Origin of the sequence: Parabacteroides caeci (genome assembly GCF_023656795.1) — a bacterium.
Lineage (GTDB): Bacteria > Bacteroidota > Bacteroidia > Bacteroidales > Tannerellaceae > Parabacteroides > Parabacteroides segnis.
The window spans coordinates 1-57671 of record NZ_JAMOKT010000048.1 but is presented as its reverse complement, the minus strand read 5'-3'; the positions used below and the strand labels follow the sequence as shown (position 1 = coordinate 57671).

The 57671-nt window shown below is 43.8% G+C and carries 52 protein-coding genes (1 of these 52 running past the window's edge); 37 read left to right on the top strand and 15 right to left on the bottom strand.

What is annotated here, in order from left to right; all coding sequences use genetic code 11:
* The 3 genes in view from NBH15_RS20820 to NBH15_RS20810 are tightly spaced (at most 6 nt apart) and all read left to right on the top strand, a layout consistent with a single transcriptional unit that may run on beyond the window.
* Positions 1 to 1466, top strand: the 3' portion of a protein-coding gene (locus tag NBH15_RS20820; RefSeq protein ID WP_250823440.1) for a hypothetical protein. 337 nt of this gene lie to the left of the window's left edge; 1466 of the gene's 1803 nt are visible here — the last part of the coding sequence; its start codon lies off the left edge, out of view; its stop codon occupies positions 1464 to 1466.
* Entirely contained in the window at positions 1463 to 2164 is a 702-nt protein-coding gene (locus NBH15_RS20815; RefSeq protein WP_244051105.1) for a hypothetical protein, read from the top strand. The genes NBH15_RS20820 and NBH15_RS20815 overlap by 4 nt, the downstream gene beginning before the upstream one ends.
* A 6-nt stretch (positions 2165 to 2170) precedes the next feature.
* Complete coding sequence (locus NBH15_RS20810) at positions 2171 to 3748, top strand: NAD(P)/FAD-dependent oxidoreductase (RefSeq protein ID WP_128134979.1); 1578 nt, start codon at positions 2171 to 2173, stop codon at positions 3746 to 3748.
* A gap of 29 nt (positions 3749 to 3777) precedes the next feature.
* On the opposite strand, the gene NBH15_RS20805 is transcribed toward NBH15_RS20810, so the two are convergent.
* Positions 3778 to 4149, bottom strand: coding sequence for a hypothetical protein (locus tag NBH15_RS20805; protein WP_233567409.1), 372 nt, complete (start codon positions 4147 to 4149; stop codon positions 3778 to 3780).
* Between the two features lie 33 nt (positions 4150 to 4182).
* Positions 4183 to 4992: a peptidylprolyl isomerase gene (locus NBH15_RS20800; protein ID WP_128134977.1), complete on the bottom strand. Its 810-nt coding sequence runs from the start codon at positions 4990 to 4992 to the stop codon at positions 4183 to 4185.
* A gap of 112 nt (positions 4993 to 5104) precedes the next feature.
* Here NBH15_RS20800 and NBH15_RS20795 point away from each other — a divergent pair, with 112 nt between their 5' ends.
* On the top strand, positions 5105 to 6781 hold the full coding sequence (locus NBH15_RS20795) for a putative transporter (RefSeq protein WP_128134976.1): 1677 nt from the start codon (positions 5105 to 5107) through the stop codon (positions 6779 to 6781).
* Between the two features lie 58 nt (positions 6782 to 6839).
* Here NBH15_RS20795 and NBH15_RS20790 read toward each other — a convergent pair whose 3' ends face one another.
* On the bottom strand, positions 6840 to 8384 hold the full coding sequence (locus tag NBH15_RS20790; protein WP_128134975.1) for a ClC family H(+)/Cl(-) exchange transporter: 1545 nt from the start codon (positions 8382 to 8384) through the stop codon (positions 6840 to 6842).
* 105 nt (positions 8385 to 8489) lie between these two features.
* On the opposite strand from NBH15_RS20790, the gene NBH15_RS20785 reads away from it, so the two are divergent.
* From NBH15_RS20785 to NBH15_RS20760, 6 genes are all read left to right on the top strand, one after another.
* Positions 8490 to 9446: a tyrosine-type recombinase/integrase gene (locus NBH15_RS20785; protein WP_128134974.1), complete on the top strand. Its 957-nt coding sequence runs from the start codon at positions 8490 to 8492 to the stop codon at positions 9444 to 9446.
* Between the two features lie 872 nt (positions 9447 to 10318).
* The gene (locus NBH15_RS20780) at positions 10319 to 11218 is read left to right on the top strand and encodes an MraY family glycosyltransferase (protein WP_233567408.1); all 900 of its coding nucleotides are present in this window, start codon (positions 10319 to 10321) and stop codon (positions 11216 to 11218) included.
* The gene (locus NBH15_RS20775; protein ID WP_250823439.1) at positions 11203 to 12270 is read left to right on the top strand and encodes a glycosyltransferase; all 1068 of its coding nucleotides are present in this window, start codon (positions 11203 to 11205) and stop codon (positions 12268 to 12270) included. The genes NBH15_RS20780 and NBH15_RS20775 overlap by 16 nt, the downstream gene beginning before the upstream one ends.
* A gap of 3 nt (positions 12271 to 12273) precedes the next feature.
* Complete coding sequence (locus NBH15_RS20770) at positions 12274 to 13314, top strand: glycosyltransferase family 4 protein (protein ID WP_244051104.1); 1041 nt, start codon at positions 12274 to 12276, stop codon at positions 13312 to 13314.
* Positions 13224 to 14492, top strand: coding sequence for an O-antigen ligase family protein (locus NBH15_RS20765; RefSeq protein WP_233567405.1), 1269 nt, complete (start codon positions 13224 to 13226; stop codon positions 14490 to 14492). Before NBH15_RS20770 ends, NBH15_RS20765 begins: the two co-directional genes overlap by 91 nt.
* A gap of 9 nt (positions 14493 to 14501) precedes the next feature.
* A complete protein-coding gene (locus NBH15_RS20760) occupies positions 14502 to 16223 on the top strand; it encodes an ATP-binding cassette domain-containing protein (RefSeq protein ID WP_128134970.1) in 1722 nt (573 codons plus the stop codon).
* A gap of 89 nt (positions 16224 to 16312) precedes the next feature.
* Here the strand turns inward: NBH15_RS20760 and NBH15_RS20755 are convergent, their stop codons facing one another.
* The 3 genes from NBH15_RS20755 to NBH15_RS20745 are packed head-to-tail and all read right to left on the bottom strand — an operon-like array spanning position 16313 to position 17534.
* Positions 16313 to 16579 carry a hypothetical protein gene (locus tag NBH15_RS20755; protein WP_244051103.1) on the bottom strand — a complete coding sequence of 89 codons (267 nt, stop codon included), beginning with the start codon at positions 16577 to 16579 and terminating at the stop codon, positions 16313 to 16315.
* A gap of 50 nt (positions 16580 to 16629) precedes the next feature.
* Positions 16630 to 17076: a glucosaminidase domain-containing protein gene (locus tag NBH15_RS20750; RefSeq protein WP_128134969.1), complete on the bottom strand. Its 447-nt coding sequence runs from the start codon at positions 17074 to 17076 to the stop codon at positions 16630 to 16632.
* Positions 17077 to 17078: 2 nt separating this feature from the next.
* On the bottom strand, positions 17079 to 17534 hold the full coding sequence (locus NBH15_RS20745) for an HU family DNA-binding protein (protein ID WP_128134968.1): 456 nt from the start codon (positions 17532 to 17534) through the stop codon (positions 17079 to 17081).
* A 279-nt stretch (positions 17535 to 17813) separates the two neighbouring features.
* Here NBH15_RS20745 and NBH15_RS20740 point away from each other — a divergent pair, with 279 nt between their 5' ends.
* From NBH15_RS20740 to NBH15_RS20630, 23 genes are all read left to right on the top strand, one after another.
* Entirely contained in the window at positions 17814 to 18056 is a 243-nt protein-coding gene (locus NBH15_RS20740) for a DUF4248 domain-containing protein (RefSeq protein ID WP_010803438.1), read from the top strand.
* A 125-nt stretch (positions 18057 to 18181) separates the two neighbouring features.
* Positions 18182 to 19924: a PD-(D/E)XK nuclease domain-containing ATP-binding protein gene (locus NBH15_RS20735; protein ID WP_128134967.1), complete on the top strand. Its 1743-nt coding sequence runs from the start codon at positions 18182 to 18184 to the stop codon at positions 19922 to 19924.
* A 575-nt stretch (positions 19925 to 20499) separates the two neighbouring features.
* Positions 20500 to 21660, top strand: a complete 1161-nt coding sequence (locus NBH15_RS20730) for an OmpA family protein (protein ID WP_128134966.1) — start codon at positions 20500 to 20502, stop codon at positions 21658 to 21660.
* A 28-nt stretch (positions 21661 to 21688) separates the two neighbouring features.
* Positions 21689 to 22657, top strand: coding sequence for a glycosyltransferase family 10 domain-containing protein (locus NBH15_RS20725; protein ID WP_128134965.1), 969 nt, complete (start codon positions 21689 to 21691; stop codon positions 22655 to 22657).
* A 181-nt stretch (positions 22658 to 22838) separates the two neighbouring features.
* Entirely contained in the window at positions 22839 to 23249 is a 411-nt protein-coding gene (locus NBH15_RS20720) for a hypothetical protein (RefSeq protein WP_233567403.1), read from the top strand.
* A 316-nt stretch (positions 23250 to 23565) separates the two neighbouring features.
* Complete coding sequence (locus tag NBH15_RS20715) at positions 23566 to 24060, top strand: hypothetical protein (RefSeq protein WP_128134964.1); 495 nt, start codon at positions 23566 to 23568, stop codon at positions 24058 to 24060.
* Positions 24060 to 25445: a replicative DNA helicase gene (locus NBH15_RS20710; RefSeq protein ID WP_250823438.1), complete on the top strand. Its 1386-nt coding sequence runs from the start codon at positions 24060 to 24062 to the stop codon at positions 25443 to 25445. The genes NBH15_RS20715 and NBH15_RS20710 overlap by 1 nt, the downstream gene beginning before the upstream one ends.
* A 38-nt stretch (positions 25446 to 25483) precedes the next feature.
* Positions 25484 to 26251 (top strand): sulfotransferase family 2 domain-containing protein, encoded by a 768-nt coding sequence (locus NBH15_RS20705; protein WP_128134962.1) that lies wholly within the window; start codon positions 25484 to 25486, stop codon positions 26249 to 26251.
* 419 nt (positions 26252 to 26670) lie between these two features.
* Positions 26671 to 27885 (top strand): DNA primase, encoded by a 1215-nt coding sequence (locus tag NBH15_RS20700; RefSeq protein WP_250823437.1) that lies wholly within the window; start codon positions 26671 to 26673, stop codon positions 27883 to 27885.
* Between the two features lie 41 nt (positions 27886 to 27926).
* Positions 27927 to 28667, top strand: coding sequence for a sulfotransferase family 2 domain-containing protein (locus NBH15_RS20695; RefSeq protein WP_128133476.1), 741 nt, complete (start codon positions 27927 to 27929; stop codon positions 28665 to 28667).
* Between the two features lie 42 nt (positions 28668 to 28709).
* Positions 28710 to 29813: a glycosyltransferase gene (locus tag NBH15_RS20690; protein ID WP_233566926.1), complete on the top strand. Its 1104-nt coding sequence runs from the start codon at positions 28710 to 28712 to the stop codon at positions 29811 to 29813.
* Positions 29814 to 29919: 106 nt separating this feature from the next.
* A complete protein-coding gene (locus tag NBH15_RS20685) occupies positions 29920 to 30939 on the top strand; it encodes a glycosyltransferase (RefSeq protein ID WP_128133478.1) in 1020 nt (339 codons plus the stop codon).
* Between the two features lie 23 nt (positions 30940 to 30962).
* Complete coding sequence (locus NBH15_RS20680) at positions 30963 to 31265, top strand: HU family DNA-binding protein (RefSeq protein WP_128133479.1); 303 nt, start codon at positions 30963 to 30965, stop codon at positions 31263 to 31265.
* The gene (locus NBH15_RS20675; RefSeq protein ID WP_128133480.1) at positions 31240 to 31983 is read left to right on the top strand and encodes a glycosyltransferase family 25 protein; all 744 of its coding nucleotides are present in this window, start codon (positions 31240 to 31242) and stop codon (positions 31981 to 31983) included. Before NBH15_RS20680 ends, NBH15_RS20675 begins: the two co-directional genes overlap by 26 nt.
* A 21-nt stretch (positions 31984 to 32004) precedes the next feature.
* Positions 32005 to 32787 (top strand): polysaccharide biosynthesis/export family protein, encoded by a 783-nt coding sequence (locus tag NBH15_RS20670; RefSeq protein ID WP_250823436.1) that lies wholly within the window; start codon positions 32005 to 32007, stop codon positions 32785 to 32787.
* Between the two features lie 7 nt (positions 32788 to 32794).
* On the top strand, positions 32795 to 35113 hold the full coding sequence (locus tag NBH15_RS20665) for a GumC family protein (protein WP_186960937.1): 2319 nt from the start codon (positions 32795 to 32797) through the stop codon (positions 35111 to 35113).
* Positions 35114 to 35115: 2 nt separating this feature from the next.
* Positions 35116 to 35874, top strand: coding sequence for a glycosyltransferase family 25 protein (locus NBH15_RS20660; protein WP_128133483.1), 759 nt, complete (start codon positions 35116 to 35118; stop codon positions 35872 to 35874).
* Positions 35875 to 36072: 198 nt separating this feature from the next.
* Positions 36073 to 36474 (top strand): acyltransferase, encoded by a 402-nt coding sequence (locus NBH15_RS20655; protein WP_284705595.1) that lies wholly within the window; start codon positions 36073 to 36075, stop codon positions 36472 to 36474.
* A 4-nt stretch (positions 36475 to 36478) separates the two neighbouring features.
* Positions 36479 to 37570, top strand: coding sequence for a glycosyltransferase family 4 protein (locus NBH15_RS20650; RefSeq protein WP_128133485.1), 1092 nt, complete (start codon positions 36479 to 36481; stop codon positions 37568 to 37570).
* A 36-nt stretch (positions 37571 to 37606) separates the two neighbouring features.
* Positions 37607 to 38578, top strand: a complete 972-nt coding sequence (locus NBH15_RS20645; protein WP_128133486.1) for an NAD-dependent epimerase/dehydratase family protein — start codon at positions 37607 to 37609, stop codon at positions 38576 to 38578.
* Positions 38575 to 39798 carry a glycosyltransferase family 4 protein gene (locus NBH15_RS20640; protein ID WP_128133487.1) on the top strand — a complete coding sequence of 408 codons (1224 nt, stop codon included), beginning with the start codon at positions 38575 to 38577 and terminating at the stop codon, positions 39796 to 39798. Before NBH15_RS20645 ends, NBH15_RS20640 begins: the two co-directional genes overlap by 4 nt.
* Positions 39799 to 40040: 242 nt before the next feature.
* Positions 40041 to 40265: a hypothetical protein gene (locus NBH15_RS20635; protein WP_007659224.1), complete on the top strand. Its 225-nt coding sequence runs from the start codon at positions 40041 to 40043 to the stop codon at positions 40263 to 40265.
* A gap of 38 nt (positions 40266 to 40303) precedes the next feature.
* Entirely contained in the window at positions 40304 to 42700 is a 2397-nt protein-coding gene (locus NBH15_RS20630; protein ID WP_244051102.1) for a glycoside hydrolase family 95 protein, read from the top strand.
* 20 nt (positions 42701 to 42720) lie between these two features.
* Here the strand turns inward: NBH15_RS20630 and NBH15_RS20625 are convergent, their stop codons facing one another.
* From NBH15_RS20625 to NBH15_RS20615, 3 genes are read right to left on the bottom strand one after another with little or no spacing between them, the layout of a single operon-like run.
* Complete coding sequence (locus NBH15_RS20625) at positions 42721 to 43686, bottom strand: GNAT family N-acetyltransferase (protein ID WP_128133490.1); 966 nt, start codon at positions 43684 to 43686, stop codon at positions 42721 to 42723.
* Positions 43640 to 44602, bottom strand: coding sequence for a DUF2156 domain-containing protein (locus tag NBH15_RS20620; RefSeq protein WP_244051101.1), 963 nt, complete (start codon positions 44600 to 44602; stop codon positions 43640 to 43642). The genes NBH15_RS20625 and NBH15_RS20620 overlap by 47 nt, the downstream gene beginning before the upstream one ends.
* Before the next feature lie 50 nt (positions 44603 to 44652).
* The gene (locus NBH15_RS20615; RefSeq protein WP_244051100.1) at positions 44653 to 46512 is read right to left on the bottom strand and encodes an SLC13 family permease; all 1860 of its coding nucleotides are present in this window, start codon (positions 46510 to 46512) and stop codon (positions 44653 to 44655) included.
* A gap of 198 nt (positions 46513 to 46710) precedes the next feature.
* On the opposite strand from NBH15_RS20615, the gene NBH15_RS20610 reads away from it, so the two are divergent.
* A complete protein-coding gene (locus tag NBH15_RS20610; protein WP_250823435.1) occupies positions 46711 to 49128 on the top strand; it encodes a TonB-dependent receptor in 2418 nt (805 codons plus the stop codon).
* A gap of 128 nt (positions 49129 to 49256) precedes the next feature.
* Here NBH15_RS20610 and NBH15_RS20605 read toward each other — a convergent pair whose 3' ends face one another.
* The 6 genes from NBH15_RS20605 to NBH15_RS20580 all read right to left on the bottom strand — a co-directional run bounded on the left by NBH15_RS20605 (position 49257) and on the right by NBH15_RS20580 (position 54963).
* The gene (locus NBH15_RS20605; RefSeq protein WP_250823434.1) at positions 49257 to 49802 is read right to left on the bottom strand and encodes a 7-carboxy-7-deazaguanine synthase QueE; all 546 of its coding nucleotides are present in this window, start codon (positions 49800 to 49802) and stop codon (positions 49257 to 49259) included.
* A complete protein-coding gene (queD, locus tag NBH15_RS20600) occupies positions 49789 to 50121 on the bottom strand; it encodes a 6-carboxytetrahydropterin synthase QueD (protein WP_250823433.1) in 333 nt (110 codons plus the stop codon). Before queD ends, NBH15_RS20605 begins: the two co-directional genes overlap by 14 nt.
* A gap of 495 nt (positions 50122 to 50616) precedes the next feature.
* A complete protein-coding gene (locus tag NBH15_RS20595) occupies positions 50617 to 52194 on the bottom strand; it encodes an STN and carboxypeptidase regulatory-like domain-containing protein (RefSeq protein ID WP_443146956.1) in 1578 nt (525 codons plus the stop codon).
* A 20-nt stretch (positions 52195 to 52214) separates the two neighbouring features.
* Positions 52215 to 53084 (bottom strand): FecR family protein, encoded by an 870-nt coding sequence (locus NBH15_RS20590; protein WP_250823432.1) that lies wholly within the window; start codon positions 53082 to 53084, stop codon positions 52215 to 52217.
* Complete coding sequence (locus tag NBH15_RS20585) at positions 53081 to 53632, bottom strand: RNA polymerase sigma-70 factor (RefSeq protein ID WP_010803411.1); 552 nt, start codon at positions 53630 to 53632, stop codon at positions 53081 to 53083. Before NBH15_RS20585 ends, NBH15_RS20590 begins: the two co-directional genes overlap by 4 nt.
* 53 nt (positions 53633 to 53685) lie before the next feature.
* Positions 53686 to 54963, bottom strand: coding sequence for a carboxypeptidase-like regulatory domain-containing protein (locus NBH15_RS20580; protein WP_010803410.1), 1278 nt, complete (start codon positions 54961 to 54963; stop codon positions 53686 to 53688).
* A 151-nt stretch (positions 54964 to 55114) separates the two neighbouring features.
* Between NBH15_RS20580 and NBH15_RS20575 the strand changes: the two genes are divergently transcribed.
* From NBH15_RS20575 to NBH15_RS20565, 3 genes are read left to right on the top strand one after another with little or no spacing between them, the layout of a single operon-like run.
* Positions 55115 to 56299, top strand: a complete 1185-nt coding sequence (locus NBH15_RS20575) for an aldo/keto reductase (RefSeq protein WP_250823431.1) — start codon at positions 55115 to 55117, stop codon at positions 56297 to 56299.
* A gap of 12 nt (positions 56300 to 56311) precedes the next feature.
* Positions 56312 to 57172 carry a DUF6599 family protein gene (locus NBH15_RS20570; RefSeq protein ID WP_250823430.1) on the top strand — a complete coding sequence of 287 codons (861 nt, stop codon included), beginning with the start codon at positions 56312 to 56314 and terminating at the stop codon, positions 57170 to 57172.
* Positions 57173 to 57178: 6 nt separating this feature from the next.
* Positions 57179 to 57523, top strand: coding sequence for an MGMT family protein (locus NBH15_RS20565; RefSeq protein ID WP_250823429.1), 345 nt, complete (start codon positions 57179 to 57181; stop codon positions 57521 to 57523).
* The last annotated feature ends 148 nt before the right edge of the window (positions 57524 to 57671 follow it).

Sequence of the window (57671 nt, the reverse complement as noted above, 5' to 3'; positions counted from 1 at the left end):
GTGCCGGCAGTGGGAGCATTGCCGACCAGATAGGTGCGGAAGGGGCTGTCGGAAAGAAGAGTTGGCCGGTTGTTGTCGATTACGGACTGGAAGTTCCCGGAATGTTTATGTCGCGTACCAATGAAGAAGGCTTTTTTGAACTAACCTGGCCGCAGCTTGCTCCCACACATTTGAAATTGAAATCGTATGCTGTTTATCGTAATTATCAGGGAAATTATGACAGAATTATCGTAGCAGCCGATAAAAACTATTTTGTGGATAAGGAGATGCTGGGAGGAACAGCGAACTATTATGTGGAAGCCTTGTTGGATTACGAGGGAAAAGAAGAGTTGGTCTGGCCGCTCGGCAATCTGGATGTTTCCAATGATTTTGAGTTTCGTATTGTCGAGTCAGATATAAAAACGGTAACGGTTTATTGGAAGGCTCCTTATAAATCTTACCTGTCTTTCCGGATAGATGAAGATATTCCTTTTACACCCGATGGCTTGGAGGGAACATTCGAGATACCGGTCACTCGCTTCGGTTCCTCTGCCTGGTGGGATTTGAGTAAACTAGTTGTTTCTTTTTCACCGGTTGACAATCCTTCGCAGGTTATGTTGCGCAGGGAATTTGAGGTCGGGTCACCGGGCATTGAATTGCCTGATGAGCGGGGAGGAGCATGGGCCTACAGTCCGGTAACCGGTTTGTTGTATGCGACAAATAATATGACCCTGAATAGTTATTTACCACAAGACGTCCGCCTGCAAAAAACTTATCGTCAGGATACAAGCTGGGATAACGTTATCGCCTCTCCTGTTTCAAATAAAGTCGTTGTTTTTGGAGAACAGGCATTGGTATTGGATGGCAATACGCTTTCTCCTATAAATAGTATTCGCTATGAAAGATATTCCCGGATACTGGGGATAACCAATGATGATAAGTTGCTTTGCTATTCTTATGCTCCTGACGGAATCACCTGCACTGTTTCGGTTTACGATCTGGACGGGACCAAAATAGGAGAGATTTCCTTTAAGGGAACTAATCTGCAAATGTCGCCGGATGGTAAATATCTCCTGTATCAGGATTCGTTCGATGTATGCCTGCTGAGTCTGAAAGACTATCAGGAGACCGGTCGCAAAATCCTTCCGTTATCTTATGCGGATTATAGTTCTTACCGTTTTAATCCGGCTTTTCCCGATCAGATACTGGTGCAGTTCGGTGACAGGTTAAATATCTACCATAGCCCTGATTTTACGTTGTTGAAAGAGATAAAGCGGGAGGATGAAATGACGCTTGAAGATATTGATCCGTCTACTGGCAACCTGTTGTTTTATAATAGCAAGAGGCTGAAGATTGTAGACAGTCAATCCGGACAGGAATTACTGGCAATGGACGCAGCTACTTTCCCTTGGGTTCATCTGTTGGGGAATACACTGGTCTCTTTTGATGGGTTTGTGTTTAACATTGAAAAGTATTTACCGCAATGAAACGATATTTGATTTTATTTCTCTTTTGCCAGCTTACGGCTCTTTCGGCATTGGCGCAGGAATTGACCGTAGAATATAATGTAGGGTTCGGAACCTATAAAATGGGTAATCTGAAAGAGTTTATGGAGAATACTACTCCACAGTTGCAGGTGAATAATGTGAAGGTAACAGACAATTTTCCTGGTTTTATCACCCATCAGGCGAAATTGGGGGTGGAGTGGAAAAAGTTGCACCAGGCCGGTCTTTTGCTGGATTATATGAATACGGTAAGTAACAAAGGAGTTTCCGATTATTCCGCTTCCTATAATATAACCTTTCGTGTAAAAGGACTCCGCTTGGGTGGTTTTTATCGTTTCGCCCTTCCTGATTTTTCGGAGAGTTTGGTGAGGCCTTATTTGCAATTATCTACAGGTGTAGTGTTTAACGACGGAAAATTCAGTGAGGGAGTCGAGTTCTCCAACGGTCTGGACGACAAAGCATCTCAATCATTGGATGGTGCGAATTTTTTTATCGAACCGGCTGTCGGTGCAAAGATACGGATACATAAAAGATTTGCATTGAATGTAAATGTAGGTTATGAATTTGACATAAGTAAGAACTTTAAATATGAGGGCCAGTCGCTTACGATAGCTCCTGATTGGAGTGGTTTGCGCCTTCAGGGAGGTATTATCTATTATATCCCATTAACGAACAAATAAACAGATATGATACAAGAATTACAACTCCGCATCCTGCCGGAGGAGGCTGTGAATGAGCAATCGTTGAAACAGGTGATAGCACGTGAAACCGGTGCTGCTCCAAAAGATATTCAGGCCGTGCGTGTATTGAAACGCTCTATCGATGCCCGTCAGCGTACGATCTATGTGAATGTCAAGCTACGTGCATTTATTAATGAACAACCGGAAGAGCCGGAATATCAGTCGGTAGAATATAAAGATGTATCCGGAGGGAAACAGGTCGTTATTGTCGGTGCCGGGCCGGGTGGTTTGTTTGCTGCCCTTCGCCTGATTGAATTGGGACTGCGTCCGGTGATTATCGAGCGGGGAAAAAACGTTCGTGAACGGAAGAAAGACATTGCCCTGATCAGTCGCGAACATACGGTAAACAGTGAATCGAATTACAGTTTCGGGGAAGGCGGAGCCGGTGCCTATTCGGATGGCAAATTATATACCCGCAGCAAAAAACGCGGTTCGGTAGACAAGATATTGAATGTCTTTTGCCAGCATGGGGCGAGTACCTCTATTCTGGCCGATGCCCATCCGCATATCGGTACGGACAAGCTCCCCCGGGTGATAGAAAATATCCGTGAGCAGATTATCCGTTGTGGCGGTGAAGTGCATTTTGAAACCCGTATGGATGCCTTGATCCTGAAAGAGAACGAAGTGATCGGTGTAGAGACGAATACCGGAAAGACTTTTTACGGTCCGGTAATCCTGGCAACCGGACATTCGGCACGTGACGTTTACAGATATCTTTATCAGCAGCAGATTCCGATAGAGGCGAAAGGTATTGCGGTAGGCGTCCGCCTGGAGCATCCGCAGGAACTGATCGACCAGATACAATATCATCGCAGGGAGGGAAGAGGCAAATATCTTCCGGCTGCCGAGTACAGTTTCGTTACCCAGTCGAACGGGAGGGGAGTTTATTCTTTCTGTATGTGTCCCGGCGGGTTTGTTGTTCCGGCGGCGAGCGGTCCGAAGCAGGTCGTCGTGAATGGGATGTCTCCCTCTAATCGTGGTTCCCGTTGGGCCAACTCCGGAATGGTGGTCGAAATCCGTCCGGAAGATTATACCGAACTGATGAAACATGAAGAAGTGACGGTCCCGGCCGATTCGCCACTGGCTTTGATGGCCTTTCAGGAACGGCTGGAAGAAGTCTGTTGGTTGAACGGAGGCATGAAACAGACGGCGCCGGCACAGCGTATGAACGATTTTGTAAACAAGAAAAACTCCTTCGATCTGCCTGTATCCTCTTATACTCCCGGTTTGCTGGCTTCTCCGCTTCATTTCTGGATGCCGGAATTTGTAACCGGCCGTTTGCGTGAAGGCTTTCGTTATTTCGGAAAGACTTCGAAAGGTTTCCTCACCAATGAAGCATTGATGATCGGTGTGGAGACACGAACTTCTTCTCCTGTCCGTATTCTTCGGGACCGTGACACCTATCAGCATGTTACGATAAAAGGACTTTTCCCTTGCGGAGAAGGAGCCGGTTATGCAGGTGGTATTGTGTCGGCTGCGATCGATGGGGAACGTTGCGCGGAAGGAGTGGCGGCATTGGAATAGAAGAAAATAAAAAATTCCAGTAAATAGAATTATTCTTTCAGCCGTTCCTCGATCTCGTTCAGCAAATTAACCCTTTCCAGCGAGAACGTACTATCATGTGCTTGCAGGTATTCCAGCAATTCTTTAGCCCGCAGGAGTATTTCCGGTTGGTTTTTGGGTTGAAGATAACTGCTTTCGATTAGGGTCTTGATTGCTATTTCAAGACGTAATATACCGCTTTTCTCTTCACTGTCGAGGAAGCGGAGGATATCGTCGGGTGCTGTTGTCATCAGGAAATCCTGATCCAGTTTCAGGTTCTCGAAAACGGTCTGTATCAGTTCCGGATTCTTACCGGCCGCATTGTTATTACGGTTGAAGATCACTTGGGCAACCATTTTGCCCAGTTCTTCTATCTGTACCATGATTAAATCTCTTTTTAACATATTGGATGAATTTTATTCTACAGTTACATTTATGATTCTTATATCTTTTTTAGGACGGTCATATTGATCTTTCGGCTGGTTGGCAATGACATCCAGCACATCGAACCCTTCGGTCAGCTCGCCGAAGATGGTATAAATACCGTCCAGGTGGTGGCATCCGCCGTCTGTGGTGTATGCCTTCCGTTGTTCGTCTGTAAAGATCAGGTGTCCCGGCGTAGCCAGGATCATGGAATCTATCTGGGCGTTGACGGCTGTTACCCGTTTGTTGTATTCCCGCTTGTTGCTTTGTTTCAGCATTTTTAAGTCGACGGCAATAGGACGGTAAAACTTATCCAGCGCTTTTTTTCGTATGTCCTGGTTGGCAATCAATTCCAACGTATCCAGTTCCCCGTTGCGATAAACTTTCCCCTGTACGATAAAGAACTGCGACATATCCGATTTCTTTTCCGGATTGACATCATCGTTCTGACGCGGGGCGGCCAGCGCACCTCTTTTGTGAAAATATTTATCGTTCAACTCCGGCATGATCTCCGCCGACGAATCACCAAAACCGCAACGGGCTCCGGCTGGTGCATTCTTTGAATCGGGCGCTCCTCCCTGGATCATAAATTCCTGGATGACACGGGTAAAAAGTGTCCCGTTGAACTCACCTTGTCTGGCCCGGGCGATAAATGTACGGACATGATTCGGGACATCGTCATACAGCCGGGCTTTCATGGTCCCTACATTCGTCGTGATAGTCACTGTCTTTTCAGGGCTTTGAGCATTAAGCCCTGTCGCGGCAAATAACAAAGCGAGTGCTATACTATATATTTTCTTCATGATCTTTTTATTTTTCCCGGGGTAAAGATACTGTTTATGTTGTTAAACACAAACTAAATGTATACCTTTGCGAACTTTATTTAATGGCAAAAAGATTTTTTAATATAATAGTATGAATTGGATCAATGATTTATTATGGGGCGAAGGTATTGGCCACTCCATCCTGTTGCTCTCTTTTGTTATTGCGGCAGGTATTCAATTGGGAAAAATTAAAGTATTTGGTGTCTCGTTAGGGATCACACTGGTACTGTTTGTGGGGATCATTTTAGGGCATTTCGGCTTTACGATCAATCACAATGTTATTCACTTTTTTAAAGAATTTGGTCTTATATTGTTTGTCTACTCGGTAGGTATGCAGGTGGGACCTGGATTTTTCTCCTCTTTTAAGAAGGGGGGTATCACGTTGAATATGCTGGCTTGCGGGATTGTCTTCCTGGGGGTGGTAACAGCTATTATCCTGCATTATGCAACCGGCATTCCGATGCCGACGATGGTCGGTATCCTGTCAGGAGCTGTAACGAATACCCCGGGTCTGGGTGCTGCACAACAGGCATTCTCCGATATGTACGGATCAACGGACAATACGATAGCGTTAGGATATGCAGTTGCTTATCCGTTGGGTGTTATCGGTATTATCCTGTCGATTATATTTATCCGTTACGTGTTCCGGGTTAACTTTGACAAGGAAAACGAACAGTTGAACAAGGAAGATGCTTCCCATATGAATGAGGCAAAACCGGTTTCATTAATCGTGAAGAACCCAGCTGTTTTCGGTAAGAGTGTCGGTGAGTTATCAAACCTTCTGGAACATCGTGATTTCGTTATTTCACGTATCTGGCACGATAGCGACAAGCAGATTGAAATCGTATCTGCCAATACCGTATTGATGGAGAATGACAAGGTTTTTGTCATTACTACGGAGCAGGATGCCCAAACGATTAAAACTTTCATCGGTGAAGAGATCGATATGGAGCGTAAACAATGGATTCGTATGGAGAGTCAGTTTATCAACCGTCGTATCTTGATTACAAAACCGGAACTGAATGGTAAGCGTCTGGGCCAGTTGAAACTGCGTAAACTGTATGGTATTAATATAACCCGTATCAACCGTGCCGGTGTCGACCTGGTTGCCACGCCGCATCTGACCCTTCAGGTGGGTGACCGTGTAAATGTGGTAGGTACTGAAACTGCCGTAACGAATGTAGAGAAGGTATTGGGTAACTCGATGAAACGTTTGAACGAGCCGAACCTTATCACTATCTTTATCGGTATTGCTTTAGGTATTATATTGGGAAGTATTCCTATTACTTTCCCAGGTATTCCCCAGCCGGTAAAATTGGGATTGGCCGGTGGTCCGCTTATCGTAGCTATCCTGATCAGTCGTTTCGGTTATAAATATAAGTTGGTGACTTATACGACTCAGAGTGCCAACCTGATGTTGCGTGAGATCGGTATAACGTTGTTCCTGGCTTGTGTCGGTATCAGTGCGGGTGACGGTTTTGTCGACACGATCGTGAACAATGGAGGTTTTGCCTGGATCGGTTACGGCTTTATCATCACTACCGTACCTTTGCTGATTATCGGTTGTATCGGCCGCTATTTCTGCAAAGTGAATTATTTCACGCTGATGGGTCTGATTGCCGGTAGTACGACCGACCCGCCTGCACTGGCCTATTCAAACGCAACGGCAGGTAACGATGCACCGTCTGTCGGATACGCAACAGTTTATCCGTTGACGATGTTCCTGCGAGTGCTGACAGCACAATTGTTGATATTGTTCTTTGCGTAAACAATTCATAGATAGAGAAAGGTGTTTGAGCTTTTATCAGACACCTTTTTTATTGGGGCTAATAGATATTTGCCATACTAACCAGCGGCTCATACAGCTTCTCGATGTCCTGGGCATCAATTTCAAGGGTCAGTTGGTCGCCGGGCAGGATCGTTTGTCCGGCAGGAGGGAAGTCTTTGCGGTCGCGGTGGATATTGATGATGATGCAGTTGTTGGGCAGGTGAAGCGTATCGACCAGCTTCCCGTCGAAATAAGAACCTGCCATGACTTCAACATCGAGTATCAGCCGTTTTTCTTCCTGAAAGATCGGTTTCTTGATCATCTCTTCATAAAACATGACGTTGAAAGGCTTTATTTCCAGTAACTCGGTAAAATAATACGTCAGTCCTCCGACAACGATCGAAGGATAGAACACTTCGAAATGGCCGGTGATCTCTGTTATCAGGAGAATGGCGGTGATGGGAGTACGTACCACGGCAACCAGGAATGCAGCCATCCCGATCAACATGACGTAACTTATATTTTCCGGTGCGATGATACCCTGCTGCACCAGCAATAAGGCACAGATTTTTCCTAATAATCCCCCTGTTACCAGTGTCGGAATAAAACTGCCACCCGGCAGTCCGGATGAAAAGGAATAGACGGTGAACACCATATGCAGCAACATCATCCCGGTTATCCACAGGATGCTCTCTTTTCCGCCTAAAGCCTGTTCCATCAGGAACTGTTCGCCGCCTCCGGTCAGGTCCGTTAACGTCAGTGAGATGGTATAGGCCATGATCAGTAATCCCAGCAACTTGATGTATTCCGGTTGTTTTATGGCGGGGTACAATCTTTTCACGTAAAGCATCAGCAGCGAATAGAACTTTCCGAAAACGGAGACGATGACGGCGAACAAGAGGAATAGTTTGATCTGTAACGAGAATGACAAATCCGGTGCTACGGCATTTATCTCATGATAAGGATTTATGGGAAAGATCATATTGGCGATGGTTCCGGCAACCACCCCGGCCAGTATGGTTGTGATAGCCGTCTTGGGCGCATCAAACCGCTCGATCGATTCGATAACCAGCGTAGCAGCCGCCAATGGAGCGGCAAAGGCAGCCGCCAGTCCGGCTCCGGCACCGGCTGCCAGCAACTGTTTCCGTTCACCGCTCAGGATATGTCCCCATTTACCGACCAGGTCACCGATATACGATCCCATCTGGACGGACGGCCCTTCGCGCCCCATGGAAAGGCCGCTGCTTAATGTCAGTACTCCACCGGCAAATTTAGCCAGCAGTTGCCGTAAAGAATGCTTATATACAATCCTTCCGTTGATCGCCCCGCGTGTTTGTGAAATACCGCCGCCCGATATATAAGGCCATCGCCTCACCATCCAGGCGACAAACAGGAGGACCCCCCAGAAGGTAAGGAAAGCAATAATATGAAGATACCAGGGTGGCGACGATTCAAAGAAATCCTTCCGGTAATTGTAGAATAACTGTAATAAATAGTGATAGGGAACTGCCACCAACCCGGTCAGCAACCCTACAATGAGGCTCACGAAATAGAGCCTGGCATCCACTAGTTTCAGTTTTAATATCCTCCAGTTTACCTTCATAAGCTCGATAAAAACAAGACTGAATCAGATTTGGTTTTAGCAGAAGTTCATTATCAAATTATCTTTTACATTTGTTCTATATAATCTAATTAAAAAAACAACTTTATGGAAACATCGTATGTAAAAGAAGTAAAAAGAAGTTTTCGGGGAAACTTATTGAATTATATGAGTTTTCTTGAAAAAGAGAAAAGTGGATCAGCTCAAAGTACAGCTTCCCTCTATAAGGTAACCCAGGGGCATCTGGAGCGGTTCGTAGGTACGGATATTTTAAAAATGAAGCAAGTGACCCCCCTGTTGGTGAAAGATTTTGTATCTTATCTGCAATCCCTCAATTTAAGTCCTAATTCGGTAACCAACTACACCAGTATATTCCGAACCGTATTCAACAGTGCTGTATCTGAAAGCCTGGTTACACCTGAAACAAACCCTTTTCAAAAAATACATCTTCGCCCCGTATCCACTTATAAGCGTTCAGTGGGGATACAGGTCATTAAGGATATGACGGAATTGGATTTAAAAGGGAAGAAGCGTCTTGATTTTGCCCGCGATCTGTTCTTGTTCAGTTTTATGGCATGCGGAATGGCGTTTGTTGACTTGGCTCATCTGACACGAAATAATGTACGTGGCAATGTACTTGTCTATTACCGTGTGAAGACAAAAACAGAAATCCGTGTGACGATTACTTCGGGTATGCGTCGTTTATTGGAAAAATATGCCAGGGATAATTCCAACCTGCTATTTCCTGTATTACAATCGGAAGAGGTTTCTTATGAGAGATATAAAGTCGCTTTAAGAACATACAACCGACGGTTAGCTACGATAGGGGATATGATAGATTGTCCGGTAAAACTGACCTCCTATGTGGCCCGTCATTCCTGGGCTATGCAGGCAAAAGAAAATTCTGTTTCGGTTGCTGTGATCAGTCAGGCCTTGGGGCATACTTCCGAAAGAACAACACTCTTTTATTTAAAAGAATTGGATCAAAATATCATTGACAGGGTTAATTTGAAAATCATTGACTTTGTGGAAAAATGGGTAAGTAAAAGAAGTTATAAGAATTGACGCTTATTTATAGAATAAGGGTCATTGTCTATAAACTGGTAGGATTATAATTACGAAATCTATACCCTATACTACCAGATAGCTTGAAAATCTTTGACAGTGCAAAAGTAAAAAATTACTATTGATAAAATTGTAGTAAGAAGAAAATTTGTGTCTTAAAAAAGATCAATATTAAGATAATCTTACTGAAATTCATGAAAAAACGATACGGAAAGACCTAAAAATGAAACCATTATGAAATTCAAGATTAACCGCTATAAAACCATTAACTGATCTTAGCAGAACACTCCAACTATCAGAAACAAATAGATTGACATTTATTTAAGGAATCCTGAGTTTTGTAATATTATTTTACTAAATAAACACTATCATTTTTCCATTTCCAGTTTCTTGTCCTTTCCTTTTTCAGACAACTGATTATTTCCGGGTTATATATAGAATGTAAATAGACATCGTTAGTGATTTTTTACTTACTCTCTATATAAATCGTGCTGTTACTGTGTTGATATATAGTGATTTAAACTCAATGGCCCTTATTCTATAAATAAGGGTCAAAATAAAAAGCACTAGTATGTCACCCTCAGGAATGGGACTGACGACCTTTGTTATATCAACCCTCAAATAATAAATGCATGTTAACTAATTCATTTTTAGTTGTTTTGGATGTTGTTACCGGAGAGCCATTGAAAAGTAAGATATCTTTATTTCTTTGTTTGATTTTGTCATTTTTCTTTTCTCTGATGTTTCTTCCTCAAATTTTGAATATATCGCGACGCAAACAATTATATGATACGCCGAATAGGCGGAAGTGTCATCATAAAAAAATACCCCGTTTAGGTGGTCTGGCATTTTTTCCTTCCATTGTTTTGTCTATGTCATTAGTAGTCGGTTATCGTTATTTGATTGGTTTTCCGATGAATCATCAATTAAATGGCAATATCTTACTGGAATTTTTATTTTTGTCGGCAGGATGTTTGTTCCTGTATATGACCGGAGTAGAAGATGATTTGATAGGGGTTCGTTATCGTAAGAAATTTTTTATACAATTTGCTGTGGCTTCTTTACTTCCGGTATCCGGCTTTTATCTGGATAATTTATACGGATTGTTTGGGGTGTACATATTGCCGGAATATATCGCGATTCCGTTTACAGTCTTGTTGATCGTTTTTATAACAAATGCGGTCAATCTGATCGATGGCATCGACGGATTGGCAGCGGGAGGGAGTGCTTTCTCTTTCCTGGTGATTGGACTGATGTTTTTTTATAAAGGGCTATGGCTATATTCGATGTTGGCTTTTTCGGCGTTGGGTTGCCTGATACCCTTTCTATATTTTAATGTATGGGGCCGTACTGCCAAAGGAACCAAGATGTTTATGGGAGATGCCGGAGCGTTGTCGTTGGGATATCTGTTGTCTTTTCTGGTCATTAAATATGCTGTGTATGTATCGGAAACGGAACCGGATGTAAAGAATCTGGTAATTCCGTTTACCTTATTATTCATTCCGATGTTCGACGTCCTTCGTGTTATGCTGGTACGCGCTATGCACCACCGTCCCTTATTTATTGCCGATAAGAATCATTTGCATCATAAATGTTTGGCTGCGGGCATGACCCATTTACAGGCAACGGAACTTATTCTGGCATTTACAATCGTATTATTGGCATTGAATAATTGGCTGACAGACATCTGTAATATAACTATCATATTGATAGTCGACCTGCTGCTCGGTATCTTGTTGAGTAAATCATTGAAAATATGGAAAAGAAAGTGATATCGATCATTGTACCGATTTATAATGTGGAGAAATATCTTCCGGCTTGCCTGGACAGTATTTGCCATCAAACATTGAAAGATCTGGAAATAATACTGGTAGATGACGGCTCGATCGATAACAGCGGACGTATTGCAGAACAGTATGCCTTGCAGGATAAACGTATCAGAGTGGTGCATCAAAGAAACGGAAATCCGGGTGCGACACGCAATGTAGGGTTAGAGCTGGCCACCGGTGAATATGTCGGATTTGTCGATTCGGACGATTGGATTGAACCGGAGATGTTTGCTTCTCTTTATGCGAAGGCGGAAGCGGATAACCTGGATATTGTCGTTACAGGAGTAACAACAGAATGGCTGCGTGATAACCGGAAAAAAGAAAACCGGATTGTAGAATCGATTACAGAATGGCCGGCGGTAACACCGCTGGATGCTTTTCTATTCTTGAAAGAAAAAAGAATGTTTGCGGTAGCCTATAATAAATTATACCGTTCCGGATTACTGAAAAAACAAAAAGTCCGGTTTATGGAAATGTTACCCCATGAAGATTTGGTATTCAACCTGCGTGCATTTTCGTTTGCCGAAAGAATCGGTTTTATTCCGGATAGCAGTCCTTATCATTATTTATGCCGGGATGGGATGAGTGCAGCCGGTTCTTTTTCACCAGACCATTTGCTGGCTTGTCAACTGACGGAAGATGCGTTCCGTCAATTTTTCAAAATACATGACTGGAATAGCTGTGATATGGAATTCTATCTGAGGTCCAAAAGAATTACCGATTATTCTGCGTATGCGGCAGGCCTTTATAAAAAGAATTGTCCTCTTACGCGCAGGGAACGTATCGAATGTCTGGAAAAGGAATTTAAGCAAAACAGCTTATTAAAACGGGACCTCATATTGTCACGTCCTGCCGGTTTCCAGCAAAGAATGTTTTATTTCTTTCTGTTTAAAACAACTCGCGGAATAACAGACAGCTATTATCGGATTTTATTCTATATGCGGTATCATTTTGATGGTGTTTACCGTATGTTCAGACGACTTATATCTAAATAACATATGATTACCATTGTAATTTTGTATACAGAGTTAATGCCTTATAATGTAATAGTTATAAAGGCTTTGGTCGAGAGGGGATGCCATGTACATGTTGTATTGTCGGATTCAAACAAGAAAACGCCTTATTTGCCTCCCCAGTTGGAAGGAGTCACATATTACAACCGTTCTTCGTTTTGGGACCCCGACCATTTGTTCCGCTTGGTAAAAAGGTTGGAACCGGACCTGCTCTGGACTGCCGGTTGGATAGATCCCTTATATAACGAAGTGGCAGGCAAAGTTCGTAAGAAACTACATATACCCGTAGTAGCCAGCAGCGATACTCAATGGAGAGGGGGAATGCAATGGTTCAATGTCCTGATATCCCGTTTTCGTCACCGTAGGTGGTTCAGCCATCTGTTTGTATCTGGCGAACCGCAGGTTACTTACGCACGTAAACTGGGATTTCATCAGGAACAGATTCTGATGCATAATTTGTCGGCCGATGTGGATTTGTTCTCTGGCATCAATTTGAAAAAAGCGGAAAATGAATATCCGCGTCGTTTAGTATTCATAGGCAGATTCTCGAAAGAAAAAGGTTTGTTATACCTTTTGGAGGCCTGGAAAACGATACCGGATCGTCAAAACTGGAAATTGGTGCTGATAGGGAATGGGCCTGATTATGCTAAGCTGAAAGGATACCCGGATGTCGAAATAAAAGATTTTATGCCGCAGGAAGAACTGGCGGAAGAGTTGGAAAAGGCCGGAGCGTTTATTTTACCCTCTGTTACCGAACCCTGGGCGTTGGTGATACATGAAGCCGCTTGTGCTGGTTTGCCGATACTGGCATCCGATTGTTGCGGTGCCGTGAGTTGTTTTGTGAAAGACGGGGAAAATGGCTTTTTGTTTAAACCAGCAAACAAACGTTCTATCAGAAAAGCGGTTGAACGTTTTATCCGTTTGCCGGAGTTGCAGTGGATACAAATGGGACGGAGAAGCAGGGAACTGTCAGAGAGGATTACACCGTCGAAAGTAGCCGATTGTATTTTAACCGTATTGAAATGATGGTTGCTGTGACGGATATTCTTTCTCGTATTGCACTACCGGGTGTCCTTTTATTGACACTGACAAAGGTCATACCCTATTTTTCGTCTGTTCCGGATAATGTATATTATGCTGTGTTTTTAGCCCTTTTTATCTGGCTTGTTTTACGGGGAGGCTTAAAAATATCATATACTTACATACCTTTTTTGGTTGCCCTGTTTATCTCTATTTGGGTGAATGAGATTCCCGCTTATTTTAAAGTATGGTTCCGGGGTCTGGCCTTTTTGTCTGTAGTCTTTGCGGTCGGTCCTTTCTTTGTAAATCCGTATATGGTTACATGGAGGCGTTTGCTTTTTGTATATGCGTTAGCGGCTATCCGGTGGATTGTGGTCATTTCATTTTTTGGGTGGGTATTCAGGTTGCCTTTTGTACATGGATACAGTGGGTTTCGTGGATTGACAAATCAATCTATGCTGCTCGGTCCGTTAGCGGGGATTTCGATGGTATATAGTTTGTACCGTTTTTATTTGTCTTCAACATTTGGAGAGCGATATAAGGAGATTGGAATAGCGGTCATTTCATTGGTCGTATTATTACTGGCAGGTTCCCGTTCCGCATTGGCAAGTTCTGTTATGGCAGCTGCTTTTTTTTATAGCCGGATTTATCGTCATCGTGTGGAACGGTTGGCACGGCTCGTTTTTATGCTAGCCATATTGGCAGTATTGACTGCTGGTATTTGGTGGCCCTATACGGAAAGAATACGTTCTAAAATGGAAGGTGGTAAAATAGCAGGTAGTTTGACCGGTTCACGGGATGATTTATGGGAAGCCCGTATGACTGAATTTAAGGGATTCCCCGTCTTTGGTGTTGGATTTGCTACGGTGAGGCCTGACTACGCGAAGACAAACAAAGTAAATCTGGAGACTGGAACCGTTGAACCGGGGAGCAGTTGGTTATTTCTCCTTTCTTCAATGGGGATAACGGGGTTCCTGGCTTTTTTTATTCCGTATCTGTCTTTAATGTACCGGATGTTCCAAAGAGAATCGGTCGGTATAAACGGCTATTTTCTGGGTTCTCTGTTGTTTTTGTTCTTTTTTCACCTGTTTTTTGAAGGATATATAGTGTCTTCGGGGGCTTATTTATGTTTTTTCCTGTGGTTGCTGTTGTCGGAGTGTAATAAAGTAATTAATGTAAAATAGTTTTTTGATATGATACAAATCATACCTTCGGAGTTGAAACGTTTATATAAAGTATTACCTCGTTTATACAGGTTGCATTTATGGAAAGTCGGTATTTCTGTTTTTGTCATGGCTGTTTTGGATTTGGTGGGGACCGGTATTTTATTGCCTGTTTTATTACTGGTGCTTAATGAAAATATCATCCTTGAAAATCGGTATATGGCCGTGTTCTACAATTGGATGGGATTTGACAGCATCCGGTCGTTTGTGTTTTTTATCTGTATGGCAGTATTGCTTTTTTCAATTATACGTGTTTGTCTGTTTGCCTGGTTACAGTATAAGCAAAATAAACGGTTATTTGCTATTTCCAGTTATTTGTCCTTGCAGCTTTATAAGTATTATTATTCCAAAGGGTATTTATTTATCAAGCAGAATAACAGTCATAAATTGATTAATCAGATTAATAGTGTAGCCGGTAATTTAATACAAGGTTATTTTGTGCCGTATACCCAATTGCTTTGTGAGATTTTTGTTACTACTTCCATTCTGATTGGATTGATACTTTTTAATGTATATGTTTTTTTATTGGTTCTTTTGACATTTGTACCTATAACATGGACCTATTATCGTTTTTCGCGTTCTAAAATAAAGGAATACGGGGAACAGTTATATCTGTTGAATCCTCAGAGGGGTAAATTATTGCAACAGACATTCATCGGGTTTACAGATATGGAAATGAATAGTACTTTCTCAAACAGTTTTTCGCTTTTTTCTATTCTGTTGAATAAGCAAAACAGTTTAACCGTCCGTAATTTTATTTTGAATAATTCACTGCAAAAAGTACTGGAAGTGGCTATTGTCTCTTCGGTGGTGGTTCTGATTGTTGCAACACAGTTGTTAACATTGCCTGCTATAGGACTGATAGTCGGTGTATTCGCCATCGCTGTTTACCGGGTGTTACCGGGCATTATAAAAACGACGGGATATATTTTTCAAATGAGGGGTAATTCGTTTGCCTTGGACATTTTGTCCGATCTTGAATCCGGACATGTAACCCAGGTTGTAACGGAACAGGTTCCGATTGAGTTCAGCCATTCGATAACAATCCGGGATATTTGTTTTTCTTATGATGGCAAAGTTCCCGTATTCGCTCATTATTCTCTGGAAATACATAAAGGTGATTTTGTCGGTTTCCGGGGAGAATCCGGTTCGGGTAAATCCACATTGTTTCATTTGATACTGGGTTTTTTGCAACCGGATTCCGGAGGAATTTATGTGGATGATGTTCTTTTGTCAGCCGATAAACTGGTCTCCTGGCGGAGCCGCATCGGCTATGTGTCGCAGCAATTGTTTATGGTGGAAGGTACGTTACTCGATAATATTGTAATGGGGTATAATAGTGAACACCCGGATATGGAGCGGATCGACTGGGTTCTCCGTCTGGCTTCGCTGAATCATTTTGTCGGTTCTCTGCCCAAAGGTGTTTATACGCCGGTGGGTGAAGGCGGAAGCCTGTTGTCAGGAGGTCAGCGCCAACGGTTGGGGATTGCCCGGGCTTTATACAAGGAAGCAGAGATTCTGATGTTCGACGAAGCGACTTCTTCTCTGGACGAGACAACGGAACATGCGATCAACGACTCTATCATCCGGCTTTCTGAGGAATGTCCGGGATTGACGTTACTGGTTATTTCCCATCGTCCGGAATCGTTATCTGTTTGTCGCCGGATCGTGGATATATGTAATATACAATAACAATGTATATCAACTTAGTATGCGATCCCGGGACAAGCCCGGGATGACAGGATAGTGACTTCCGACACCTTCTTGCTAAAGGGAAAGGATTATGCCAGCAATTTCAGCAAATACCCTCCCGTTGCACAGAGAATCAGTGCCGTACCCATTATTTTTTCGGGTGCAGGGAAGGTTTCCCTGATATTGAGAGTATCGCCCCGATCGCTACCAGCGCCACTTCCGTATTCTGATGGCGGACAGCCAGGATGGCCAGTATCGTCAACCACAGGTTGACCGGGTTTATGTTTCCCTTTGCCCCGAAAAATCAATCGGGCGATCGTAGTCAGGAAACCGAGGATAGCTTCAAGATATTTCATAGGAATAATTTTTAATGTGCCAATGTGCTAATATGCCAATGAGCGGTTATTTATTTCATATAATTACAGATCGTAATCAGCAATTGCCGGTATGCTTCGCGGTTGTCGCCGTTCTGTTCGCTGATGTAGCGGCTGTAGGCGATTTCCTTGGCATACGCTTCCGGATAGTTACTGACAGCAGCTGCCGTCGGATAGACTGTGCGGATCAACCGGGCAAAATCGAAAAAACTTTGCTGATCCGATTCATAGATCCTGAATTGCAGGTGAGAGAGTCCTCCGTCCTCTATCCGGAGGGTTTTTGCTCCTTTCCAGTAGAGGGTAGGTTGTCCGTATCCGGTAAGGCCGAAGTAATTGTGGAACGTCCGGCAAAGAACGCTTTCACCCCAGCCGCTTTCGATGGCCGCCTGTGCCAGTATGATATCCGGATTCAGCTTGAAATGTTCCCCGGCCGCCTGGGCAGCCGGAAGGAACTGTTTGAAGAATACTTGCTTATCCATGCCTATTCGATTTCAGGACGGTCTTCGGAGCCGCTGCCGCCATTGTTGTTGGCATCGGGATCGGTGATCGGTTTCAGTTCTTCAAACTTAGCATTTTTCTTGATATCGGCCAGCATAGTGCCCGATACGTATACGATGCGTGCATCGTTAAAGAGAGAGGTATCGAAATCCTTCTTTGAGGCGGCCCCTTTGCTTCCCGCTACCATGCGGAAGTTGCCGAGGCGGCCCATACAGATGATATCGCCTTCTTCGAGGCGTTCCTGCATGACCGAAAGCAAGCCTTCGATCACCAGCATGACATCACCGATAAATGCGGTGCTTCGCATGGCGATCATGCTACATAACTTTTCGAAACTGACTTTCTTCAATGCCCGGACCTGTGCATAATACAGCTCGGAGCCTGCGGCAGCGTCTTTACGCATGTCGGGACGTTTTACGAGGTGATAATTTAAAGCCATGGGAAATAATTTTTTAATTTGACAATGTGCCAATATGCCAATGGAAATGCTCCGAAAGCTATTGACGGTTAACTGGTTGGTTATCGATAACAGTTCAAAGGTACGACGGTGGGAGAGTGTCGTTTCCGGTTAACTCCGGTTGTGTACGGTTATGTATGGATAAAGGCTGATATGTCTGGCTATAAAGTGATTTTAGTTGGAATATATAGAGGTAAACGCTTGTTTTTCTGTTGTTTATTTTGTAAATTTAAAGCATAAACCAATTAGAAACAGTAGGATATGAATAAGGAAACGGAACAACCGGAAGTACATGTAAAAGTACGCAGTTACGGACTAACAGAGTTGGGTTTGTTATATAACCCGTCCTTGCAGCCCGATTCGGCAGCGAAAGCCATCAAGCGTTGGATTGCCTTCAACAAAGACCTGACAACCGCCTTGCAGCAATCCGGCTGGCGCAAAGGTCAGCGCAAGTTTACACCTTTGCAGACGCAACAGATATTCAGGTTTCTGGGAGAACCTTGAGAATTGAAAATTAGGAATTGAAAATTGAAAATTAGACAGTACGTACGGTATAATTATTTATCTTTGTGTGATAGTTGCCGATAATGACAAGTAATAAGTAGGAAATAGTAAAACAGAAGAAAGATATGGCAAAGAAAATACCTTACGGATTGACGGATTATCTTCGTATTGTTACAGAAGATTATTATTATGTGGATAAGACACGATATATTGAGGATTTGGAAAAGACGGCAGCTTTTCTGTTTCTGATCCGTCCGCGTCGTTTCGGAAAGTCTTTGTTCCTGAATATGCTTTACTGTTATTATGATGTGAGATATGCAGATAAATTTGACGAGTTATTCGGTAATCAATATATCGGCAAACATCCAACTTCAGAACAAGGTAAGTATCTGGTACTTTATTTCAATTTCAGTGCCGTTCGTGGAACGGGAGAGGCGTTGGAGGAAAACTTCAACATGTATGCTAAAATACAGATGGAGGCGTTCGCCGACCAGTATGCATCTTATTTTGAACCCGGCTTCTCACAGGGCATACGGGAATTGAAGTCGGCAGCCAGCCAATTGAATTATATAGGAAAACGTGCCGGTATGTTAGGCTTGTCTATCTACCTGTTGATCGACGAATATGATAATTTTACAAATACGATATTATCCAGTGAGGGTAATAATGTGTATCGTGCCCTGACACATGACTCCGGTTTTTACCGTGGATTTTTCAATATTGTCAAAGCAATTACAACCGGTCCGGAAGCTCCTGTAAAACGAATGTTCATTACCGGTGTGTCGCCTGTAACCCTGGATGATGTGACAAGTGGATTTAATATCGGGACGAATATCACGACGGATGAACAATTTAATTCAATGGTTGGATTCAGTGAATCTGAATTGCAAGAGATGTTATCCTATTATGAATCAGAAGGAATGCTGGTTAACTCAAAAGAAGAACTTGTCAGGTTGATGAAGCCTTGGTATGACAATTATTGTTTTGCCTGGGAATGCATAGGACAGACCATGTATAACTCTGATATGGTACTTTATTTTCTGAATAATTATTTATTGAAAAAACGTGCCCCTTCCGATATGTTGGACCGTAATATCCGTACCGATTACAGCAAATTGCGTCATTTTATCCGTATCGATAAGATGCAGGAAGAGGGACGTTCGGTCATAACCCGCCTGATCGATACAGGCGAAGTGAACGGGAATGTGATAAAAGATAGTTTTCCCGCTGAAAACCTGGCTGATCCGGGAAATTTTGTTTCTTTGCTGTATTATTTCGGTTTGTTGACTTATGACCGGATAGAATATGGGGAGACGATAATGAAAGTTCCGAATCTGGCTGTTCGCGAACAGATTTACGGTTACCTGGTGGAAGCGATGAAAGAACGCGATTCGATTGTTTTCCCGTTTATGGAATTGTCCGACCGTATGCGCCGCATGGCTTATTTTGGAGAATGGGAAGCTGCGTTGGGCTTTTTTGCTGATCAGGTGGATAAGAAAGCTGTCCTTCGTGATGCGATCTATCAGGAATCGACTATCAAAACACTTATGTTAGCCTATATGGGTTTAACGGATTATTTTATCATCTGGCCCGAATTTGAAGCAGGGCGTGGTTTTTCAGACCTTTACCTGATGCCCAATCTGGCCAATTATCCGGACATGCAATATTCTTATCTAATAGAGTTGAAGTTTCTGAAACGGGATGATACGACAACTAAAGCTGAATCGTTGATGCAGGAAGCAGAAACACAATTACATAAATATGCATCCGATGAAAAGGTAAAGAGCAGTACAGGTAACACCCGTCTGCGTCTCCTTGCCGCAGTCTACAGAGGCTGGCAACCGGTAGCAATGCAGGAATTTGAGTGATGTTGATACATTCTCTATTCTAGTCCGAGGGTCAGAGAATTACAATCGTATTTAGAATACATGATGTTTTTGCTGAGAATTACAATCGTATTTAGAAATAATTGATCTATCTGTTTATTGACTGGTTGTAACTGGCTCCCCTCTAGAGAGGGGGGAGGGGGTGTGTTAAAGCCAGTCAATAAAACAAGCCTTGTAACAGGTTTATTTGCCGTCTGCTTCAGCTGACGGATTAGTAAATGGTCTATCTCATTGGACTTTAGTCCCATCTCTTACAGGTTTCTATCTAGGAGAAATGTGGCTGAAGCCAAAAGAGAGAAACAACTTGTAAACCGTCAGCTGAAGCAAACGGCAAATGAACCTGTAATAGTCAAGTGACTCTGATTATGGTGGTTGTATGGCGGAGATATGACACACCCCCTTCCTCCTCTCCAGAGGGGAGCCAGGTACAACCAGTTGCTATAAACAAACACTCATATCTGCCAAATCTTGAACCAAACCTTACCTCTGATTATATCAACGGGACAATCTATCTCTTTTTGATCTTGAATAATTAGTATTAAAAACTTACATAAATCATGCGAAAAAGAATTTTAGAAGGAATTGCCGGTATTGGTTTACTGGCTGTTCTTCCGGCTTGTAGTACTCAAAAACAAACGACTATTCCGGAAGATGTGTATGCTGTGGCACGTACCGTACAAACCGGAACGGTGCAGGAAACGGGAGCTGACAAGCAACAGGGGCAAATATCCCGGAATGTGGAAATTCCCCAGTTACAGGTCGATGCCCAGTCAGTTTATAACCGGATGATTAATTACATCGTTCCGGAAGAAGAATTGGCTCCGGTGTTATTGAAGGAACAACTGGCTGTTTACATTGATTTTCCGGCCGGTGGTATTCAGGTGAACCTTAAATACGGAAATAATTCTGCCGAACTGGCAAAGCTGGAAGGACATTTGAAAACCTTGTTGCAATCTGCTGGCGGGTATGTAAAAAACATTCGTATTACCGGTTACGCCTCTCCCGACGGGAACACGAAGGATAATGAACGTCTGGCAGGCAACCGTGCCGTTCAGTTTAAAAACTATCTGCAAAAACAATTCAAACTGCCTGCCACCTGCCAGGTTTCCGTCGATTGGGTGGGAGAAGACTGGGACGGTTTGAAACGTTTAATCTCCGGGGCAGATAAAAAATACGGTAGCCGTGTACTGGCTATTTTCCAACTGACTGACGATCCGGATAGCCGTCGCAAACAGATAAAAGCCATAGATAACGGTGCCGTTTATAAAGATATCGAAAAGAGTTTTTTCAGCCGTTTACGCCGGATGGAACTGACTGTCGAAACAGAAGTGCAACAACCTGTCTTTACTGATTCTCAATTGCTCGAAGCAGTATATACCCATCCGGAAAAAATCTCATTACCAGATTTTATCCGTTTGGCCTCTTTCTATCGTCCGGGTACCGAACAATACCGTGAAGTATATGAGATAGCCGCCTATACCTATCCCTCCTGTGCAGTCGCCCTGCTGAATGCCGCTGCCGCTTCGTTGGCATTGGGCGATAAGGAATCGGCCCGCCACTTTTTCCAACAGGTAGGCGATGATCCGCGCGCTTATAATAATCAGGGAGTTTTGTTGCTGATAGAAGGGGATAAAGATGGAGCCGCTTCCTATTTCCGTAAGTCTCTTCCTCAGAATCCGAGATTAGCTCGTGAAAATCTGAGAATGATAAATGAATAGTTTTTGGATCAGCTAAATAAATTTGAATATGAAAAAGAAAATACGCTGCAATTTTGTCGATTTCTGGCCGGACTTTGATTATAGGTTTACCTTATGGTTCTTATCGGATGAATATGAGTTTCTGATAGATAAAGAACATCCGGATTATTTATTCTATTCCTGTTTTGGAAATGAACATTTGTTTTATGAAGACTGTATCCGGATTTTTTGGAGTGACGAAAACATCATGCCCGATCTTAATTTATGCGATTATGCCCTAAGTTTGAGTAATCTTCAATGTGATGACAGAACTTTTCGGAAATATAGCGGATTTCTGTATAGAAAGGATTCTCACCTGGTTTTACCGGTTTTAAAAGAAGAAGCGTTGCTAAACCGTAAATTCTGCAATTTTGTTTATTCCAACAATACTTGTGCCGCCCCTTATCGGGAGTTGTTCTTTAATGCTTTATCCGGTTATAAACGAATCGATTCAGGTGGTGCTTTTTTGAATAATATGGGTAAAAGGGTTGGTGATAAGCGACAGTTCCTGCGTGATTATAAATTCACTTTAGCGATCGAGAATTCGAGTTTGCCGGGATATGCGACTGAAAAAATCCTGGAACCGTTCATGGCCCAGTCGTTACCGCTATATTGGGGTAGCCCCACTGTCAGTTCGGATTACCATCCGAACTCGTTTGTTAATCTGATGAATTATTCTTCTATGGAAGAAGCTGTTGAGGAGATTATCCGCCTGGATAAAGACGATGCTGCTTATCTGGAAAAAGTGATGACGCCCTTCTGGCCTTACGGGGCTAATTTTGAGGAGTTTTGGGATAGTGAAATAAAAAAAATAACGGATTTTTTCAGGCATATTTTTGAACAACCTCTGGATAAAGCCGGTCGCCGGGTACGCTATGGCTGTAACAAATTTACTATTATGAGACGAAGGAGATATGATGCTCCGACATTCCTTGAATTGTCAAAATCTATGACCAAAAAGCTACTGGGAAAAAAATAAGGGTGTTTTGAAATGTTAAGACCAGTCTTTCGATTTCAAAATAAGGGACTTTTACAGTTAAAGGTCATGACCTTTTTTTAGGAAATAAGCAACTCATTCCCGGCCTAATACATACAACAATGGATAAAAAAAATTATGTAGGCTTGCGGGAGGAGATCCGTTATCTTTTCCGACTTTTAAAGTGAATATTCAACGACAACCGGATCCGGTACGGACGGTTATGGAGACAGCTGTTTTTTTACGCGAATCGGGTGATATCGACAGTGAACAATGGCATCAATTTTCCCATCGTTTCTTTACGGAATATCGCGATACGATTATACAGTATTACGGTTATGAAAGCCAGCTGTATTATACGCCACCCAGGGAACTGGTTTACCCACGCTTCTTTGTTGCAGTCATGTCGGTTTTATTGGAGCTGGGAATCATCAGAGCTAAAAAAGGGCAATTGGTTAAAACGCTTTGCGGTATGTTTCGTTTAGACCAGGAACTTTCCACCATCCGCCGATGGTTTTATGAGATGCCTCCTGAATATGAAGAGGTTTTAACAAAGTTTAAAGATTCGTTTCACACACTAAAAACCAAGAAATAAATTATTAATCAGCTGGGAATGAGTTTGCTTTCTTCTCGTTTTCCCGGTTTTTAGTGTACTCCGCCCAGCGGTATACCGGGTGTATATTTACATCATAGGGTAAGCGGGCAGGAGTGTCCTGAATGATTTTTTGATCGCACGTTTCTTTGTATTAGTTATAATAATATTCATTCTATATTAAAGAGGCCGTACGAACCGTTGTCAAGGTAATGTCTTATAACCATCTTCTACCGTTTGATAATCAAAATTCGTAATCTGTCACAAAAGCGCGCTTTTACCTGTCACGTTTGAATTAGTAACTAAAAAGGTTGTAAAAATGAAAAAACGTAAGGAAAACATGACTCCGGATTACCGGAAGTCGGGCTACCTGAAAGTGGGTAGAAGTGTGTTGCGCGCATTTTTTATGGGAGAACGGGATCTTCATGAGTTGGCTTGTGTTTTACTCTGTGTCGAAACCTTTGCCTATTTCAGCGAAGGACAGGTTTGTTTGAACGACCAGGTTTATTTCTGTCATCCGGGAGAGTGGATCACTTCGTACACGGAGATCGAGGAACTGACCGGTATCGATCGCCGCCAGGTAAAGAAATGTCTGGTGAAGCTGGAAAAGCAACATTTCGTACTGGTGTCGAATGTCGGTTTTTACAAACGGATCGCGTTGGTCAATTATGAACAATCCGTACAGGTGCAACATGGGGAACCGGCGGCAAATAAAACGAACGAAACCGACCGGAATAATTCCGGTGGCAGTATCTGGGACGAAGCGATGAATTTTTATAATCCGGGTAATAATCAGAAAGGAGCGGTGAATTGATGAACACACAAAAGAACATACAGTCTCAGCCGAACACGAACCTCCGGCTGGAACAAGCCGTGATAGCCGGCCTGTTGATAAGTCCGGAAGCAATATTCGATGTGGCGGACCGGTTACAGCCGGATATGTTCAGCGACAACCGGACTGGTTTTGTTTATCGCGCGGTTCTTTCGCTGATGGCCTCCGGAATAGCTGTCGATATGCTGACCGTAGAGAATGAGATGCGACGGCTGGATAATAGCTTGTATATGCAGTTGAACGGATTGTCGTTCTTGTCGGACATGTTGCTGGACGTACGCACCGATGCCCATATCCGTATCCATGCCGACGAGCTGGTTTGTTGTTATACCTTGCGCCAATTGGTGAATGAGTTGAAGAAAAAAGAGACGGAGGCGCAGTTGCCCTCCGCCGATGTTATTGGATTATTGACGGGGATAGAGGATCTGGCCGGTTCCTTGCGCGATGGCATGGCACATGTTTCGTCGATGGAGAATGCCGGTGCGGTAGCCGCCCGTGTGTTGGATGAATCGTATCGTGAACAGGCTTTGCGTGAATCCGGGGAAATCAGCCGTGTCTTTTTCGGTTTGCACGACCTGGATGCGATGACGGGAGGACTTTACAAAGAGGAATTGACGGTTATTGCCGGACGTCCCTCCATGGGAAAATCGGCAGTGGCTTTGTGGATGGCACTCCATCAGGCGCGGCAAGGTATGGCAGTCGCCTATTTCAGTGTGGAGATGAGTAAAGAGCAAAATGTGATGCGACTGCTTTCGATGATCAGCGGAGTCAATGCGGATAGCTTGCGTTTTAAAGGTACTTCAGTTTCTGATCGTGCCCGGTTGGAAGAAGCAAAGAAGGAACTGGAGCGGTTACCGCTCACGCTGGAATATTGCGGATCGGACACGATCGAAGATATGCGTGCCAAAGCCCAGTCTTTGCATAAAAAAGGCTGGTTGGGAGTTTTATATATCGATTATCTGAATCTGATCAATATCATTGTCTCAAAAAATGATTTACAGGAGACGACAGATCTTGCCCTGGGCACTATCGCCCGTAAGGCGAAACTGATGGCAGAAGAGATGAAAATCCCGGTGGTTTTGCTGGCCCAGCTAAACCGTGATGTCGATCGCCGCCAGGGGAGTCATTTTCCGATGCTGAGCGATTTGCGTAATTCCGGTGCGATAGAACAGGTGGCGGATGGGGTCATATTCGTTTATCGTGCCGAGAAGTACAATATTTTTTATGATCCGAAGACAAAGGAAGATTTGCGGGGAGTGGGCATGTTGCTGGTTGCTAAAAACCGTAACGGGGCAACAGGTATAGCTAAATTCCGCTACAATCCGGCAATGACTTGCCTGACGGATTATGATCCGAGAGTGATATAATGAAAATGATAATTGAAAAGCATTTAAAATAATGGAAAATGTTAACAAATATAAACGTGAGAGGTGGCTCTCTAAATTTAAAGAAGTTATTAAAAATGGTTATCCCTGGGATTAGTAAGTTGTTTGTAATCTATCGCCTGTATATCAAAAATAGGAAAAGATTACCTCGAAAGTTTATTATCGATTCGGACCGGAAACTGGTGTATTTGAATAATCCTAAAGTGGCTTGTTCTTCGATTAAAATCTCAATGTTCGGAGAACAGCCGGATATCCATGTTTTTGCGGGAGTTTATACAGAGGTAGAGTTGGATCAGGAGACCGGCCGGTATTATAAATTCACGTTTGTGCGAAATCCTTTCAAACGTTTGGTTTCTTGTTTTGAGGATAAATGCATACAGCATCCAGATGATATCTGCTGGGATAGTTATTTGTTTAGTAGTTTGTTGCGCGTACAGGATTTTAGTCAATTTGTACGTAGGGTTTTTTTACTTCCCGGTTGTTTGGACGAACCTCATTTTGCAGGGCAGTACCGATTGATTTATGACAAAGGTGATAAATGCCAGGTCGATTTTGTCGGTAAGGTTGAAAATATAAAAGAGGAATATGAACCGATCCGTGAACGATTTAATCTTCTTCCGTTATCTCATACGAACCGGGCTGCTTCGCTGACCGGAAAATATTGGATGGATTATTACACTCCGTTTACGGCATGGCTCGTCTACCGGAAATACAAAAAAGATTTCATCGCTTTCGGATATGAAGATGAATACACGAAGCTAAAGGAATATTTGAAAGGCAAGAAATGAAATCATAGAAATAATGTGCCAATTTAGAAATAATTGAACTATCTGTTTATTGACTGGTTGTAACTGGCTCCCCTCTTGAGAGGGGGTAGGGGGTGTGTTAAAGCCAGTCAATAAAACAAGCCTTGTTACAAGTTTATTTGCCGTCTGCTTCAGCTGACGGATTAGTAAAGGATCTATCTCATTGGACTTTAGTCCCATTTCTTACAGGTTTCTATCTAGGAGAAATGTGGCTGAAGCCAAAAGAGAGAAACAACTTGTAAACCGTCAGCTGAAGCAGACGGCAAATGAACCTGTAATAGTCAAGTGACTCTGATTATGGTGGTTGTATAGGCGGGAATATGACACACCCCCTTCCCCCTCTCCAGAGGGGAGCCAGTTACAACCAGTTGCTATAAACAAACACTCATTTCTGATAAATTATGAACCGGAAAGATCGAATCAAGCAAGTGGCTCGTTTGGAGGAGGTAGTTGAACGCTATCTGCCTCTGAAACGGAGTGGAAGTTCGGCAAAGACTTTGGTAGGGCTTTGCCCGTTTCATGCCGACCGGCATCCGTCGTTGTGTGTAAATGTAAAAGAACAATACTATAAATGTTTTGCTTGTGGCGAGGGAGGCGACCTGTTCAAATTCGTACAGCGGATAGAAGGTTGCGATTTCCGTACGGCATTGAAGAAGCTGGCGGGGTGGTACGGTTTGCCGGATACCGGAGAGAATTACCAACCGGTCAAATATCCTCCGGTACGACCGAAGCGACAGCCGGTACCGGTAGAACCGGTCAGCCAACTCTGTATAAACAGCCTGCTCCGTAGCCACCGGATGATATTCGATTTGCTGGAAACCTATATTCCGGAAACGGATATTCTCCGCGAAACATATAAAACGTTTGAAGTTGGAATTGCTCCGGCTGCTCTGCCCGCCTCTTATGCGGATTTATGTGGCCGTATTATCTTTCCGGTACGGAATGAAAAGGGAGAACTAATTGCTTTTGCCGGACGATACCAAGGAGAAACGGAAGGGACGGATATCCGTAAATACGTCAATTCGCCGGATAGTCCGGTTTACCATAAAAGCGAAATTTTATATGGCTTATATCAAGCCCTGGAGGCAATCCGTGAACATCATTTTGTTTATATCACCGAAGGATACAAAGATGTGCTGGCCATGCATGCCGCCGGGTTCCGGAATACGGTGGCCTTATGCGGAACGGCATTAACCGAACAACATATAACGTTACTCTGCCGGTATACCCGGTACGCCATAATTATGCTCGACGGCGATGAAGCCGGGCAAACGAACGGGATACGATCGGCACGCTTATTGGTTGAAAAAGGCTTTTCGGTCGGACGGATCGTTCTTGAACCGGAGCATGATCCGGATTCCCTACTTGGTATGATGGGACGTGAAGATTTTACCGGATATATAAAAAGATTAACCCGTTTCAGTCGGTTGGAAGTTTATGAAACCGACCTGCTTCGGCAGATAAAAAAAATATTGGAAGATTTACACCTGGCTTTGACGGTAACGGAACGGAAAGACTTATTTACCGGAATGATCCCCTTGCATAAACGCCTGGAGAAAGTTACGCAGCTACTGGCGCATTCTCCGGTATTGAAGGCGGAATGGTTATTGGATTAGTCGTTGAAAATAAATTCAAAACTTTTTTTAAAATAGAATATATGATTGTTGACCGAGAACGCAAAGTAATATACTTGCACAATCCGAAATGTGGCGGAACATTTTTAAGGAATATTTATATCGAGAAGTATGGAAAAACAGAAGCTACGAAATGGTGGAAACTTTTTTCAAAAGAATATGGAACAGATTTGGGGCATATAACGTATGATGATTTGCCACGTTTTATACCGGAATGGCAGGATTACAGGCTTGTTACGATGATCCGGAATCCTTATAATCGTTTTTATTCCGGAATAAAAGAGTTGAAAAAACAACTGGCTCCTTTTAACTTTTGTTCCATAAAAAACTTCAGATATTTTTATGAAAAGGAATGGTTAAGTTTGAACAAATACCAAAAAATATACGAATTATTGCGAAGTATATGTCCTGGGACATATACCGGTCTTCTGGTGAAGCTGAATCTCGCTTCACCAGAAGATGCATGTAAATATATTTCTTCATTAAAGCGTAGTAAGCAGGATGTTTTTTTGAGAAATAAAAGAATTCCCTGGATAGCTCCCCAAAGTAACTATATGGCTGACAAAGTAGAAATATTACGGTATGAATCGGAAAGCGATTGGGAAAAGTTGCTGGAAACTTTCGGTTTGTCTGCGTATAAAGATCGTTTGGCAATAGCAAAGGACTATGCGATACCGGACGATATTCGGAAGAAGATTGAAAAGCTATATCAGGAAGACCGGGAGTTGTTTCTGATGTATAGCGATTCTATAAAAACAAATTAAATATCCAAGATTCAAATGAATGTCGTACATGTTATTAATTCTATGAGTTCAACTTATGGAGGATCGGCTCGTGCAACCTTATTGACGGTTAGAGGGCTAAATGAACAAGGCGTAAAAGCGCAGGTGTTAACCAAGCAACTATTAAAGGGCGAAATACCGTTGTCTAATGAATCATTCATTCATTTTTTGCCTTTACCTCGTTTTTATTATGAACGGTGGGGATATGCGAAAGCCTTTCCACAGGCGCTGAAGTCAATCCACTCTGTGGATGCCTACCATGTGCAAGGACTTTGGCAATATCCAGGATATATTACTGCTAATCTGGCACGAAAAGAAGGAGTCCCTTATCTTATTACCTTGCATGGTTCTTTATATCCGGAGGCTTTAGCGCATTCTTCTTTGATAAAGAAAACGGCTTTGTCTCTGTTTCAATGTAAAATGTTACAGGATGCAGCCTGTATTCATACTACATGTACAGAGGAAATGGAGCATTACCGTTCATTAGGATTTACAAACCCTGTGGCTTTATTACCATATCCGATGGAGTGTAGTGAGAAAGCAGAACCTTCGTTGCCTGTTGGCGTGAAGCGTTTCGGATATTTGGGACGTATCCATTCTCGTAAGAGAGTAGAAAGGCTGTTTGAAATCTGGTATCGTCTAAATGAACCGGGGGAATTATTGGTTATGGGAGACGGCGAACCGGATTATATGCAGTTTCTTAAAAATGAAGTGAAGCGGTTAGGGTTGCAACAAGTTCGTTTTACCGGATTTGTAACCGGTGAAAAAAAGAACCGTTTACTGGCATCACTGACCTGTCTGGTTGTTCCCAGTGATTTTGAAAACTGCGGCCTAATTACTCCCGAGGCCTTATTACAGGAAGTGCCGGTTATAGCGACGACGGGTTCCCCTTGGCAGGAGTTGGAGACTCATCGTTGTGGCTATTGGGTGAATAATGATGTGGATACATTAACAGAAGCCGTGAGCAAAATTTTGAATTCGGATCATACAACTCTTCAGGAAATGGGGAAAAGAGGAAGGCAGTTGGTACTTGATAAATATGCCGTAGGGAGGGTTTCCGAGCAAATGGTACAACTATACGACTGGGTAACCGGGAAAATAGATAAACCTGATTTTATATATTATTGATGATGAAAAGGTAATTATATACTACTAAAAAATATTTTGAGCCATGGAATGAAAAATTCTTTGAGTTGATAGGACGGAGAATGGATTGGTAAAAAACGAATATAAAATGAATATAAAAGTTTCAGTAATAATTCCCATATATAACAGAGCTTACTGTTTGGCCCGTTGCCTGGACTCTGTTTTGTCCCAGACTTTTACGGATTGGGAATGTATTTTGATCGATGATGGTTCTACCGACGGGAGTTTATCGGTATGCCGCCATTATGCGGAGACAGACTCCCGTTTCAGGGTATATAATCAATCGAACAGTGGCGCTTCCGTTGCCCGTAACCGGGGATTGGAATTGGCATGGGGACAATACATTGCATTTATCGACAGCGACGATTGGGGGGAGAGTACTTATTTGCAACTATTATATGATGCTGCCGGCGAAGATACAATGTCGTTTTGCGGACAGGATGAATTTGATTGCCAGGGAATGCGAAGCAAGGAGATGCCGGTAAAAAGTGACGAGTCGTTTTCGTTGGATAATAGTGGAGCGGACTTGATTGCTTATTATTTTTTTGATTCGAAGCTCTTGTTCGGACCTGTGAATAAACTGTATGCACGAAAGATCATCGGGGATTATCACATTCGTTTCCCTGTCGGTATCGATTGGGGAGAGGATACGATTTTTAATTATACGTATTATAGTCATGTCAGTAAGCTGAAAGGTGTACCTTTTACTCTATATCATGTTATGAAACAACAGATTTCATTGACAACAGAGGCGAAATATGATTATTTCCTTTCTGATTCGAGACAAAAAAGATGGGATGGTTTCTCTGATTTTCTACAAAAGAAAGGTCTTAATCATCCCAGGCTGATGCAGGTTGCGGATAATTATTATATCTACCTCTTTTGTGAATCGACCGCCGGTTCGATTTTTGTACACGACCGATTGTCATGGATAGAGCGTTATAAACGGATGAGAGGGTTAGTCATGAATGCCGACCGAAGTAAATTCAAGAAGTATATCATTCGGCCGGGTGCATTGGCCTATAAGTCTGTTGCTGTGTATTTCAGACTTCCGGTTCTCCTTTTCTTGTTTTATGAAATTAAATATCTCTTTTTGAAAATCAAATAATCTATTAATAAATATTGAAGGATATGAATAAGAATGATTTGGCTAGAGAAATAGCGAGCCGCATGCCGGTAACGGTTACTATGGCTTCGAAATTACTGGATACCCTGTGTGTCGTAGTTGGAGAATCGATTCGGAAGGATGAGTCAGTCTTGATACAAAATTTCGGGCATTTCCAACCCTGGCAACAAAATGAACGTTTCGGACGCAATCCGCGTACGGGGGTAGAATGTCCGATTCACAAGCGGGTCAGCGTGAAATTTAAACCGGGGAAAAGATTACTGGAACTATTGAATGAGAGACATGAAGATAAAGACATATGTGATTAATTTGAAGCGATCCGCAGACCGCCGGGAGTATATCTTGAAAGAGACTGCCCGGTATGCCTGTATGGATGTCGAACTGGTGGAAGCGGTAGACGGATACCGGCTTTTACCGGAAGAAACGGAACGGAGGTTCGATGTCAAACGATTTACTTATCGTTATAAACGTTATCCGTTTCCGGGTGAGGTCGGGTGTACGCTAAGCCATCAGGAATGTTATCGCCGGTTATTAAATTCGGACGAAGAGGTCGCATTGATATTGGAGGATGATGTTGTTTTTCTTCAACCGGAGCTTGTGGATGCTGTTATGGCTGAATGTTGTGAGCTGCTGAAAAAGAAAAAAGGTGGAGTTTTTATCTATTCTCTTTTGCCTGTGAGTTCTACCAGGGGGAGAGATATGGGAAACGGATATAGCATTTATCGGGCTTGGTTCGGATTGGGAGCTTATGCCTATCTGATACACCGGAATGTTGCGAATAAACTGCTGACAGATATCCCGTCGGTACTGGTTGACGATTATCAGTATATGAATTTGAAGGGAATAAAGGTATATGGACTGTTCCCTCTATTTTCGACAGGCGATAGTATGGGAACGAATATTCAACAAGGCAAGCAGGATATAGAATACGTGACGAATATACCGGTTCGCTACAGATTGCAAAATCTGTTCAGAGGCGGGTGCCGGAAATTATTGCTTTTATTGCATATACTGTCTGTGAGATAACCGATTAATAAAATTAGATGTATGAAAATAATCAATTATTTATTTGCTGTATTGTTTTGTTCTCTTTTATTCTCTTCTTGCGGAAGAGTAAAAGATTTCGCTTACTTGCAAGGAGATGACTTGTTTAAGCGGATGGAGGTCTCCGATTCCGTTGAAATAAAAATAAGGAAAAATGATATTTTGGATATTTCCGTTAGTTGTGCCGAACCTGAGTTATTACAGCCGTTTAACAACCTGTTATGGGGAAATAATTATTCCGGAAATTACGGAGGAGGATATAATAACCGTGGTTATCTGGTAGAACAGGACGGGACCATTAATTTCCCTCTGTTGGGAAAGCTCAAAATACAAGGATTGACCCGGCGCCAACTGATAGAGTTGATTCAGGACAAGCTGAAGAAAGGGGATTATATAAAAGATCCGGTGGTAACAGTTCGTTTTCAAAATTTTAGGATACAAGTGTTGGGCGAAGTGAACCGTCCCGGTTCATATAACATAACTTCTGATCAGGTCACTCTGTTCGAGGCTTTGGCGCTTGCCGGCGATTTGACAATCCATGGGCGTCGTAACCGGGTTGCCGTGGTCAGGGAAACGGATGGTGTACGGACGATTTTGTATCATGACCTGCGTTCGAGAGATGTTTTCAATTCTCCTAATTTTTATTTGCAGCAGAACGACCTGGTCTATGTGGAGCCTAACCGGGTACGAGCGGAAGCAAGTACCCAGAATCAGTTCACCAACGTCGGGACCTGGTTGTCTTTGATTTCGTTTCTGATGTCAACCTGCGTACTTATCTTTAAATAAAATACTTATGAATGATGATAAGCCTTATATAGAAGAATGGCATTTGAAAAGCGAGTTGAATATTCGTAAAGTCTGGGATGTATTGCTTATTAAATGGCATTGGTTTGCATTGTCGGTGTTCATCTGCCTCATGCTGGCTTTTGTTTACATACGTACTGTCCCGGTTGTTTATAAACGGGAAGCAGTTGTTCAGTTAAAAAATACAGCGAAATCGGAGGAAGCCTTCAATGAAAAACAGTTGTTTGAGGATGGCAATAATATCGACGGGGAGATTCTGATTTTTAAATCCCGTTTGTTGATGGGCGAAGTTATACGGCGGTTAGGATTGGATATCAACTATGCTGTGGATGACGGGTTGAAAAGCAGGGATTTATATACCGACTCTCCGGTGGAAATCAGTTTTCCGGATTCTTCTTTTTCCAAACCGGCTATTTTCTCCGTTATCCCTTTGCCGGAAGGCGGCTTTCGGATAAAAGGGCTGGAGGATGATCCGGATGGTGTGATGAAATATACTTTTGGCAAGCCGCAGAATAGCCCGCTGGGTAGGATGATTGTCAGGCGTACTTCTTTTTTCAATGACGAATGGCTGAATGTTCCGATACAGGTAACATGTAGTGATCGTAAATCGCTTATCAGTTTATATCTGGACGGGCTCGAAGTCGAGCGGTCGGCTAAAGATGTCAATTTATTAACGCTCACTTACCAGGATACGGATGCAAAGCGGGGAGAAGATATCCTGAATACGTTGATACAAGCGTATGTGGATGAGTCGATGCAGGATAAGAACATGATTATTCGCAGTACGGCACTTTTTATTGACGAACGTTTGCAGTTGATCAATGAAGAATTGGGCGATGTGGAGAATAATATTGAAAATTACCGGAAGCAGAATCAATCGGCGGATTTGGCTGAAGAAGCTAAAATCTATTTGGGAAACCGGAACAGGCATGATATGGAGATCACCGAATTGACCAACCAGAGGGAATTGGTTGAATTGGTACAGATGTATCTGCATGACCCGTTGAAAAACGAACATTTGCTTCCGGCTAACACTGGTATAACGAGTGTCGGTGTGGAGGGAATGATCGATAAATATAACACGACATTATTGGAACGGAATAAGTTGATGGTGAATGCGGGTGACAATAGTCCTGCCGTAAAAGAGCGAAGCAGCCAACTGGCCTCCTTACGGAATGCTATCGCCCAAAGCCTGAGAAATACGAAAGAGGCGATCGATATGAAGCTGGATTATACCCGTAGAATGCAGATGCTTGAAATCGGGAAGATCAGTAGTATTCCGACTCAGCAGAAATATGTTTTGTCGGTGGAACGTCAACAAAAAATCAAAGAAGAACTGTTTCTTTATCTATTGAACAAACGGGAAGAAAATGCATTGTCGCTGGCTACGGCCGACAGCAATCTGCGTATTGTGGATAGTGCTTATGCGGCCGAAATGGCGGGAGCAAATGCCTTGATTGTTTTATTGGTAGCCTTTCTGGTTGGTTTATTGGTTCCCGGTTTATGCTTCTATATCCGTCAGTTACTCGATGTAAAAGTACGTGGGCGTAGAGATATTGAGGAGAATTTGACCATTCCTTTTCTGGGGGAAATACCTCGTAAATCGAAAAAATCAGGTTTGGTGGTGGTACACGAACAAGGGCGCGACGCTGTTTCGGAGGCGTTCCGTGTCATTCGTTCCAATCTGGACTTTATGCTGAGCAAGAAAGGAGAAGTACAGTCGATCATGTTTACTTCATTTAATCCGGGTTCGGGGAAAACTTTTATTTCAGCCAATTTGTCTGTGGCATTAGCATTGGCCGGTAAGCGGGTTATTTTGTTGGAAATGGATATTCGTAAAGGTTCGGCAAAGAGTGAAGATGGAACTGTGCCGGCAGGGATAACTAATTATTTATCCGGCAAGGTGTCGGGCATCAGGGATATTATCCGGAAAAGTGAATGGCATGATACCCTGGATGTTATTACCTCCGGGCCAGTTCCTCCCAATCCGGCAGAACTATTGCTCAGCAATCGTCTGGACATGCTGATGGAGGAATTAAGAAGGGAATATGACTTTATTCTGATAGATACTGTCCCTTATGGAGTAGTGGCGGATGCACAGGTAATTAACCGGATTGCCGATTTATGCATTTATGTGATCCGTGAAGGACGTTTCGACCGACGGTTATTGCCGGATGTCGAGAAACTTTATACGGATGGCAGATTGTCACATATGGCTGTTGTTCTGAATGAAGTCTGTTATGAGCAGGCAGGCTATTACGGCTATTATGGTTATTATGGCTATGGATACGGAAATAAAAAGGAATAGTGATGAAAATAAAGACTTATATAATAAATATGAAAGAATCCGTCGAACGAAGAGAACGGGTTCTGGAGGAGGTCTCCCGCTATTCTTTCCTGGATATCGAATGGGTGGAGGCTGTGAACGGGAAGCAACTTATGGAGGTACAGATAGGACAGTTATTTGACCGGAAAAGATTTTATTCAAGATATGACCGTGAACCGCTACCTGGAGAAATTGGCTGTACGCTAAGCCATAGGGAGTGCTATCGCAGATTGCTTTGGTCGGATTGCAAATATGCGTTGATCTTGGAAGATGATGTTTTTTTTCAGCATCCCGATGATGTTAATTGGATATTTGGAAATATGGATAAGGTAATGATTTCTGATAAAAGTTGTATTATCACACTGGCTTCCCATCAGCTTTATTTCACGAAAGATATTTCTAAGTTAGGAAGTTATTCTTTTTACCGGTTCATAAAAGCCGTGGGGACTTGTGCCTATTTGGTGAACCGGCATGCTGCTGAAAAATTATTATCGGTCAACAAACCGTTTATTGTTGCCGATGATTTTGAATATATGTTCAGGCATGGGATTTATCTGTTAGGGATATATCCGTATCTGGCATTTGGAGCTTCTTCCGAACAACTGGTTGAGTCGGAAATAATCCAGGATCGCAAATCATCCGGGATACGAAAGACTTCCTTTAAATACAGAATGACCAGATTTTTTGATTACAAATTATATGGTTTATTATGGAGGTTGAAGATCGTGAAATTCAGATTGTAAGTGGGCTATCACATTAATTGAAATGATCGGATGATACGTTTGTTAGCATTATATCTACTTTACTTATTTCAGAAAATCAGATATCTGGGCCGGGTTAATCTGGTCGGGTTCAGCATAATCCTTGCATTCAGGAATTCGTCTATTTCGATAGGTAAAGGGTCCGGACTCTGTAGTACGCCAGTATATAATTTGTTAGGCATGTATCAAAGGACGATACTGGTGGCAAGGCATGGAGGAACTATACATATCGGGGAAAATGTCGGTATATCCGGTTCGACGATTTATGCCATGAAAGAGATACGGATAGGAGATAATACGTTTATAGGAGCCAACTGTAAGATCGTAGATAATGACTTCCATGCATTTGAGCCGGGACTGAATTTTACGACCGATCCTCTTCATCTGAAAATGAAACCGGTTTCTATCGGCGAGAACTGCTTTGTCGGGATGAATTCAATTATTCTAAAGGGAACCGTTATCGGAAAAAACTCAATTGTAGGAGCCGGTAGTGTGGTGTGTGGCAAATTTCCGGAAAACGTGGTGATTGCCGGAAATCCTGCCAGGATAATAAAGTATAGGAGTATTGACAGTAAAGAATAATCAGATGAAAATTTCATTTATAGTGGTAGATATCACAGCCAAAGCCGGGACAGAAAGAACGACAACCTTATTAGCGAATACTATGGTGAGAAAAGGACATGAGGTGCGGATCATTTCCCTATTCCGTCAGAATATATCGCCGGCTTTCTTTCTTGAAAAAGAGGTGGGTATCGTTTATGTAACCAGTGAAGCGTATTCTATTCACAGTAGTCCATTTAAGCGTTTATTGCGGATAATCCGGTCTTTCTTTTCTTTTCGGGAAATGATACGTAAAAATGATTCCAGCCTGTTTATAGGGCAGAACTTTTTAGTTAACCTGTATTTATATTTTTCCGGTTTTTCTAAGAAATCGATTGCCTGCGAACATAACTTATATAATATCTATCCTTTGCCCATCCTTTTTTTTCGGGAATATGTCTATAAATCGTTTTATAAACTGGTGTCTCTCACTGAGAAGGATGCCGATAAATTCAGGCGGAGGCTGAAAAATGTCGAAGTCATACCTAATATGTTGACTTTTACACCAAAAGGGGAAGCTGATCTGACATTAAAAAGAATCCTCTCGATAGGGCGCCTTTCTAACCAGAAGGGATATGACTTATTACTGGAAGCTGTCAAATATATATGGAAAGATTATCCCGACTGGCATCTGGATATTTTCGGGGAGGGAGAGATGCATGCTTTTTTAGCGGAAAAGATAAAGATGTGTAATATGGAAAAATATGTATTCCTGAAAGGGTATACGCAAGATGTAATTTCTGAATATTTGTCTTCTTCCATTTATGTCATGTCTTCCCGTTTTGAAGGGTTTCCAATGAGTCTTTTAGAGGCGACTTCCTGCGGACTACCGGTTGTTTCCTTCGATTGTCCGGAAGGGCCTGCCGATATAATAGGAGAGGATAGAGGAATCCTGGTTCCACCGGAGGATATTTCCGGATTAAAGACGGCTCTTTTAAAGTTGATGGATAGTCTCGATAGGAGAAATGAGTATGGGGAAAATGGGAGATCGTTCGTATTTCAAAACTATAACTCCGAAGCGGTTTATAAAAAATGGGATATGCTATTCCAATCTTTTGTTAATTCTCAGAGTAAATAGAATATAAGTTCATTATTAATTTAATTCACAATTAACATGAAAACAGCATTAGTTTGTGGCGCCGGTGGTTTCATCGGTAGCCATATGGTTAAACGCCTCAAAAATGAGGGGTATTGGGTAAAAGGTGTCGATTTGAAGTATCCGGAATTTTCACCGACGGAAGCCGATGATTTTATGATCGGTGACTTGCGCGACATGGATGTATGTAACCGTGCCGTCGATCGTAAGTTTGACGAAATCTATCAGTTTGCTGCCGATATGGGGGGTGCCGGTTTTGTTTTTACCGGTGAGAATGATGCCGATATTATGCATAATTCGGTAATGTGTAACATTCATATGATGGATGTGGCTTATAAACGAAATGCGGGGAGAATTTTCTATTCGTCTTCTGCCTGTATCTATCCAGAACGTAACCAGATGGATGCTTTGCATCCGACTACTTCGGAGGATTCGGCCTATCCGGCAGGACCGGACAGTGACTACGGTTGGGAGAAACTGTTCAGTGAACGTATGTATATGGCTTACCATCGTAATAAGGGGCTGGATGTGCGTATTGCCCGTTTCCATAATATTTTCGGTCCGGAAGGAACCTGGGAGGGCGGACGTGAGAAGTCGCCGGCTGCTTTTTGTCGTAAGGTGGCTGAAACGCCCGATGGCGGAACGATCGAGATGTGGGGGGACGGAAACCAGACCCGTTCGTTTCTTTATATCGATGAATGCCTGGAAGGTGTGCGCCGCCTGATGAGTCAGGATGCGTTTATGGGACCGGTAAATATCGGATCGGACGAGATGATCAGTATCAACGGCCTGGCCGGAATGGTGATGGAGATTGCGGGCAAGAATTTGGATATAAAACATATTCCCGGTCCGCTGGGTGTTGTCGGCCGTAATTCCGATAACCGTCTGATTAAGGAGAAACTGGGATGGGCGCCTAACTGGCCGTTGTCTAAAGGGATGGCATTGACCTACCGATGGATAAATGAACAAGTACAGGAAAAGAATAAATGAAAATAGTCTGTATCTCACAGGTCTACTGGCCGGACACTGCTTCCGTGGCACAACATTTGGTTGATTTGCTGCAAGCTCTGTCCGACCACGGACATGATGTTACTGTCATTACCAGCCGTCATAATTATGAGCATCCGGAAATAATCTATCCGGCTGTGGAGTACTGTAACGGGGTCCGTATCTGCCGTATTTTTAATACCGGATTTGGCAAAAGGACGAAACTGGGACGCCTGGCGGATTTTCTGAGTTTCAATGTATTGATAATGTGCCGGCTGCTGGCGTTGAGACGGTCTGCATGCGATGTGATGCTCGGTTTGACCAGTCCGCCTTTGTTGTCGTATATCGGAATAAAGATAGCCCGGATGAAGAAAATACGTTTTGTATACTGGACGATGGATTTGCAGCCTGAACTTTCAATGGTTGCCGGTTATATTAAAACTGATGCGACTCCGGCGAAGGTTATGCAGAAGTGCGGAGATTATATATTCAGTCATTCCGATAAGATTATTGTCCTGGATGATTATATGAAACGGCATATTTCCGAACGTTTGCATACTGACGAGATGGGTATCGATGTGATTCCGGTATGGCCGGTGATGACTGCCGTTTATGAAGGCGGGCGGATGGAGAATCCGTTCCGGAGAGAAAACGGTTTTGGGGACAGGATCGTGATTATGTATTCCGGTAATCATTCTGTCATGCATCCGTTGACTACGTTGTTGGAGGCTGCGGTCAGGCTGAAAGAGGACAAGCGTTTTTTATTTGTCCATATCGGAGGCGGAGTCCGTCTGCAAGAAGTATGTGAATACAAAGAAAAATATCGGTTGGATAACATCCTGATTTTGCCTTATCAACCGCGTGAAAAGATTCATTTGTCATTGGGATCGGCAGATATCCAGGTTGTTTCTTTAGGGGAGGGTTGTGTAGGTTTTACGCATCCGAATAAGATATACGGAGCGATGTTCATTGGTAAGCCTGTATTGTATATCGGTCCTGACCGATCCCATATAACGGATATCCTGTGTCATTGTCTCGGAAATATATCCGTCTCCCACGGCGATTCGGATTTGTTGGTGCGGAAAATAGTGGCTTTTGCCGAAATGGATGAATCCGAGCGCAGCCGGGTTGGAATACGGAACCGGAGATATGCGGAAACTTATCTGCATCCGGATATTCTATTGGAGAAAATGATAGGCTCGATAGAGTCTGAGCCATTATAAGTTAATGGAAAGAGTTACTACAGGCTCCATAAACTAGTATAACCTTGGATTTAGTGCAAAAATACCTCATTATTGCCTTGGATTTAGTGCATTTGTGCTTTTATCATCTCTGAACATTTTCCATAAAAGAAACGCAGGTTGTGCAACTAGGATATCCAATTTGTTTATTCTATCTTTGTACAACCTGTTTTATTTATAAACGGGTTGTGTCTTATTGTTGAATTAAAATTTAATAGATAATTATGGATACCCCGAGATACAAAACGATTATCAGTGTATTGAACTCTTCTAATGAAGGTTTCGACGAGTATATAGAAATGAGTAAAAGAATCAGTCTGTTTGTGGAGACAGACGGGGCGAGTGAGGCTAATGGCATGATGGAGGAAAGCTATGTTGCCCAGTATACCGTACTTCAGGACATACTTTATAAACAAGCGCTGGAAAAGAAAAAGAACGAATCGTGTTGATGCGGTTTGTCATGATATAAATATTTAGTTGTGTTATTATGAAAAGCAAATGGTTGTGTCTCTTTTTTAGCTTAGGTCTTGTCGTGCAGGGTGTGTTTGCCCAGGAAAACCCGGTGAAGATGTGGTATGACGAGCCTTCGGACGATTGGATGAAATCGTTGCCGATAGGGAACGGACGGCTGAGCGGTATGGTGTTCGGTGGCGTAGAGAAAGAAAAGGTTGCCTTTAACGAGATTACGCTTTGGTCCGGGCAACGGGATGCGGGGCAGGAGAAGCCTTTTGGAAAAGAGGCTTTGAGAAATATACAGCAACTGTTCCTGGACGGTAAACTGGAGGAAGGGAATGCACAGGCTTCGGAGCAGTTGGTCGGTGTTCCTAATTCTTTTGGAACTCATGTGCCGTTCGGTGATATAGAGCTGGCTTTCGCACAAGGAAACAGAACTGTCGAAAATTATATACGTACGCTTGACCTGGCTAAAGGTGTTGCATCGGTTTCTTATCGGCAGGATGGGGTGACTTATAACCGTGAGTATTTCTGTTCTAATCCGGCTAATGTCCTGGTGATACGGTTGAGTGCTTCGGAGAAGGGAAAACAGAACTTTGAGGTTGGTTTGAATGTATTGAGAAAGTCTGACGTTACGACGGATAAGAATGCCATCAGTTTTTCAGGACAGGTCGATTTTCCTACATTCGGTTCCGGTGGTGTTCATTTTTACGGTGGGATAAAGGTTCTGGCGGAAGGTGGAAGCATCAGGCAGAACAAAAAAAGTTTGTCGGTGGAGAATGCGGATGAAGTAGTGCTCATTGCTGACCTTCGCACCGATTTCGTTCCAGGGGATATGGAAGAAATGACTTCGTCTGCCTTGAACGGTGCTGAAAAGAAAGGATTTGACACGTTGAAACAAGAGCATGAAACAGATTTCGGCCGGTTATTCAACCGCGTTGCTCTTTCGTTGGGAGAAGGGAAGAATGAGATGGCTACCGATGAACGCCTGAATTTGTTGAAGGAAGGCAATGAAGACCCGGACCTGATTGCTTTATTTTTTCAGTATGGGCGTTATCTATTGATTTCTGCATCACGTGAAAACTCTCCGCTGCCTGCTAATCTTCAGGGTATATGGAATGATAATCTGGCGTGCAATATGCAGTGGAGTTGCGATTATCATCTGGATATCAATACGCAGCAGAATTACTGGGCGGCTAATGTCTGTAACCTCAGTGAATGTAATATTCCTTTGTTCGATTATATAGGAGCATTGGCCGAAGCCGGAACAAAGACTGCTAAGACTGTGTATGGTTGCGAAGGCTGGGTGGCTCATACCATGGCGAATGTCTGGGGATTTACTGCTCCGGGTTGGGGGACAGGCTGGGGACTTCATCCGACGGGAGGGGCATGGCTGGCTTCCCATTTATGGGATTATTACCGTTTTACCAACGATGAGGTCTTCTTATTGAGAGCTTATCCTGTATTGAAACAATCGGCTTTGTTTTTCCTCGATTATATGATAGAAGATCCGAATAGCGGTTACCTGGTGACCGGTCCGTCTACCTCTCCGGAGAATGCTTTCCTTTTGGACGGGAAGCAGTTGTCGCTTTCTATGATGCCGACATGCGACAGGGTGATTGTTTATGAGATACTGAATGCTTGCCAGAATGCTTCGGAGTTGTTGCAGGTGGATGAAGAGTTCAGAGGACGTGTGATAGATGCTATCGACAGATTGCCTCCTTTTAAAATAGGAAAATACGGACAGGTTCAGGAGTGGCAGGAGGATTATGAGGAGGCGGTTCCGAATCACCGTCATACCAGCCATCTGCTGGCGTTGTATCCTTATTCGCAAATCAGTTTGGACGGTACACCGGAGTTGGCGAAGGCGGCCGCTGTTTCTATCGACCGGCGCCTGAATGCCGCTGATTGGGAAGATGTGGAGTGGAGCCGGGCGAATATGATTAATTTCTTTGCCCGTTTGAAGGACAGTAAAAAGGCTTATGGAAGTGTGCTGGGGCTTATCAATGAGTTGAGCCGCGAGAATATGCTGACTATCTCTCCGAAAGGTATTGCTGGTGCGCCGACGGATATATTTGTCTTCGACGGGAATGAGGCGGGAACAGCCGGGATTGCTGAAATGTTACTTCAGAGTCATGAAGAGTATGCAGAGCTTTTACCTTGCCTGCCGGAAGAATGGAGTTCCGGTAGTTACAAAGGATTATGTGCCCGCGGAGGTTTTCAAATCGATCTTTCCTGGAGCGATAAGGCTGTTAAACATGCATTGGTTACTGCTAAGGTCAATAATACCTTAAAGTTGAAATTGCCCGAACGGACCGGGCATGAAAAGTACTATAAAAATAAGAAACAAATCGACCCTATCCTTCTTCCTTACGGTATTGTCAGGATCGACTTGCAAAAAGGGGATATCTTTGAAGTTGCTTACGATTGAGACAGTAGTCTGATGCCGGATTAATCCAGCATCAGACTCATATATGATTCCCGATTCGGGTATCCCATAACGATCCGGGTGAGTGTCTGAATGTCCATATCCTTCAGATTCTGTTCTGTAAACGGACTGTCTTTATGGGTGGACAGCCAATGATGTATCAGGCGCTCGATGTCGATTACGCGGGCCATTCCGACCGGACGGGTTGCCGGTACGACCGGAGGTGTTTTATAGATAGCCTTATTCACGTTGTTTTGCAAAGTGGCCTCTTGCAGTAAGAGGTTGGCTACCCGGTCATCATCATAAAAGAACTCTTTTACGTACACCTGTTTCTTGTCTTCGGAAAGTCCAGGTGTATGATCCGGCGGAAGAGTGAAGGCCATCCCTATCGGTTGGTCTTTTTCGTTTAATGCTGTCAGCATCTGTCCGCCATCCAGTTGCAGGTCGCGAAGAATGGTGACAAAGTCATCTTTGGTGTGCAGGACACAACATTGTCTTTCGCGGATTTTACGGTTGAAATAGTCGTACAGTTGATCCAGGGAAGGAACTTCCGGTGGTACAACGGTTATCTGAGGAGCGTAGACCGGTGTTTCCGGACGTATATACGTATCCTCGGAGCAGTCGAACGTTTCCGTATATCCCAGTTCCCGGTAATAATCGAATAACCAGGGATCGGCAGGAATCAGTGCCGCTACGGCAACCGAACGGTATTTCATTTCATCGAAAGCCTTTTGCATCAGTTGTTTCATCAGGCCTTTTCCCCGCATGGAAGGCAGGGTGCAAGCTCCGGAAATATAGGCTACGGATATTTCCGTACCATAATAAGTCATGGTATAAGGCAGCATCTGCAAGGCAGATACTACCTGTCCGTCCTTTTCGATGACGAGGGTATTTTCTTCTTTGTATACCCGGTCGAAATAAAGGCGTATAAACTCTTCCGTATCATTGAAGGAGAGACGCCACAGATCGATTATTTGCTGCTTGTTCATCTTGTTTATTATTTAGCGTTTTCTTAATCGCGGCACTTTTTTCCAATAGTATGACCGGGTTATAAGAAAGTTTCGCTTGACGCAATCCCGGGATGCCGAGGTCTTCTTCGCGGTTGACGTAGACGAACTCTTCCGGCAGGCGTGAAGCGAATTCCTGATTGATAACAGTGTAAGCGCCTTCATAGTTCACATCCGCCTTTTCCACATGCACCCCGAAGGTGTCGTGATTGATCTGTGCACCGAAGGTGAAAGCTATTACTTTGCCGTCCACCAGCAATGCTCCTCCGAGCAGGCCCAGTTCGTCGTAATGGTTGAGCGCGTAAGTCATCGAAATACGTTCGAAATTCAGGTCTTCCGCATCATCTTCCGTTTCATTGGCTTTATACCATTTACATTCCAGCTTCAGGCACTGCGGGATCAGTTCCGGAGTGATGGGGGCGTATTCGTATTCATATCTTTTCTTGAAATTATTGATATGGTTACGCTTGGATTGGAACTTCTTGCCTTTCAGCAATGCCAGGTCTTCACGCAGATAGATATAATCGAAATAGTCACGTTCGGGGATATAGAAAAATCCGCCGGGCAGCGCTTCTTCCAGGATGTCTTTGGCATCCGGTGTGATACCTAGCATACAGAGCGGGTGCCCGTGTTCCTGCGAATCGGCTTCGAGTAACTCCAACGCATGTTTCAGGTCTCCTTTTCCGGCAGGTGTCATATAGACCAACCGGCTTTTGTCTTCTATCCAGAAACGGATCAGCAGGAAACCGTCGACAACGGCAAACTCCGTGTCGTACAGGAAACGCCAGCTACAGATATTGGCAAACGAGTAATCACAATTGCGATAATTGTGAGGATAGATAAATGACGTAATAAGTTCTTTATCCTCTATTGTAATTGGTTTAAAAGGAATCTTCATACTTTTCTTTTTGTCGTACAAATATAAAACTAATAAATGTCCGTTAATGTTTAAAACGGAAATAATAAAGGCAGCACAAATATCATAATAATTCCCATAATAATTTGCAACGGGAGCCCGACTTTTACGTAATCCATGAAAGTATATTTACCGGCCGACATCACAAGCGCATTGGGTGGTGTGGAGAACGGCGAGGCAAAACACATGCTGGCACCTACTGTAACGGCAAGCAGGAACGGGTAGGGGCTTACACCGATGAATATGGCAGACTGTAATGCGATGGGAGCTACGAGCACGGCTGTTGCCGTATTACTGATAAACATCGTCAGCAACGAAGTCGTGAAATAGATTCCTGCCATCAGGACCAACGGGCCGTAATTGCCCAGTCCTCCGACAAGTCTTTCGGAAATAAGCGACGATGCTCCTGTTTTCTCCAGTGCCAGCGACATCGGCAGCATGGCGGCTATCAGAACGATACTTTCCCAGTTGATTGTTTTGTAGGCATCTTCCACATTCCGGAAGCATCCGGTCAGTACCATCAGTATGGCAGCTATCAATACGGCTGCGACCGGAGGGATAGGGATAAAGTCGAACACCATGGCGGCGATCATCAGGACCATGATACCGGCTGCAACGGGGGCTTTATAATCGAGTGTCACTTTGGAGGCCTCTTCGACGGGCTGGCCGAGTACGACCCATTGCGACTGCTTCTTGCTCATACGGGCAATATCGTCCCAGGTCCCTTGTATCAGCAGGATATCGCCGGCATGCATCTTTATATCTTTCACATCGGAAAGGATATATTCGTTTCCGCGTTCTATTCCCAGAATGTTTACGGAGTATTTATCGCGGAAGCCGGAGTCTTTAACGGCTCTGTTGATCAGTTTGGAGTCGGGTATCAAGAGGACTTCGGCAATACCGATTTCACGAACGCTCAGTTTCTCGTTATCTCCGGTAAATTCCGAAACTTTCGATTCCGTCAGGTCCAGCCGGTTCTCTTTTACGAATTTGTCTATATTATGGTAGTCTCCGAATACATATAATATATCTTCTTCCTGAATTTCCGTTTCGGGACCAGCCAGTTTCTGGTCGACTGTCTTCATGAAGCGGCTTTGTGAGGAAGACTTGCGCCGTATTTCCAGAATGGTGAGGTTGTACAGGCTGGTGATATTTAATTCATGCAGTTTCTTATTCTTTACCAATGAGTCTTTGTGAACACGTACACGGTACAGATTATCGGAAAGGCTGTATTTTTTTGATAGTTCCTGTGGTGAACGTCCGGTAGAAGCGTCGTTCTTTTTAGTATCCTCTTTCTTCGTCAGGAACCATTTGCTGAGTGGGATCAGAACAATGAGGCCTACCGTTATACAGACTATTCCGATCGGGGTGAACGAGAAAAAAGAGAGATCATTGTATCCGGCATTGGAAAGTGCTTCCTGCACCACAAGGTTAGGAGGCGTACCGATCAGGGTGGCCATACCTCCCATACTACTTGCAAATGCAAGCGGCATAAGGAAACGGCTCGGACTGATGTTGGCATTGACCGCCATGCTGACAACAATAGGGAGCATCAGCGCGACTGTCCCGGTGTTGCTGACGAATGCGCCGATAAAAGCTGTCACCAGCATGATTAATATGAATAGCTTGATTTCGCTCGTACCTGCCAGATGAAGTATTTTACTGCCGATCATTTTTGCCAGTCCGGTTTTGAAGATAGCTCCGCCTACGACAAACAAACCGACCATCATGATGACAACGGAATTGGAGAAACCGGAAAGCGCTTCCTCCGGTGTGAGGATATTAAACACCATTAACAAGACCAGTGCACAAAGTGCAACAAGGTCTGAACGTATTTTTCCATTGACAAAAAAGACTGCCGACAGGGCCAGAATAATAAGAGTTGTTATCATAAAATGTACTTAAAATGGTTTTTACTAAAACGAATCCCTCCAGTATAGTTAACTGAAAAAGACCCCCATATGTTTACCCGATACTTCGATTTTTATGCAAAAATAGTAGAAAACGGGATACAACCTGCATAAATAATTGCATGGCAGTAATGAATATACTATCTTCGCAAAATTGTTAACAACGACTGATGTAAAGAAATGAAGAAGTGTTTTTGTCTCATTGTGGTCTTATTGTGTTTTAGTCTGTCTGTAACTGCCGCTCCGTTAACCCGTATCAAAGGGAAAATTGTGGATGCCGGAACAAATAAGCCTTTGGATTTTGCAGACGTTCTCCTTTTTAAAAAGGGAGATGATAATCCTGTGTTTCATGCTTTGCCCGATATGGACGGAAGTTTTGGAATTGCAGATGTGAAGAACGGGGAATACAGCCTGATGATCCGGTTGGTCGGCTACGATTTGTTTACCCGGCAGAATATTGTGCTCGCATCATCGTCGGCAGTAGTCGACTTGGGGACGATTCCTATGAAACCGCTTGAAGTCGGGCTTGCCGAGGTGGAAGTCGTGGCGCAAAAGAAACAGGTCATCTATAAACTGGACAAGAAGGTGATCGAGGCCTCTTCGAATATGCTGGCAAGCGGAGGAACGGCTGTCGACATTCTGGAGAATACGCCGTCTATCCGCGTGGATGCCGAGGGCGAAGTATCTTTCCGTGGAAGTACGGGGTTTATGGTGTATGTAGACGGTAAGCCGAGCGTGTTCAGTGGGACACAGGCTCTGGAACAGATCCCATCCGGCCATATTGAAAATATCGAGATCATAACGACTCCTTCCGCCCGCCATGATACAGGGGGCGATGTCGGAATCATCAATATCATTACAAAGAAGCACGCACAGCATGGATTCAGCGGAATGGTCAACCTGACTGGTAGCACATTTTTGTCGAGAGGGGTGGATTTCCTGCTGACGCAACAGAACAAATCATCCCGCTGGTATTTTGGCGGAGGCTGGACTGACCGTTTGCGGAAAAGTGATTTTGACCAGGAAAAGACTACGATCGTTGCCGATACCGCAACGACATCCCATTCGAACGGTCCTCGTGAAAGTAATAATTTCAACTATTCCCTGAAAGCCGGCTGGATGTATACATTACCCCATACGACGTTCAATGCCGATCTGGAAGGTGGTTATGGTGGTCGTACCCGTACCGGCGACCTGGATTATATGGAGGAACGGGTGGTCGGCAGCCAGCCTTTTGCCAATGGCGATTATTATAGTCGCGACGATTATGACCTGCATGAAACTTATTTTCAGGGGAGTGTCGGTTTCGACCATAAGTTCAATGATAAGGGGCATCAGTTGACCGGTAGTTTTTATCTGAAATACGGGGGGGATGCTATGGAGTATTTCCAGAGCGACTTGTTTAATAAAAAGAATGAGCGCGAACAGGGGCACCGTGCCTGGGAGGACGAACATCGCTGGACGGTTCGCGGTAATATGGATTATATCTATCCGTACAGCAAGACCGGCCATATTGAAGCGGGTTACCAGTATTTCTCTTACCTGGAGGACGGCGATTACAGTATGCAGTTCTGGAGTCCTGAAAAGCAGGAGTTTTATTGGAGGGACGATATCTACAATACTTTCTATTTCCAGCACGGGATCAATTCGATCTATGCGATTGTCGGCGACAGCTATAAATCGTTCGATTTCCAGGCTGGTGTAAGAGGGGAGCATACGCATCGTGTGCTTCGCAGTTCCATTCCCGGTAAAGACCGTGAATATAATAAGTTTGAGCTTTTCCCTTCGGTACATATGGGATATACGTTCCCGAAAGATCATAAGCTGATGGCTTCCTATTCACGGCGTATCACACGGCCGGAACTTTTCTTTATGGAACCTTATATTACCTATCGCGATTATTATTCGGCAGAAATCGGTAACCCGGATATCCGTTCGGAATATATCAACTCTTTCGAACTTAATTATAAGAAGAATATCGGTGAGCATACGGTTTCCGCTACGGTTTTCCATCGTAGCCGGAAAGATAAGATCGAGCGTTTGCGTGTCCCTTATGAAGCGGGTGTGACGTTGGATTCGATGGCGAATGTCGGTCATGATTATTCGACCGGACTGGAGTTGAGCGGCCAGGTTCAGCTTACCCGTTGGTGGAATGTGAACCTGAATGGCAGCCTGTATCATTACAAAGTAAAGAACCAGTACAAACTGAACGGAACGAACGAGAAGAGCACGAATTACGATATTATCTGGAATAATGCCTTCGACCTGGGCAAATCGACCCGTATCCAGCTGGACGGTAATTTTGTCGGCCCTTCCGTGACTACGCAGGGACAGACCGATGCTTTCTGGTATGTGAATCTGGCTCTCCGGCAGCAGTTGATGAACCGTAAGTTATCCGCTACGCTGGCTTTCCGCGATGTCTTCAATTCGGCCCGTTATGTCAGCAAGATCACCACATCCGACCTGCAATCCATCACCCGGATCCGTCCGAACTATCCGCTTATCACCTTGACATTAAGCTATACATTTAATAATTTCAAGGCAAAAACAACTCAGCGAAAGGAGGATCACGACTTGTTCGAAGGAACGAATCATTAATTGATATATTGGAATAAAAGGTAAGCATTCCCATCAAAGATCGTAGCCTGCTTTCCGAAATTGTCCGCAAATTTGGCTGGGCATTATGTGATCCCAGGTCAAGCCCGGGATCATAGGATAGTGACTTTTTACGCTATATCAATCAGCTTATGTGTCTGTAAACTGAGTTGCCATTCCGGGTGTTGGAGGATATAGTTGACTATCTCCATCGTGTTCCGGCAGGAGCAGGGTTGGAGGAAGTGGTATTTGGCTGGCAGTTTGATGTAGGATGACAGATCCTGTCCCAGATAAACAACCTTGACTTCATCCATATGGTCAATTTTGAGCGGTGCCCCTTCTTTGGGCGAACAAGTCACCCAGTCGATGCCTTTAGGCAACGGGCGTGTGCCGTTTGTTTCTATACATATATATTTACCCGCTTTGTGAAGCATGTCGATAAATGCTTCGTCGATCCATAAAGCAGGTTCCCCACCGGTCAGTATGACCATGTCTGACGGATAAGCGGAGATTGCCTCCAATATCTCTTCGTCCGACATCAATGTTCCTTCTTCGTGTTCGGTATCGCAAAACGAACATTTCAGGTTGCATCCGGAAAAGCGGATGAAAACAGCGGCTCTACCGGTATAAAAGCCTTCCCCTTGCAGGCTGTAGAAAATTTGATTAATCTTTTTCATAGATCGCAGTGTTTGATTCTGACTCTTTAACTTCAACTTTATAACAATTAGGTAACTGGTCGCATATCCAGCGGGCTATATTCTCGGCCGTCGGATTGAAAGGCAGGACCTCGTTCAGATTCTGATGGTCCAACTTGTTTTTTATTGATTCTTTGATGTGACTGAAGTCGACGACCATGCCATCGGCATTCAATTCTTTCGAGCGACAGTAAACAGTGATGATCCAGTTGTGACCGTGCAAGTTCTCACATTTGCTGGAATAGGAGAGACGCAGGCTATGTGCTGCGGAGATCTCCATCCTTTTAATTACAGTGTACATGCTTAATTATGCAATTTAAGACGTTTATATATCGTATCTAATGTCACCTCGATACGGGTACAAAAGTACATAAAATCCCCGTGCCGTTAACTATGCCGTATTATAGGATTTATTAAAAAAAGATTTATATTTTTGCATGTGTTAGAAAGTTGAATTTTTTCGTTTAGGAATGCTAAAAACGATATACAGGGGCAATAAGCAGTTGGTGGATTTTATTACTGCTTATGAATCAAGGAGAATCGTGTCCGTCTTCGTGACAAACCGATAATTAAACGGTGAGGTTTAATTGTTAAAAAATAGAAGAAGCTGCAAATAAGTTTCGATAATTTTAAAAATGTGTTTTATAATATCTTTTTTTATTTGTTCAGTAACATAAAATCCCGCATCTTTGCATGCAGATAACCTAAACAATCTTTTTGCCTTAAAGACTAATACCTATTAAAAACCTATAAAGAGGGCCTTTGAGAAAAGGCCCTCTTTATGATTTTTAACCACTTAGTAACCTGTTTCTTCTATTTTTGACGATATTTTACCAATCGCTTCATTCAGTTTTTCTTCCGGAGGAATCACATTGAAGTTACCCCAGAAGCCTTCATCATAATTAAATTTTGTTTCAGAGAACACTGTCCGGGTCGATAATGTTTCTTTCCGGTCAAAACGGCTGACATTGAAAGTATCTGTTTTGCATGTCACCATCTCGAACCATACATGAAGGGGAGAACTGCCGAACAGCTGTTTTTTCTTTTTTACTTTGAAATGAAGGTCTCCTCTTACATGACTGATGTGATAAGTACCGTTCCAGGGTTTATAGGAAACGGTGTAGATAACCTTTTGCGGGATTATTTTCAGGTTACGGCTTTTCTTTTCAACCAGCATACCGGCTGCATCTTTTACATATTTAGGATGTATTTCGAATTCGGCCCGCAACAGCGCACTGTTTTCCGAATCGATATACAGATTTCCCTTCAGGAGAGGGCTGTTGATGAAATCACGTTGTTCGAAAGAGATCACGTTTGCCATCCGGCCGTCTATTACCGTGATGTCGGAATGGGCATAGACATAGGGATAATTCACATCGCTTTCCGGCAGCAGGAAGTCGGGTGCATCCTTCATGATATCCAGCTGTATGCTGGCATTGATTCCGGACTTCATTTTTGCGATAATCGTATCTTTTTCCTGATTGTTGGTGATACGGCGCATCTTCAACAGCTTAACCTGGTCGGTGACCGGACGGTTGGTGTACGCACTTTTGTATATTTTAAAAACTGCTTCCGTCAGACTGACGAATTTGTTTTTTCGCTCGATGCCTTCCCGGTAGAAAGTAGTCTGGTAGACCGGTTCCTGGGAATAGTTCAGGCTTTTGTGTTTCTGCATTTCCCGTAACAAGCGCAAAGGATTCACGATACGGATAACCACTTCCTGTATGGGAATCACTTTCGGTTCCAGTGTCAGCATACTGTAGCGTTCTGCCAACAGTGAACTTTCTATTGCATAAGGCAGGTAGCCGACATGCGAGAAGTTGATCTGCGACTGGCGCAGGCTGTCGGGCAAACGCAGCCTGAACTCGCCACCCTGGTTGGTGACATTGCCGATGGAGCCATCGTCGCTGACGCTGACTGTGGCAAACGGTATCGGTTCGTTGGTATATTTGTCCCGCAGAATGCCTTCGAGGGTAAAATACGAAACTGTATCCGGAAGGGCTGGTTGCAGTGTCTCCTTTACGGGTAGCGGTTCTACTGGGCGGGAGATCAGGATATGATTGCCGATCACGCGGAGACCCAGGTCACGGTTACCGATAATATGGTAGATGGCCTCTTTAATGGTGTATTTGCCTCCCGGTATTTTTACTACCTGTTCGTTGTCGATGATTTTACTGTCGTAAATGAACAGGTAGCCGGAACGTTCGGAAACCTTTCCAAGTAACTGGTAAACAGTCTCCTTGCTTCGCGGAATTTGAATAAGGCGTTCGAGCACATCTTTATCGCCCTTATCATCTGCCTGCAAAGGGGTAGCTGTCATCAGCAGCATCCCGATGAGGATCAATAATAGACGATATGTAGCGCTCAGTTTCACCTTGTATCCTTTTTATCCCGTTAGTTCTCATGCAAAGTAATCAGATTTTTGTCACGTGTACATTTCAGGTTCAGGGCAAAGCAGATTAACTCTGCCATTGATTCCGGCGAATTGTCGGAGAAGGTAACGGTGAGTTGCCTGTCCTCGAGTTCCGGTGTTGTCTGAAAACGGATATCTCCCGTATTGAGGTTGATAATGCGGAGGATATCGGCCAGCCTTTCATCCTTGAAACGTATTTGCCGGACATAGGTTGCAAATTGTCCGTGGTCTTTTGTTTCGCTTACTTCCAGCTTTCGTGAAGAGAGGGTGACGGTTTCACCTGCCTTGACGTAAACATCTTGTCCGTTCTGCTTCAGCGTCACCTTCACCATTCCCCTTTGTACGGACAGTTCAAACGGTTGGGTATTGTCGCTCTTTACATTGAACGCCGTACCCAACACCTCGATACGTGTATCTTCGGTTTCGATAAGGAAAGGACGCTGGCGGTTGCCTGCAATGTCGAAAAGAGCGTTTCCCTGTAAGGTGATCTCTCTCTTGTCCGCCTGAAAATGTTCCGGGTAATGGATGGCGGCGTTGCCTGCCAGATAGACGATAGAACCGTCTTCAAGCGTGGTGGCAAGTGTCGTTGTTTCCATGTTCTGCCGGGTAAGCAGGTTGCGGTCGGTTTCCTTATTTGTTTGATTAAAATAAATTGTAGACAGATAAATGCAGAATACTAGCATTGCTGCTGTTGCCGAAATAATTTTCCAGAGTGGAGGACGGCGCATGTCTCCATAAGGAATGATACTGTTTTTCTCCTTATGGTCCAATAAACCATCCTTTTCCAGGCGTTGGTAGACATTCTCCCATGCCCGGTCCGTTTTTCTGTTGTCCCTTTCTTTACGAGTCATACTGTTTGTGTATAATTCTCAATTTCTTTCCTGAGTGTTTGAAGTGCCTTGGTCATTTCAGCTTCCACTGTTTTGACGGACAGAGAGAGGGCGGAGGCTATCTCCGCGTATTTCTTACCTTCGAAACGCTGCATCCGGAAGATGCGTAAACGGCGTTCGGGCAGCTTATTGAGAGTCCTGTTTATCAGAGCTTCCAGTTCTTTGTATTCGAGTTGGTCCTGCGGGTCGGCCGGCTTGCTTTCCTGATTACCTGACAATACGTTTTCCCGGTAACGGTTGCGTACCTCCTGATGTTCGCAGTATTGGAGAGACTGGTTGCGCACGGCCCCGTACAAATAACTTTTCAGGGAACGGAACACTTGCAGTTTCTCCTTTTCTTTCCAGAATACGTAGAACAACTCTTGCACGATCTCTTCGGCGACGTCCATGCTGCCGGTGATACCGGCGGCGTAGAGGCAAAGAGGGGAGTAGTAGAGCCGGAAGATACCTTCGAAAGCTTTGACGTCCCCCTCTTTAATCTTTGTTAGTACGAATAAATCGTTCAGCATGCCGTGGATCTTAATGATTAGAGTCCTTCAAATGTACGAAAAGATATTGAAATTTATTTCTGTTGCTTTTTTAATTTGTTGACAGCACTTTCCAGTGATTCCGTAGGTTCGATGATATTGTAGGCTCCCCAGAAATCTTCATCCATAAAGTTTTCTACCTTGTCGGACAACGATTGTGTTTCCTTAAATGCCATCTTGTACGGAATGTTGGTTACGTTTTCTTCCTTTCCGTCCGTTACGACCATTTCCGAGATGATCGTGTAGTTGGTAGAGAATAATTTGCGTTTCCAGTCACATTTAAAACGTACCCCGTTGCGAATGTAATTCAGATAAGTTACGCCGTTGCGGTCCTTGTAGTTTACCAGATAGGCTACTTCAAGCGGGCGGAAACGTAATCCGAACGGTTTCTTCTTGAGGATGGCCTGGGTCGCTTTGTTGCGGTCGTCCATACTCAGGTTGAATTCGGCACGGGTGAATGAGAGTCGTTCCTTGTCTATGTAAAGTTTTCCGTAATACAGGGCATACGGCATGATGACCTGCGGCTTGAAACTGATTACATATTGCGGACGGTTGTCGATATTCGTTGATTCTTCCATTTTGAACAGATAGTAGGGCAGACATTCCCTGTCGAGCAATACATCGGGGTTCTTCACGATGTCGCAAAGGATTGACAGGTTGGGGCCGCCGAGCAGTTTGACGGCAAGCGTATCGGTACTTCGCTGGCTCAATAGTTTACGGCCTTTGTAAATCTGTACACGGTCGCGGTCTATGGCTTCGTGATAAGGCGTTTTGTAAACGTCGATCACGGCTTCCGATATATTGATGTAGCGTCGGCCTTTCTGTGCCGTCTCACGATAGAAGCCGGTCAGCATATTCGTTTTCTTGCTGTAATTCTCCGGGATCTTCTTGATAGCCTCTTCCACGAGGTAACGCGGTTCTTTGGCATGGATGATGATCTCGTCGAGCATATTCTCGTAAGGCGTCATCCAGACGGTCAGGTCGGAGAGGTTCTTGCCGCTTACTTCTACCTTATTATTATAGTATCCGATATGGGATATTTCGACAGCCTTCACATGAGAAGCGTCTTTTATCTTGAAAGAGAATTCCCCGTCTTCGTTGGTGATAGTACCTGAAGTACTGCCGGGGATGGAAATGTTCACATACTCCAGCCGTTTCTTATTATTTTTGTCTTTGACAACTCCGCTGATGGTGATAAATTCCGGATCGGCATCGTCACGTACCGGTTGGTCCTGCGCCAGCAACGGACTACTACCTGCCACCAATAATAAGATCAGCAAAAAACCGATGGATTGTCTACACAGTGTTTTCATCTTTGTATTGTTTTAATGGTGAATAATCGTGTTTGTACTTATAAGATCGTTCAGGAAATGAATACCCTATGGAAAAAGTGAATTATTTTGATAAATCTTTCTATATTTGTAAGGCTCAGTCGGACAATTACATATACTAATATATTATCTTATGAAAACCAAACATGTAAATCGAAGAGATTTTTTTCGGCTTTCAGCCACTGCCGGCGTAAGCGCGATGTTAATTCCGGGAGCCAGGGCTGCCGGTCTTCCCCTGGTGACTGCTAATGAAAATGAGATTCCTGTCCGTACGCTTGGCAGGACAGGCGTAAAACTGCCGATACTGAGTATGGGTGTGATGCGTGCCGACAATCCGAACGTGGTAAGAGCTGCCTATAATTCCGGTATATTCCATTTTGATACGGCCCACGGCTATCAGGGCGGGAAGAATGAAGAAATGCTGGGTAAGTTCTTTGCCGGGAAGCCGCGTGAGAGCTTCTTTATTGCTACCAAAGGAAAGTTCGATTATCCTTTGAGGGATGATTTCGAAGATGCGTATGAAAGATTGATCGACCAGAGTCTGCAACGCCTGAATATGGAACAGGTCGATCTCTTCTACGCTCATGCTTTGGACAAAGTGGAAGAAGTAAAGGACGAACGCGTGGTTGCCGTCATGAAGAAGTTTAAGGAGGATGGTAAAACCCGTTTCCTGGGTATTTCCATTCATGCCGGCAAACCTGAATTGCTGGATGCTGCCGTTGAAGCCGGTATTTACGATGTTGTCTTGCTGAGTTATAATTTCAAACTGTCAAATCTGAAAGAGACGGAAGAGGCCATAGCCCGTGCCGCTAAAGCCGGTGTCGGTCTGGTTGCCATGAAGACGATGACCGGTGGTACCGAAGACGCTGGGGGAAAGAAAAAGATTAACGCACAGGCCTGCCTGAAATGGGCCTGGAAGAACGAACATATCACGACTGCCATCCCCGGTTTCTCCAATTATGATGAACTGGATGAATGCCTGGTTGCTGCTCGCTCCCCGGAACTGACTGCCGGCGACCAGGAATATCTGGCTACCCTTTGCGGACAGGAAATGTTGTATTGCCAGCAATGCGGAAAATGCCGGGCGCAATGTCCTGAACATCTTCCTATTCCTGATATTATGCGGGCTTATATGTATGCTTACGGTTATAAATATTCGCGAATGTCGAAGGAAACACTTGGAGAACTGAATCTTTCGGCGGATATTTGTTCCAATTGCGAAACCTGCCAGGTAAAATGTCCTTCCGGCTTCGATGTTTCGACGAAGATTGCTGCGATAACGCCGGTGATGCAGGTGCCTGACGAATTTCTGACTTAATAAAACGAACGTATGAAACAGAGCAATTATTTGTTACTCTTTTTCCTGTTGTCCCTCTGTCCTTTAAAGGCGCAGACACCGGACGAGTTGAAATCGTGGCTGCTGGCAGTGGACGGCTGGGAGATATCCGGTGAGGTGGAGGTGTTTAATCCGGATAATCTCTTTGACCGCATCAACGGGGCGGCTCCGCTTTTCATCGAGAATAACTTCAGGGAAATGACTTCCATGGAGTATAAAAAAGGAAGCGAGTACATTACGATACAGGCTTATCGCCATGCAACGCCGGAGGATGCTTTCGGAATGTATGCTGCCGAACGTTCATCCGACCTGGCATATTTACCTGTCGGGGGAGAGGCGCAGGGAGATAAGACGAATCTGTATTTCTTTGCCGGAAATATGTATTTGAAGATGTGGAGTAATGCATCCGGCGATGTGTCGGAAGAATTGCTGGCGATAGGCAAGGCGTTTGCCGGAAGGTTGGATGCCGATGCCGGCTATCCTTCTGTTATCCGTTTATTCCCTGCGGAGGGGCAAGTTCCTTATTCGGCTGCTTATATTACTTCAAATTTTATCGGCCATGAGTTTCTGCGTGCCGTATATACGGTGAAGTATGAAAAAGAAGGGCAGGCTTTCCAGTTGTTTGTATTGGATGGCGGTTCTTCTGCCGGGATTAAAAATATATTGACCCAGTATATGGCTTTCACCAAACAGATGGATGAATTAAAAGAGGGTGCGTTGTTGGTCAAAGACCGTTATAACGGGGACATTCCGGTACTTTGGAAAGGACGTTACCTGATTGGAGTTTATAATGAGAATGGTGATACGGTTGCCGGTGGCGATGATTTATTGAAGGAACTGGCAGGAAAACTATAATATTATATGTCTGATTTTGATAAAGAGGATTTTGTGGGGGCTGTCTACCAGATGGTGAAAACGGTTCCGTACGGACGTGCCACCAGTTATGGTGCGATAGCCCGTGCCATCGGTTATCCGAATATGTCGCGGATGGTCGGCAGAGTGTTGGGAGGTTGTTCGGAAGTGGGAGTACCTGCTTACCGGGTGGTGAACAGTCAAGGAATATTATCCGGCAAAGATGCTTTCGGCACGCCGACTGCAATGCAGGAAAAACTGGAAGAGGAAGGCATCCGGGTTGAAAACAACCGTATAAAAGATTGGAAAAAGGTCTTTTGGAATCCTTTGGAGGAGATATCCTTTGTTCCGTGACAGGCAACGGGTGAATTTCGGAAGTTGTCTTTTTGTAAATAAGGTTGACTCTTTAAAGAATCAACAATGAAAAAGAAGAATTATTATCAAGAGAGAGAGCATCATCTGATGTGTCATGAGATTTATCGCCTTCGTGTAGTAGAAGGCC

What these genes read in the sequence shown, in the direction of transcription:
- NBH15_RS20815 (WP_244051105.1), top strand. Translation starts at nt 1,463, where the DNA reads ATGAAACGATATTTGATTTTATTTCTCTTTTGCCAGCTTACGGCTCTT.
- NBH15_RS20810 (WP_128134979.1), top strand. Translation starts at nt 2,171, where the DNA reads ATGATACAAGAATTACAACTCCGCATCCTGCCGGAGGAGGCTGTGAAT.
- NBH15_RS20805 (WP_233567409.1), bottom strand. Translation starts at nt 4,149, where the DNA reads ATGGTACAGATAGAAGAACTGGGCAAAATGGTTGCCCAAGTGATCTTC.
- NBH15_RS20800 (WP_128134977.1), bottom strand. Translation starts at nt 4,992, where the DNA reads ATGAAGAAAATATATAGTATAGCACTCGCTTTGTTATTTGCCGCGACA.
- NBH15_RS20795 (WP_128134976.1), top strand. Translation starts at nt 5,105, where the DNA reads ATGAATTGGATCAATGATTTATTATGGGGCGAAGGTATTGGCCACTCC.
- NBH15_RS20790 (WP_128134975.1), bottom strand. Translation starts at nt 8,384, where the DNA reads ATGAAGGTAAACTGGAGGATATTAAAACTGAAACTAGTGGATGCCAGG.
- NBH15_RS20785 (WP_128134974.1), top strand. Translation starts at nt 8,490, where the DNA reads ATGGAAACATCGTATGTAAAAGAAGTAAAAAGAAGTTTTCGGGGAAAC.
- NBH15_RS20780 (WP_233567408.1), top strand. Translation starts at nt 10,319, where the DNA reads ATGTCATTAGTAGTCGGTTATCGTTATTTGATTGGTTTTCCGATGAAT.
- NBH15_RS20775 (WP_250823439.1), top strand. Translation starts at nt 11,203, where the DNA reads ATGGAAAAGAAAGTGATATCGATCATTGTACCGATTTATAATGTGGAG.
- NBH15_RS20770 (WP_244051104.1), top strand. Translation starts at nt 12,274, where the DNA reads ATGATTACCATTGTAATTTTGTATACAGAGTTAATGCCTTATAATGTA.
- NBH15_RS20760 (WP_128134970.1), top strand. Translation starts at nt 14,502, where the DNA reads ATGATACAAATCATACCTTCGGAGTTGAAACGTTTATATAAAGTATTA.
- NBH15_RS20755 (WP_244051103.1), bottom strand. Translation starts at nt 16,579, where the DNA reads ATGAAATATCTTGAAGCTATCCTCGGTTTCCTGACTACGATCGCCCGA.
- NBH15_RS20750 (WP_128134969.1), bottom strand. Translation starts at nt 17,076, where the DNA reads ATGGATAAGCAAGTATTCTTCAAACAGTTCCTTCCGGCTGCCCAGGCG.
- NBH15_RS20745 (WP_128134968.1), bottom strand. Translation starts at nt 17,534, where the DNA reads ATGGCTTTAAATTATCACCTCGTAAAACGTCCCGACATGCGTAAAGAC.
- NBH15_RS20740 (WP_010803438.1), top strand. Translation starts at nt 17,814, where the DNA reads ATGAATAAGGAAACGGAACAACCGGAAGTACATGTAAAAGTACGCAGT.
- NBH15_RS20735 (WP_128134967.1), top strand. Translation starts at nt 18,182, where the DNA reads ATGGCAAAGAAAATACCTTACGGATTGACGGATTATCTTCGTATTGTT.
- NBH15_RS20730 (WP_128134966.1), top strand. Translation starts at nt 20,500, where the DNA reads ATGCGAAAAAGAATTTTAGAAGGAATTGCCGGTATTGGTTTACTGGCT.
- NBH15_RS20725 (WP_128134965.1), top strand. Translation starts at nt 21,689, where the DNA reads ATGAAAAAGAAAATACGCTGCAATTTTGTCGATTTCTGGCCGGACTTT.
- NBH15_RS20715 (WP_128134964.1), top strand. Translation starts at nt 23,566, where the DNA reads ATGAAAAAACGTAAGGAAAACATGACTCCGGATTACCGGAAGTCGGGC.
- NBH15_RS20710 (WP_250823438.1), top strand. Translation starts at nt 24,060, where the DNA reads ATGAACACACAAAAGAACATACAGTCTCAGCCGAACACGAACCTCCGG.
- NBH15_RS20705 (WP_128134962.1), top strand. Translation starts at nt 25,484, where the DNA reads ATGTTAACAAATATAAACGTGAGAGGTGGCTCTCTAAATTTAAAGAAG.
- NBH15_RS20700 (WP_250823437.1), top strand. Translation starts at nt 26,671, where the DNA reads ATGAACCGGAAAGATCGAATCAAGCAAGTGGCTCGTTTGGAGGAGGTA.
- NBH15_RS20695 (WP_128133476.1), top strand. Translation starts at nt 27,927, where the DNA reads ATGATTGTTGACCGAGAACGCAAAGTAATATACTTGCACAATCCGAAA.
- NBH15_RS20690 (WP_233566926.1), top strand. Translation starts at nt 28,710, where the DNA reads ATGAGTTCAACTTATGGAGGATCGGCTCGTGCAACCTTATTGACGGTT.
- NBH15_RS20685 (WP_128133478.1), top strand. Translation starts at nt 29,920, where the DNA reads ATGAATATAAAAGTTTCAGTAATAATTCCCATATATAACAGAGCTTAC.
- NBH15_RS20680 (WP_128133479.1), top strand. Translation starts at nt 30,963, where the DNA reads ATGAATAAGAATGATTTGGCTAGAGAAATAGCGAGCCGCATGCCGGTA.
- NBH15_RS20675 (WP_128133480.1), top strand. Translation starts at nt 31,240, where the DNA reads ATGAAGATAAAGACATATGTGATTAATTTGAAGCGATCCGCAGACCGC.
- NBH15_RS20670 (WP_250823436.1), top strand. Translation starts at nt 32,005, where the DNA reads ATGAAAATAATCAATTATTTATTTGCTGTATTGTTTTGTTCTCTTTTA.
- NBH15_RS20665 (WP_186960937.1), top strand. Translation starts at nt 32,795, where the DNA reads ATGAATGATGATAAGCCTTATATAGAAGAATGGCATTTGAAAAGCGAG.
- NBH15_RS20660 (WP_128133483.1), top strand. Translation starts at nt 35,116, where the DNA reads ATGAAAATAAAGACTTATATAATAAATATGAAAGAATCCGTCGAACGA.
- NBH15_RS20655 (WP_284705595.1), top strand. Translation starts at nt 36,073, where the DNA reads ATGTATCAAAGGACGATACTGGTGGCAAGGCATGGAGGAACTATACAT.
- NBH15_RS20650 (WP_128133485.1), top strand. Translation starts at nt 36,479, where the DNA reads ATGAAAATTTCATTTATAGTGGTAGATATCACAGCCAAAGCCGGGACA.
- NBH15_RS20645 (WP_128133486.1), top strand. Translation starts at nt 37,607, where the DNA reads ATGAAAACAGCATTAGTTTGTGGCGCCGGTGGTTTCATCGGTAGCCAT.
- NBH15_RS20640 (WP_128133487.1), top strand. Translation starts at nt 38,575, where the DNA reads ATGAAAATAGTCTGTATCTCACAGGTCTACTGGCCGGACACTGCTTCC.
- NBH15_RS20635 (WP_007659224.1), top strand. Translation starts at nt 40,041, where the DNA reads ATGGATACCCCGAGATACAAAACGATTATCAGTGTATTGAACTCTTCT.
- NBH15_RS20630 (WP_244051102.1), top strand. Translation starts at nt 40,304, where the DNA reads ATGAAAAGCAAATGGTTGTGTCTCTTTTTTAGCTTAGGTCTTGTCGTG.
- NBH15_RS20625 (WP_128133490.1), bottom strand. Translation starts at nt 43,686, where the DNA reads ATGAACAAGCAGCAAATAATCGATCTGTGGCGTCTCTCCTTCAATGAT.
- NBH15_RS20620 (WP_244051101.1), bottom strand. Translation starts at nt 44,602, where the DNA reads ATGAAGATTCCTTTTAAACCAATTACAATAGAGGATAAAGAACTTATT.
- NBH15_RS20615 (WP_244051100.1), bottom strand. Translation starts at nt 46,512, where the DNA reads ATGATAACAACTCTTATTATTCTGGCCCTGTCGGCAGTCTTTTTTGTC.
- NBH15_RS20610 (WP_250823435.1), top strand. Translation starts at nt 46,711, where the DNA reads ATGAAGAAGTGTTTTTGTCTCATTGTGGTCTTATTGTGTTTTAGTCTG.
- NBH15_RS20605 (WP_250823434.1), bottom strand. Translation starts at nt 49,802, where the DNA reads ATGAAAAAGATTAATCAAATTTTCTACAGCCTGCAAGGGGAAGGCTTT.
- queD (WP_250823433.1), bottom strand. Translation starts at nt 50,121, where the DNA reads ATGTACACTGTAATTAAAAGGATGGAGATCTCCGCAGCACATAGCCTG.
- NBH15_RS20590 (WP_250823432.1), bottom strand. Translation starts at nt 53,084, where the DNA reads ATGACTCGTAAAGAAAGGGACAACAGAAAAACGGACCGGGCATGGGAG.
- NBH15_RS20585 (WP_010803411.1), bottom strand. Translation starts at nt 53,632, where the DNA reads ATGCTGAACGATTTATTCGTACTAACAAAGATTAAAGAGGGGGACGTC.
- NBH15_RS20580 (WP_010803410.1), bottom strand. Translation starts at nt 54,963, where the DNA reads ATGAAAACACTGTGTAGACAATCCATCGGTTTTTTGCTGATCTTATTA.
- NBH15_RS20575 (WP_250823431.1), top strand. Translation starts at nt 55,115, where the DNA reads ATGAAAACCAAACATGTAAATCGAAGAGATTTTTTTCGGCTTTCAGCC.
- NBH15_RS20570 (WP_250823430.1), top strand. Translation starts at nt 56,312, where the DNA reads ATGAAACAGAGCAATTATTTGTTACTCTTTTTCCTGTTGTCCCTCTGT.
- NBH15_RS20565 (WP_250823429.1), top strand. Translation starts at nt 57,179, where the DNA reads ATGTCTGATTTTGATAAAGAGGATTTTGTGGGGGCTGTCTACCAGATG.